This is a genomic window from Flavobacterium sp. (genome assembly GCF_041392005.1).
Classification (GTDB): Bacteria; Bacteroidota; Bacteroidia; order Flavobacteriales; family Flavobacteriaceae; genus Flavobacterium.
Window position 1 is genome coordinate 1 of record NZ_JAWKMX010000016.1, and the last position, 54,130, is coordinate 54,130.

Here is a 54,130-nt window from a genome sequence, read left to right on the forward strand (position 1 = left end):
ATTTATTCATCATTTTATTTTTGAACAAAGTTAAACTGACTTATGATGAAAAAATGTAACAACGGTTACAATGAAATGTTACATTTGTTACACAATTCTTTCTAAAAAAGAAGATATTTGTAAATTATAATTTTAAGATTTACCTAGTAATAGAAGTTTGAAAATGAATAATCCAAGACTATTTACTAACTTAAATAATGATTGGTTATATTCAATACTTATTTGGTTATGCTTTTTACCCTTTTTTTCGCCTGCAATTGCTTTATTTGTTGGTTTACTTTTTTCTTTACTTGGAATTAAACACAAAAATATTCATCAATACACTGCTAAAATTTTAAAAACTTCTATAGTTTTAATGGGCTTTCAGATAAGTTTAGAAGCAGTAATTTCAGCCTCTAAAACGGGTTTTATTGAAACGGCTATTACTGTAACAGTTGTTATGTTATTAGGCATTTTATTAGGAAAATTATTTAAAGTTGAAAAAAACATTACGTTACTTATTGCATCAGGAACAGCTATTTGTGGCGGAAGTGCTATAGCAGCCATTGCACCTATATTACATAGTAAAAACTATCAAAATTCGTTTGCTTTAATGGTTGTTTTTGTGTTAAACGCTGTGGCATTATTTTTATTCCCATTTATTGGACATCAGTTAGGATTAGACCAAGAAACTTTTGGAAAATGGGCTGCTATTGCCATTCACGATACGAGTTCGGTTGTAGGTGCAAGTGCTATTTATGGCGAAAAAGCGTTGCATATTGCTACAACTATTAAACTTATTCGCGCATTGTGGATTATTCCTCTTGCATTGGTTATAGCCTTTGTATATAAGGGAAGTGATAAAAAAGCAATTACGTTTCCTTGGTTTATTTTGTTGTTTGTAGTAGCTATTGTTTTTGCTACTGTTTTCCCAGAATTTAACGAAACCTATAATCATTTAAGTTGGTTAGGCAAACGAGGAATGGTTGTGGCATTGTTTTTAATTGGTTCTAATATTTCGATTAGTGAAATACAAAAAACAGGGCCACGAAGCTTTTTATTAGGCATTAGTTTGTGGATTTTAACAGCCGTTGGTTCTTTATATTTTTTAACTCGATAATTTTTTTGTTTGTAAGAATTAACACTTTAAGTGTATTTATTTTTCTACAAATAGTGCAAAAAAAATGTTCTGCTTTTAGCAGAACATTTTTAAATTAGTGTTTTACTTTTCTTATTTTTTAGATGCGCAACATGCTTTTTTCTCGCTTTTATCGCACGATTTTTTTTCAGCTTTATCGCCACAAGAAGCTTTATCTTCTCCTTTTTTAGAAGCACAACATGATTTTTCTGTTTTTGCTTTTGCTTTCTTTTCTTGTTTTGGTTCTTGTGCAGTTACACTCATTGAAAACATAAACGCTGCTACTGCTAAAATTCCTACTACTTTTTTCATTTTTCTATTTTTTATTAACTATTTTACTTGTTTTTATTTACAACAAATATATATTTTTTTTAAAAATTAAAATACATTTTATTGTTTTTTTAAGATTTTTTCAGATTTATAAAACTTATTATCAAATATAAAGGTTACAATTACCATTTTTTCATTAGGCGATTCTAAATTAAATTCCATAGTATTTTTACCTTCTTTTAAATTTGAAATAATTCCTTCCGATATAATTTTACCTTCTACAGACATTACATAATATTCTAAAGATGCTTCGTACGGAATATCCAAATTTAACATTACAGTATCGTTTGTTACTGGATTGGGATAAAAAACACAATTAAACGGATTTTTTCCATTTATACTTTCTAAATGTAATGTAGAATTATACACTAATTTAACTTCATAAATAGATGAATCGGCGCTTGTTAAATTGGTTTGGTTATCCGTAAAAGCGGTTGGCGATGTACTTAAAATTCCGCCATATAAATGTCCAATAACAAACTCTGGCGCTGTAATATTATGCAACTGAATTACTTCGTTAGTGTAGTGTGGTATATTTTTATTTGGAATAAACTCGGCACCTGAACCTTTTAAATTTGGCATTTCAACAGGTAATTGATATTCTTCTAAGCTGCCATTAGACAATCTTGAAACACGGCTAATTGTTTTCACAAACGGCACTGTATTATCTTGAATTAATGTTCCATTTTGATAGTAATATTGACTCATTCCACCAAAAAACAAACTGTGCATTTGATTATCTGTGGCATTATACAAACCAACTTTTCCACTATGATAATTACTTAAATATTGACTAAATTGTGTTTGTGGAAAATAGCCATTTGCTTTAATATCGACAGGGTATAAAAAAGGTAAATTTGCGCCTATTTGAAATACGCCAGATGAAATAGTGTAGCCCAATTCGCCGTTAGGAAATACTTGTGGTACCAAATTATAATCTCTTCGATGTAAATGTACCGCATCGGTTGTAACAGAATAATTAGAAAATGACAACTGAGTACCGCTATTATCGATTTGGAATTTTCTAATAGCACTTGAATACGTTTGGGTAAACGTTGGGTTATTCATTGGGTTATACCGTCCATCAAAACGATGACCGCCTACTAAATAAAACTCGTTTCCTATTTTACCTAATTGCCCTCCAGTAATTGCAAAAACATCATTTGTTATTTGTTTAAAAAAAGGCGTTATAGTCGCATTGGTTTCTATCGCGGTCATAAGTCCAACTACATCTATTGCTGTTAGCTTATTGTGTGTAATATGATCGTTTGCTGTAGCTGAAAAACAATAACCTCCAATAATATAAAGCGTATCTTCATCTTGATAAAAATTCATATTGGTCGATTGTAATTGTTCTTTTATAGCAGTAGGCAATGCGTTAAGTGATGCCGACCACAGTTGATTATTGACTACATCTACCACATAAATATCGGTATTATTTTGACTTGATGGGAAAGCATTGAAAGGTTGGCGTGCATGCAAACCATCTTTTCGTCCGCCAATTATAAGCCATTTTCCATTGTGTTGTGCAAAAGCATACGAATGCAATCCAGGTAAACCCGTTACTGTAACTGGTGTAAGCACAACATCGTATGGAAATGAACTTTGCGCTTGCATAATTTGAAAACAACTTATTACAAGCAGAAAAAATATTTTTTTCATTATATACTGTTTTTAATTATTAATTTATTCTAAAAGTTAGTAGAATACTTGGGCGGATGCCAAATAGTTGTACAATAACTTGAAAATAAATTATTTTTATAAAAATTTGTAGTACACAAAACCTCGGTAAGTATAAAAATTGTAGGAATAACTATTGATTCTTTTACAAATTGAACAGAATTAAAATTTAAACTCATAACAAATTTACCTGTTTCACACTCAGAATCAGCAGTGGCACAAGCTGTTTGTGTAGTTACAATAACCTTTATTGCTCTAATAGATGGTAATGTTATAATACTAAAAAGGTAAAAAAGTAATATGTAAATTTTACATTTCATTAATCAAATATAAGAATTAAATTGAATCTAGTACTTTGTCAATAATTTCTTGTTTAGAAAGTATGGTTGAAGTTTTCCATAAAATATCGCCTCCATGAAATAACGCCAACATTGGAACAGAGTCAATAGAAAATTTATCAACTATTTCCGGAACATCTTGAACATTAACGACAAAAATATTAATTCTTTTTCCAATAGTTTTATTCACTTTTTGTAACGTAGGTTCTATCATTGCACATGGTTCGCAGTTTGAATTTATAAATTCAACTAAAGTAGGAACATCTTGATTTATTTTTTCCTGTAAATTAATTTTCATTTTCTAAAGTTATTTTTTCTTTTTTGGATTAGTCACAAACATGTTAAATAACAATCCACCCATTAAACCGCCATAAAGTGTGCTATTTAATGGTTTAGATGTGATGGCACAAGTTCCCGAAGCGCAACCTACATAATAGTAATATGTATAGCCCACAATTAAACCAACGACAATACCTATTCCTGTAAAAATATATTGTTTTTTTGTCATTTTATTTTTTGTCAAATACAATACTCCAAATTCCTCTTACTTCATTTTCATCGTAACCAACAGCTAAATCATTTGGATACAATTCTTTTATTTTTTTAAAAACGTTAGGTTTGATATTTTCGTGTTTTCCGTGACATTGTAAACACATCGTGTTAGTAGAAATTGGATAGTAAAAATGTACTTTTTCGTCTTCTTCTACTACAATTGGCTTTACATCTTTCTTATCATTCAAATCCTTTTTGAATTGCTCAATATATTTTAATTCTTCTTTATTAGCTCTATTATCCGGATTTCTATTTTTATCGGATACTCTTTTAATCTTAGCATTGTAATGAACCGACATACTATCGGTTAATGGTATCGCTTCATGATTACAAAAAGCTAAAGCTTTTTCAGTTCCTTCTTTTTGAATGGTTCCCATTAAGCTTTTACCTAATACTTTTTTGGTTCCTAAAGCATATTCTAAACCAATATCGGCAAATGTTTTTTCTTTTTCTTTAACTACAAATTCTTTACCCGATTGCTCCCAATTATCGTTTCCATGTCCTTGCCAATGTTCTTTGAACCAGGTTGGCTCTTCTATTTTATAATCAAACATAAAGGCAGCAATTTTAATGGCAGCACTATCGGGAAAAACTTGTTTTGGCATAACCCCAAATTTTTTAACAGCACCATACATTAAAGCTTTATCATCTGTTGGGTTTTTAACAAATTCAGAAACGTGTTGAATGAATTCTTCTCTTGTATAACCTTCTTTATCAATATATCTTGCTTTAATAGCAACCATAGGCGGAGCAATTCTTCCTTCTACTTCATCTGCAACTGGACTATGACATAAATAGCAATGTTTCTCCATAAGAGCTTTAGACTCGTCTGGATTATATACAAAACTATCATTTTCTATTTCAGTTACATTTTTATAAGCTTCATTTTTTTTGTTACAACTAAAAAGAGTGATAACTATAATTACTAAACTAAATAATTTGTTTTTTTTCATCGCTATTTTTTATAAAATTCAAATATAGTTTTTATGTATTTGTTTCAAAGTAACTATTGTTACAACTCGTTTTTATAAAATAAGAATAAACTATTTTTAAATAATCAAAAACTATCATTTTTATATATTACAATAAATAAAAACAATACACAAGTGTTTTGGTTACAAATCGGCATTTTTTTTTAGTTGAATTTTGTCTCATCAAAAATTAATAAAAAAAATATGGAAGAAAATGTAACATTTATGCCGAGAATTGGAGAAAAAGCTCCGGCATTTACAGCAAAAACAACGCAAGGAATAATTAACTTTCCTAAAGATTATGAAGGCAAATGGGTAATATTTTTTAGTCATCCAGCAGACTTTACGCCTGTATGTACTTCTGAGTTCATGACGTTTGCCAATATGGAAAAGCAATTTAATGAAGCTAATTGTGAATTAGTTGGACTTTCCGTAGATGGTTTATACAGTCATATTGCTTGGTTAAGAACCATCAAAGAAAAAATCGAATACAAAGGAATGAAAGATATTGAGATAAATTTTCCCTTAATTGAAGATATTTCAATGGAAGTTTCTAAACAATATGGAATGATTCAACCAGGAGAAAGTAGTACCCAAGCGGTTAGAGCAGTTTTCTTTATTGACCCAAAAGGAACTATTAGAACAATTTTATATTATCCACTAAGTATTGGTAGAAATTTCCAAGAAATCTATCGTGCATTAATTGCTTTACAAACTGCCGATGCTTTTGAAGTGGCTTGTCCTGCAGATTGGCAACCGGGTGATGAAGTTATTGTCCCAACAGCTGGTTCTTGTGGTGTTGCTAAAGAAAGAATGGATGATAAAGATGAATTAGATTGTAAAGATTGGTTCTTCTGTACAAAAAAATTAGATAAAGATTTAGTACTTAAAACAATACTAAAAAAATAATCTAAAATTGCTATGAAAAAGAAGAGAAAGACTAGTAAATACTAGTCTTTCTTTGTAATATAGGTTACAGTTAAAAATTATTGAAATGTATAATTTTGAACATTAAAACAAATCAAAATGAAAAAAATATTATTTGTATTAACTCTTGTTAGTCTAATTTCTTGTCAAAACAAAGAAGTTAATTATGAAGAGATTAATATAGTTAGCAAAACTCCTTTAATGATAGAAGCTAGTGATTATTTCAAACCAATATCCATGGTTTCAAGTGATAATATTCCTGATAATTTTCAAGAACTAAATAATCCTGTAAATATTACATCTGTAAAATTTGAAAACAGACTTAATGAAAAAGAACTTTTAGGACAAAAATTGTATTACGATAAACGCTTATCTAAAAATGGAACCATTAGTTGTAATTCTTGTCATAACTTAGATACTTATGGCGTAGATAATTCTCCCTTTTCATTAGGTGACACGAAAGAATTTGGCGGAAGAAACTCACCAAGTTCTATATATGCGGCTTTACATTTTAAACAATTTTGGGATGGACGTGCAAAAGATGTTGAAGAACAAGCTGGAATGCCAATTTTAAATCCTGTTGAACATGGCATTCCTTCACAAGAATTTTTAGTCAATCGCTTAAGAGGAATTGAAGAATATCAACAATTTTTCAAAAAAGTATTTCCTAATGATAATCAGCCTATTAATTACACAAATTTAACAAATGCTATTGGTGCTTTTGAAAGAAAATTAATGCCTGAAAGTAGGTTCGATAGATGGCTAGATGGTGATGATGATGCCTTAGATACAAATGAAAAAGAGGGGTTACAATCGTTTATAAATAATGGCTGTATTGCTTGTCATAGCGGCGTTGCAATTGGCGGACAAATGATGCAGAAATTTGGCATCTATGGTAATTATTGGGAACACACTAAAAGCAAGAATATTGACAATGGTTTACATGACATTACGAAAAATGAAAGCGATAAGTTTGTTTTTAAAGCACCTAGTTTAAGAAATATTGAAAAAACATATCCGTATTTTCATGATGGTTCGGTAAAAGATTTGAGTGAGGCAGTAAAGATTATGGGTAAACTACAAAGCAATAAAGATTTAACGGAAACTGAAGTAAAAAACATAGTAGCCTTCTTAAAAACACTAACCGCAGAAGTTGATCCAAAATTTAAAAAAGCCGATTTATAAATCGGCTTTTATTTTTTAAAACTGAAAATAGATAAAAGGTTGTGTGCCTTCGGCTGCGGTTGCATAAACAAGCCAAAAAACAAAACCTAAAATAATTGCTTTAATAAGTAGTGGTAATTTTTCGAATAATTTTTCGTTGAAATTTGTAAATTTAGCAGGTAAAAAATGCCAAATAAAACCAAAAGCAAGTAACATAAAAACATTTTTATACCCTAAAACAATCGTTTGAATTTGTTCCCAATTCCAGCGTAGTTGCGAAATGTTTTCGACCATTATAAAAACCGTTTCAAAATCTTTTGCTCTAAAAAATAACCAACAAAAAACCACAAAATGAAAGGTAAGAAGAATTTGAAAAAACCGAACAACATAATTTTTTGGCAATTTTATAAACTGGCCAAAAAAGCGTTCAAAAGCTAACGCTAAACCGTGCAAAACGCCCCAAAAAACAAATTTCCAATTAGCTCCGTGCCACAATCCGCCTAAGAACATCGTCATAAATAAATTGAAATAGGTGCGAAATTTCCCTTTTTTATTTCCGCCTAATGAAATGTATAAATAATCGCGAAGCCAACTCGATAAGGAAATGTGCCAACGTCGCCAAAACTCGGTTATTGATGCCGATTTATAAGGCGTATTAAAGTTAGGTGGCAATGTAAAACCCATAAGTAATGCCAACCCAATTGCCATATCGGAATAACCCGAAAAATCGCAATAAATTTGAATAGCATAACCGTAACTTGCCATTAAATTTTCAAATGCCGAATAGCTATTAGGTGCATCAAAAACTCTATCTACAAAATTTACCGATATATAATCGGATATAACCGCTTTCTTAATTAATCCGCCAATAATTAAGAATAAAGCATAACTAAATTCTTTTTTGGTAAGGTTTAACTTTTGGTAAATTTGCGGAATAAAATCGCTTGCTCTAACAATTGGCCCTGCTACTAATTGCGGAAAAAACGATACAAAAAACAAGAAATCGATAAAACTTTTTGTAGGTTCGAGCTGTTTTCTATACACATCTATGGTATAACTTAACGTTTGAAAAGTGTAGAACGAAATTCCGACAGGAAGAATAACATCAATAAACGAAACATTATCTGAAAATAACTTATTAAAATTATCAATAAAAAAATTGGTATATTTAAAATAAGCCAATAATCCTAAATTGATGATTAAACTTAATATTAAATAGAACTTCCTATAAAATTTTAACGGTTCTACATAAATTAATCGTGAAAGTGTATAATCGACAACCGAAGAAAAAATTAAAATCCAAAAATAATGTCCGCTTGATTTATAATAGAAAAAAAGCGAAAACAGCACAACATAAGTAATGCGAAAATAGTGCGTTTTTCGGCTTAAAATATAAATGAAATAAAAAACTAAAAAGAAGCCCAAAAACAACGCACTATTAAACAATAGCGGACTTTTTGGATTATAAATAAACCAAGATTCTACTGTATCGTAAGATACGTTTTGAATAAAATCGAGAATTTTAGTCATGCAAACTTTCGTATGAATTTAATAGTGCTTTATAAAACAATTTGCCTTGCCACTCGTAACCTTCAACAGTATAATGCACTTTGTCTTTATAAATTATATTGTTTGCACTATTTTTATTAATATTCTCGAGTCCGCCCATAGCTTCATATAAATTCCAAACCGCATAATTATTAGTTTCGGCATTAGCTATTATTTTTTCTGTATAATCTTGTACTAAAGTATTCGGATATTTTTTATTCCACAACGATGGCGGCGGTGTAGTAACCAAAATTTCGGCGTTTGGGTTTTCGTTTCGAATATTCTCTAGCATTTTAGTAAATTCCGAATAAAATGTTGCTACATCGAGTTTATCGAAGCTTTCATTTGTTCCTAACGATATAATAAACAAATCGGATTGTAATGCTAGTAATTGTTTAAAAAATCGGGATTCTTTATTAAAATCGACTGCTTTTGCTCCGTTTACACCAATAGCGTTATAAATAATTCCTGGATTATTATTTTCGAGAATTAATCCGTTTAGGGCAAAATTGTTTTTGTTTTCTGATGAAAAAATAAAAATTTTATCTAGTAAATGAGCACTATCATACACATAACCACTACCATCAAAATAAGAGTTTAACGGAATAAACTCTTTTTTACTTATAGTTTGATTTTCCGTTTTTTGCGTTGGAATTTTTAAAGTTTTTCCAGCTCGTATTGTATTCGATTTTAATCCGTTATATTTTTTTAAAGTCGAAACTGTAGTATTGTATTTTTGGGCAATTGTAGATAACGCTTCGCCACTTTTAATTTTATGTGAAATAACTTTAGGTTGTGGCTTTTCAATTTTTATTTCTTTTGATGCCAGTGCAAAATCGGCTAAATGCTCCTCATTAGGTGTAAGCATTTTTATAGAAGTAAACGCATACTGTGCATTTTTTACTTGAAGTTCTAGTACAAAATTTGAGTTAGTTGTTTCAAATGAAATACCACTTAAACCCATATTTTTAGAAAATTCTGCCGAGACTATTCGCGATGTGGCAAAGGTTGTATTTGCCGTATATTTTATAAACGAATTGCTATTGGTTTTAGCTAACGAATATGGAAAAGTGTAACCCAATCCGCTGTTTCCGAAACGTTCTTGTAATAGCGTTCTTGTTTTACCACTAAAAAAATCGGCTTGAATATGTGAATCGCCAATTTGTGTAATTCGTATTTTGTTATCTTTTTTTCTATCTAATTGTGCTAATTTTTGATAAAAATGGTTTATAGCTTGTGTATTATAAATGGTATTGTAATTGGTAGCATTGCTTAAAATAGCAACAGCGGTATCAATGGTTTCACGATTTGAAACACCGCTAGTTGGCTGTCCAAAACACGACTGAAAAAAACTAAAAATTACAAGAAAACTCATTTTAATCTTCATAAATAGTATCTTTTTTTTGGCTGGCATTTTTTGTATTTAACGCTTTAATTTTAGATAGTGAATTGTTATTTTTTTTATAGGTTTTGTATGCTTCATCTAATTGGTCAAAAATTAATTTTCCTATCATTTTTGAACCACGATAATTAAAATGTGTATAATCTTTATTGGCTTTTGCCGTATCGGCTTCTACCCACTTTACCATACTACCTTCGCCACCCATTTTATCGTATAAATTAACAAACCCCGATTGTGAAAGCATAGCATATTTTCGTTGCGCTTTAAGCAGCGGAACAACTGCCGAATCGGTTTTCATTTCTAATCCGTATTTGGTTGCTTTATCGGCTGTAGAAATAATTAAAAACTCGGCATTTGGAAAACACATTCGCAAATGACTAATTACTTTTTTCATTCGCTTTTCGTACCAAGAATAATTATACGAACCATAGTTTAAAATATTAGTTCCGTAATGCAATACAATCAATTTATAGTCTAATTCTTTTTGAAAAGCTTGCATTAATCCTGCATTAAACATTGATAATGGTAAACCCGAGTTTCCTCTACTCGAAAAATTATCGATATGTACACCTTTTCCATCATCAAAATTAAAGCCATAAATAGGTGTGTTATGCGTGTCGAAATATACTTTTAACGATTTTAAATTGTTGTTAGTTAACTGTAATGTGTTTAATTGCTGGTTTCCCAATAAATTATAGTTTAACGTATCGTTTCCTACTACACTATAAATTTTAGTATTTTTAGAAGTGGGTTTTCCGTAAAAAAGTGTAGGTTTTGGCAGCTCGGTTACATAACGCATTTTACTAGCTGTATATTTTACCCACGAATTAGGAATGGTATCGTTAGCAAAAAAAACATGTCCGTTAATACCGAAAGATTGTTTTGGTTTTTTGGTTTTTAAATACGATTGTGTAGTCCAGTTTGTTGAAAAAGTATGCCAAACAGAACTTCTAGATGCCGCCGATTCCGAAGTTATATTGACAAAACCTACGCCGTTACCGCCAAATTTTTCCTGAAACAGAGTTCTAATATCTTGCACAATCATATCGCCATCTGTCATAGAATCGCTAAAATAGGCAATACGAACGCTTCCTTGTTTGTTGGTTTCTAATTGAAATAAACTGCTAAAAAAATTGGTTAAATAGTTTATTCCTGTATAATGTTCATCATCAATAAATACAGAAGCCGCTTGTAAAGAATCGGTAGTTGTAGTAAGTATTGTATTGTTTTTTATTTGAATATCGAAAGTATCAACTCTGGTTGTTTTTTCTTCGTTTATTGCATCTAAAAGTAAGCTATCGACAACTACATTTTTTGTAGCGGTTTTAGTTTCTGGAAAAAGTTTGGCTCGTAAAAACGTTTTAAAAAGAAAAAAAGAAGCCGTTGCTAGTACAAGAGCAAAAAACGATTGAAAAAAGTATGATTTTGTTTTCACTTTTACAAATTTACATTCTATTAGGAACTTGAATCCCTAATAACTGGAATGCGTTTTTAATAGTAACGCCAACTGTTTGCGCTAATTGTACACGGAAAGTTTTTTTATCAATATTGGTTTCGCCTAAAATAGATACATTTTGATAGAACGAATTAAATTCTTTTACCAAATCGTAGGTGTAATTTGCAATTAAAGCCGGACTATAATTAGCTGCTGCATTTTGAACGATTTCTGGAAATAATTGTACGTGTTTAATAAGCTCTTTTTCTTTTTCGTGCATTTCAATTGAAACAATTGGTTTAGAATAATCAAAATCAGCTTTTCGTAGAATAGATTGAATACGAGCATAGGTATATTGAATAAATGGCCCCGTATTACCATTAAAATCTACCGATTCTTCTGGATTAAACAGCATATTTTTTTTAGGGTCAACCTTTAGCATATAATATTTTAATGCCCCTAAACCAATGGTTTTGTATAATTCTTCTTTTTCGGCATTAGAATAACCGTCTAGTTTTCCTAATTCTTCCGAAATTTCTTTTGCCGTTGCCGTCATTTCGGTCATTAAATCGTCGGCATCTACAACCGTTCCTTCACGCGATTTCATTTTACCTGATGGCAATTCTACCATTCCGTATGACAAATGGTACAAATGTTGTGCCCAATCGAAACCTAATTTCTTCAAAATCAAAAATAAAACTTTAAAGTGATAATCTTGCTCGTTACCTACGGTATAAACCATTCCGCCTACATCTGGGTAATCTTTTACACGTTGAATAGCTGTTCCGATATCTTGCGTCATATACACCGCAGTACCGTCAGAACGGAGCACGATTTTTCTATCTAAACCCTCATCGGTTAAATCTATCCAAACCGAACCATCAGGGTCTTTCTCAAAAATGCCTTTTTCTAAACCCAATTGTACGACTTCTTTTCCTAACAAATACGTATCGCTTTCGTAATAATTTTTATCAAAATCGACACCCAAGTTTTTGTAAGTTTCAGCAAAACCGTCATATACCCATTGGTTCATTTTTTTCCATAAGGCCACAACTTCTGCATCGCCAGCTTCCCATTTACGGAGCATTTCTTGGGCTTCTAAAAGTGAAGGTGCTTGTTTTTTAGCTTCCTCTTCTGCTTTACCTTGAGCAATTAATTCTTTTATTTCGGCTTTGTAGTTCTTATCAAATTCCACATAGTATTTCCCTACTAAATGATCACCTTTTATACCCAAAGTTTGTGGTGTTTCGCCATTGCCAAATTTTTGCCAAGCCAACATCGACTTACAAATGTGAATTCCACGGTCGTTAATAATTTGGGTTTTATATACTTTTTTACCCGAAGCTTTTATAATTTCGGCAACCGAATACCCTAATAAATTATTACGAATATGCCCTAAATGCAACGGTTTATTAGTGTTTGGCGAAGAATACTCAACCATAATGGCTTTTTCATTTTCTTTAGGCTGTACATAACCAAAAGTATCTTCATCTTTAATAGAATTAAAGAAATTAAGATAAAAAGTATCGGCAATAACTAAATTTAAAAAACCTCCTTTTACTTCAAATTTTGCTACTTCTGCAACATTCTCTAGTAAATAATTCCCTATTTTGGTACCAATTTCAACTGGGCTGCCTTTTAAAATCTTTACTAATGGAAAAACAACCATTGTAATATCACCTTCAAACTCTTTACGGGTTGCTTGAAATTCAACTTTTTCAATTTCTATATCGAATACATTTTTAACGGCAACTTGAATGTGTTTGGTAAGTATTTCTTGCAATGTCATTTTCCTTTATTTTTTAAGGTGCAAATTTAGTAATTAGTGGTTAGTAATTGGTAATTAGTGTTTAGTTTTTTTTAAAAAGAAAGCGATTCAAATGAATCGCCTTCTATGTTCTTTATTCTATTCTTAATTTTCTAAAACTACCAACGCATAATAACGCTTCCCCAAGTAAAACCAGAACCAAAAGCAGCTAAAACTACTACATCGCCTTCTTTAATTTTACCGTGTTCCCAAGCTTCTAAAATTATTTGAGAGACTATTTTAAAAAACTAAACACTAATTACCATTTTGTTCTAAGCTCAGTTCCAATTTTAATATTTTCACCAATATTTCGATCAAATTTAGCAAAAATCATCCCATAACTTACTTTTGAATTTACAGAGTCTATTTTTACATTATATCTACCGTCTTGTGTAGAGAAATACAGAAAATCACTAACATTATGATCCTTTCCTTTATCTAATTCTATTAACCAATACTCTTCTTCATATAAGTATATTTTTTTTATATTTTGAATAAATACAGAAATTGGCTTTTTTAAAAAATAATCTCTCCATTCAAAAGGGATTTGAGTTAAATCTAAGTCAGAAGAAATTTTACTTAAACTAGTTTTGTTTACAAAATAAGGACCATCTTCTTCAGGTTCCCTGCCTTCATTATAACTTTTAGCAAAAGTAATAAAATCATTATAATCGTTTTTTACAAATGTTGACCCAACATAAAATCCTTTTGTTTCATCAGCTAATAGATAAGATTTATTTTCCCATGTTATTAAAGTATATTGAGAATTTATTTTTAAAGAATCAGCACCATATTTAATAATTCTTTTTTCAGATTTTGTTTGATCACCTTCGCTAAAAATTTCTATTTCAACTTTTTCTGGAAATAAATTAATTTTATTCTTTTCCTTTAAGAAATTACCAAAAACAGTTTTAATAAAGGAATACTTATAATAATAATAAGGATAATAATGATAAATAAAACTACCATCATTAAATAAATTTAGCTCCTCACCATGAGATATTGTTTCATATTCAAATTTTAATGAATCTATTTTTTCAATACTTCTTTCATTGATATTATAATTTGGTAGAAATATTACAATCACAAAAAGAAATAAAACGCTTTTAATATTCATATTTAAAATATAACTAAAAATTACAACTGCAAAACTACCAACGCATAATAACGCTTCCCCAAGTAAAACCAGAACCAAAAGCCGCTAAAACGACTACATCGCCTTCTTTAATTTTACCTTGCTCCCAAGCTTCTGTTAATGCAATAGGAATGGAAGCCGCTGTTGTGTTTCCGTATTTTTGAATGTTGTTGTGTACTTGATTATCTTCTAACTTAAATTTCTGTTGAATAAACTGCGATATTCTTAAATTCGCCTGATGTGGAATTAGCATATCAATATCCGAAACTTGAAGGTTATTTGCTTGTAAACCTTCGTTTATTACTTCGCTAAAACGCACCACTGCATTTTTAAACACAAACTGTCCGTTCATATACGGATAGTAACTTTCATCGTCTGGATTGTTATCTTTAATAATATCGGTTACCCAACGTTTTCCCATTCCTGGTGCAATTAGCGCTAATTCTTCGGCGTGTTGTCCTTCGGAATGAAGATGTGTAGATAAAATTCCTTTAGAATTGTCTTCGGTTCTTGATAAAACGGCCGCTCCTGCGCCATCGCCAAAAATTACCGAAACGCCACGTCCGCGAGTGGTAAAATCTAATCCGCGAGAATGTACTTCGGAACCAATGACCAAAACGTTTTTATACATTCCCGTTTTAATAAATTGATCGGCAACGGAAAGTGCATATACAAAACCCGAACATTGATTGCGAACATCGAGTGCACCTACTGTACGCAAACCTAAATCGCGCTGTACTAAAACCCCTGGACCAGGAAAATAATAATCGGGGCTTAAAGTTGCAAATACTACAAAATCGATATCGTCTTTAGCTATACCAGCACGTTCTATAGCCATTTTGGCGGCTTTAACGCCCATTGATGTTGTAGTGTCGTCTAAACTTGAAACATGACGGCGTTCTTGAATACCTGTGCGTTCTTGAATCCACTCATCGTTGGTATCCATTACTTTAGATAAATCGTCATTTGTAACTATATTGTTTGGTACATAATACCCTAGACCTGTTATTTTTGAATTGTACATAACATTTACCTTTTTATATTGAAGTACGAATGTACAAAAAATGATGTAATTTTTAGTAATTGTTGTAAGTGGTAAGGTTTTTATAGTTCATTAGTCAATAACTCAGCTCCATCAACTAGCGCAAGCATCTTGCTTATGCAAATAAAAAATGGTTACTTTTATCTTTTTAAAAAGATGAACAGAAAATATAAATTTGAAGAAAAAAATGAGGCTTATTTTGTTTTATTAATCTAATAGATAAAAAATACAGTAGTGTAGAAAATTATGAAAACGATGATTAAAAAGTTTTAGAAATTGTTTTGAATTGAATGTAGCACGAGCAAGATGCTCGCGCTAGCGGGGCAAGGTTTAACTTAGTTAGAATTCATCCAACAAAAGGAATTTATGGGCATAGATATAATAGAAATAAAGGTAAAGCGGAACAAGTACATTTTTAATAAGTTGTGAAAAAAAATAAAACAATCATAAGAATAATTTTATTAACGTTTTATTTCCTTTTCTTAATATATGAGTTATATTTTAAAAGGGTAAAATTTTTATCTAATTATGAGAAAGAGCAAATAAATGATGTTATAGAAATGACAATTAATGGCTATAATGAACAGCTTTTTAAATTTTCTAAAGATACTGATTTTAGAGCTTTAAATGTAGGTAATGAAAATTCATATAAAATTATGAAAGGTGATTCAATTTTTAAAATGAAAAATTTAAAAAAAATAACTGTTTTTAGAAAGAATAATGATACTTGGATTGAGACATATGAATTTAATATTAGATAAATAAAAAGATAGTAAACAGATTTAATATGCCCTACGCCGGCGCAAGCATCTTGCTTGTGCCCATAAAAAATGGTTACTTTTATCTTTTTAAAAAGATGAACAGAAAATATAAATTTGAAGAAAAAATGGGCTTATTTTGTTTTATTAATCTAATAGATAAAAAATACAGTAGTGCAGAAAATTATGAAAACGATGATTAAAAAGTTTTAGAAATTGTTTTGAATTGAATATAGCACAAGCAAGATGCTCGCGCTAGCGAGGGGTTTCAAATGTGGTGTTAGCGTAATTATCAACGTATAAAACATTGATTTTCAGTTAAAAATAAATTTTAATATGTAAAAAAAGAGATGAAATGAGCCTATTATTACATTTTATAAAAACAATACCCTACTTTATCAATTTAGTTGTAAAAACATTGTTGTTTTCAGAAATAATTGTAGCAAAATAAATACCGTTAGGCAAATTTGGCAATTCTATAGTAGTAATTTGATTATTTGTATTTAAAAAAGTTTCTGTAATAATTTTTCCACTTATGTCTTGTATTAAAATTTGTTGTAATGGTAAATTTTGATTGTTTGTTACGGTTAGTGTGTTTATAAAAGGGTTTGGTGTAATAGAAAGTTTAGTAGTACTAAAACTTTCGGCGTTCATAGTTGTGGTATCAACAATTTTATAAACAACCCCCGAATTCATTCCCGCTACATATAGTTCGCCATTTACATCTTCGCCAAAAGTTGTAAAATAATTACCCGCATAGGCCGAAGTCCAAGTTATGGTACCGCCTGTTACAGCATCTATAAAACCAATTTTATTAGTGCAATAATCCGCAAAAATATATTTGTTTTGAAGATTCGGATACAGTGTTCCTGTATATACATAGCCACCCGTTATAGAGCAACCCGAAGTGGCAGCGTGTGTATATTGCGCAAAAGGAAACGTCATAGTACTGCTGCTTGCACAGCCTGAAGTATTATATACGCTATTGCCTTCGTAGCACCGCCAGCCGTAATTTAATCCTGCACTTGTGCTCGTGGCTTTATTAATTTCTTCAATAGCGTTTTGCCCTACATCGGCTATCCACAAATCGCCATTTAATCGGTTAAAGGAAAATTTCCAAGGATTACGTACACCAAAAGCCCAAATTTCATCGAGCCCTGCTACACCCACAAAAGGATTATTACTCGGAATGCCATATGGAGAACCTGTATTTACATCTATTCGCAATATTTTACCTAAAAATGAATTTAGATTTTGTCCAGAATTTAAAGGGTCGCCTCCACTACCGCCATCGCCCATTCCTATGTATAAATAACCATCGGAACCAAATGCTATAGTTCCACCATTATGATTAGCATAAGGTTGTGAAATGGTAAGTAGTATTTGCGCAGAGCTAGCATCGGCAATATCTGGATTGGTAGCATTACGAGTATATCGTGCAATTATAGTGCTACCATCGGAACTACGCGTATAATTAATATAAAAATAGCCATTTGTAGCATAATTTGGATGAAAAGCTAAACCCAACAATCCTCTTTCGCTACTAGAAGTAGTTAAACCCGAAACATTTAAAAAAGGTGTAGCGTTTGTAGTGCCATCTGAGTTTAGTATTTTTATTAATCCTGCTTTTTCTACTACAAACAATCGGGAATCGTTTGCGTTTACTATAGCCACAGGATTAGAAAAACCCGAAGCGAATGACGTAATATCTAATAATTGTGCGTGTAGTGTAAACATTGTACACAATATGCAAAAAGTAATTATTCTTTTCATATACAAGTAGTTAAGTATTTCTTCAAATTTACAAAAAAATAACAACTAAAACGTATATTTACAACAGCATAATGAATTTAACATTTTGAAAAACAATATAATACAGCTAAAAATTCATTACTAATACAGTTTCATATTGTTTAATTACAGGAAAAAATCAAAAGTATATTATAATTTTAAAAAGTTATTTACTATTCGTTTTAGGTTGAATACAAACTGTTTTATTGTATTGTAATACATCTTTAGCGTTAAAAAATATAGTTTTTTGATTGGCTAAAAGAATGGTTTCAATTAGATAATAATTTCCTTTAAAATAAGATTTTTTAACAACAACCTCAAAATTTGATTTTTCAACAAGTTCTATTTCGTGTGGGTAAAATAATTGTATGCTTCCATTAACTTCAATTTCGGAAACCTCATCAAATAATGAAGCAATATAATACGTTGGTTTTTGATTATAAACGTTGTAAGCCGTATCTTTTTGGAGCATTTTTCCGTTTTTCATAACCAAAATTTCATCGGCAAAAGAAAGTGAGTCGTTAACATCGTGTGTAGCCACAATACACGTAATTTGTTTTTCTTTTAAATAGCTGAAAATACGCCGACGTAAACTATTTTTTCTAAAGTTATCGATATGACTAAACGGTTCGTCTAACAAAAGTAACTCGGGTTTTTTTGCTAAAACTTTTGCTAGTGCCACGCGTTGCATTTGTCCGCCGCTTAAATATTTTGCTTTAACTTGGGCAAATTCGGTCATTTCAACAACCTCAAGCAACTCGTTAATTCGGTTCTGTTTTTCAATTGGAAAAAAATTAGACAAATATTTCCCTATGTTTTCGGCAACCGTTATATAAGGCATTAAATCGAAATCTTGTGCCAAATATTTCATAGTAGGCATACCAGGAACAAGATTAAACTTTGGTCCCGTAACTTTTTGATTGTTCCAAATTATTTCGCCAGCATCAACATCATATAAACCGTAAATTAATTGTAACAATGTGCTTTTTCCACAACCACTTTCGCCAATAATTGCTAAGTTTTTTCCTTTTTCTAACTGAAAAGAAAGATTTTCTAAAGTTGTTTCTTTAGCATTGAAATATTGAAATGAAAGTTGGGATACTTGTAACATAAATAAAAAACTGTTTCAAAAAGTAAATTTGTCAATCTGAATTTATTTCAGATTCTATACCAACAAATGTCAGTATTTTTAGATTCCGAAGCAAGTTCGGAATGACAATAGATTACTTTTGAAACAGTTTCGTTTAATTTTTTATTTCTTAATTACCGTTTTGCGCGTCTTGAATCATTTTTTCGTTAGCAAGAATAGCAAATTCTACACGACGGTTTTTGGCGCGACCTGCATCGGTTTCATTATCGGCAATTGGTTCTGCTTCTCCCATTCCAACAACTTCAAAACGAGAAACAACAAGTCCTTTACTCACTAAATAATTTTTAACAGCATCGGCACGTTGTTGCGATAATTTTAAATTGTACTCATCGGCACCTTTGCTATCGGTATAGCCATAAATTTTAATATCGGTATCGGCATAGCTGTTAAAAACAGGTACTAATTTATCTAAATTAGCTTTTGCTGTAGATGTTAACGATGCTTTTGCAAATTCAAAATTTACAGAGTTTTCACCTAGTGTAAGTTTAATCCCTTCGCCCACTCGTTCTACATCTGCACTAGGTAATGCTTCTTCTATTTCGCGTGCTTGCTTGTCCATTTTGTTACCAATAACGCCGCCTGCAACGCCACCTACTACACCGCCAATAACCGCACCTAAAGCACCATTACCGCCTTTTCCTACATTATTCCCTAAAATTCCACCAATAACGGCACCACCAACAGCACCTATACCAGCACCTTTTTGCGTATTATTTGCATTTTGAACAGAGCTACAACTTGTTGATAAAGCCGCTACTAAAAATGAACCTGCTACTAAAATTGATATTGTTTTTTTCATAATTTCTATATTATTGATTAACTCGTGTAAATTGATAAACTAAATCTTTTGTGCTTCCGCCTACAGTAACTTTGTCTAGTAATTGAAAACTATCTTCGGTTATATTAGCTATAGAAAGCACATAGCCTTGACTTACTTTTTTAGATTTTTCGGCGTTTAAAACTTTCATTACAAATTTCCCTTCTTTGTTAATATACCAAGTAATATCAGAAGAAAATGAAGCACAATTTGCATTGTTTAAAGCCATTGTTCCTTTGTTGTTATTCGAAACAAAAGTCCAATCACTATTTACAAAACACTGCGAATCGAACATATCGAACGATGTTACCTTAATATATTCAGAACCTGGAAAACTTACTTCCGTAATTGTCCACATTCCTTTTAAAGTCCTTTCTACTTTGTTGTCTAAATTAGTAGCAACAGGCGAAGTTGATTTACAGCCAACCATCAGTATAACTGTAAAAAGAAGTAGTAGTTTTTTCATACATTTAATTTTATAGCACAAAATTACGAAATATTACATTTTCTTGTTTGCATTTTTTGGCGATATTTTTCTACGAAAACGACTAAAATCAGTCAATTTGTCATATTGTACATTTTGGTATTTATTTTGACATAATCCTGCTAAAATGTTTAACCAAAAAAGAATAGAGTATGTCAAGTGGAAAAATTAATGTTTCAGTAGAAAACATATTCCCTTTAATAAAGAAATTTTTATATAGCGACCACGAAATTTTTCTTCGTGAATTGATTTCAAATGCAACAGATGCCACATTAAAATTAAAACACTTAACCAGTATTGGCGAAGCCAAAGTAGAATATGGCAGTCCAAAAATTGAAGTTAAAATTGATAAGGAAGGAAAAAAACTTCACATTATTGATCAAGGATTGGGAATGACCGCTGATGAAGTTGAGAAATACATCAACCAAATTGCATTTTCTGGAGCTGAAGAATTTTTGGAAAAATATAAAGATTCTGCCAAAGATTCAGGGGTGATAGGGCATTTCGGTTTAGGTTTTTACTCTGCTTTTATGGTGGCAAGTAAGGTTGAAATTATTACAAAATCATACAAAGACGAGCCAGCCGCACATTGGACGTGCGACGGAAGCCCAGAATTTACTTTAGTTCCTCATGATAAAACCGAAAGAGGAACTGAAATTATTTTACATATTGCCGATGATTCTACTGAATTTTTAGAAGAAAGTAAAATTCGCGAGTTGTTAACAAAGTATAATAAATTTATGCCAATTCCAATTAAATTTGGAACCAAACAAGAAGCTTTACCAAAACCAGAAGATGCTGGCGATGATTACAAAACAGAATATGTTGAAGTAGATAATATCATTAACAACCCTTCACCAGCTTGGACCAAACAACCTTCAGATTTAACTGATGAGGATTACAAAAATTTTTATCGCGAATTGTATCCTATGCAGTTCGAAGAACCGTTGTTTAACATTCATTTAAATGTAGATTATCCGTTTAACTTAACTGGAATTTTATATTTTCCAAAATTATCGCACGATTTACAAATACAAAAAGATAAAATTCAATTATATCAAAATCAAGTATTTGTAACCGATAATGTAGAAGGTATTGTACCAGAATTTTTAACGATGTTGAAAGGAGTTATCGATTCGCCAGATATTCCGCTTAATGTTTCGCGTTCGTACTTACAAGCTGATGGTAATGTAAAGAAAATTTCAAATTACATTACCAAAAAAGTTTCTGATAAATTAAAATCGTTATTTAATGCAAATCGTGAAGATTTTGAAAAAAAATGGAACGATATTAAAATAGTATTAGAATATGGTATGCTTTCGGAACCAAAATTCTATGAAAAAGCAGGCGATTTTGTATTATATCCTACCACTGATGGCAAATTTTACACATTAGCCGAATTAAAAGACGCTTTAAAAGACAATCAAACGGATAAAGATGGAAATTTGGTAGTGTTGTATGCTTCCAACAAAGACGCACAACACAGCTATATTACTGCTGCAAAAGATAGAGGTTATGAGGTGTTTTTATTCGATTCGCCTATCGTATCACATTTACTTCAAAAATTGGAAATGGATAACGAAAAATTAACTTTTGCTCGTGTAGATGCTGATCATTTGGATAATTTAATCAAAAAAGACGAAAACCAAATTTCAAAATTATCTGACGAAGAAAAAGAAAATTTAAAAAATGTAATTGAAACAGTTGTTCCAAAAGAAAATTATTCGGTTCAATTAGAAGCTATGGACAGTCAAGCAGCACCATTTATGATTACGCAACCCGAATTTATGCGCCGTATGAAAGAAATGAGCCAAAGTGGCGGCGGCGGTATGTTTGGCATGGGAAATATGCCCGAAATGTATAATTTGGTAGTAAATACAAATTCGGAACTAGCTTCTTCAATTTTATCTACAGAAAACTCTGATGCCAAATCGGCCTTAGTAAAACAAGCGTTAGATTTAGCAAAACTTTCACAAGGGTTATTAAAAGGCGAAGATTTAACCAACTTTGTAAAACGTAGTTTTGAAACTTTGAAATAAAAAGTAAAAGAATAAATTAACGATTTTTCTTTTATAATAAATTGAAAACCTATGAGATACTATCTTATAGGTTTTTGTATTTTTACATAAAATTTCAATTATGAAAAAAATCTTCTTTATTTCAATACTATTAAGTATTTCGAATATAGCTTTGGCGCAAAACCCCATTTATACCAAAGCAAAAGTTATAGAAGTTAATGCCTATCGCAATAATGCCGAACTTAAAAATACAACTTCATTTTCGATTCCCGCAGGAAATTCGGAAGTAGTAATTGGTAATATTTCTGAAGAAATTATTGAAAATTCGCTACAAATTGCATTAGACAATAAAAATGTAAGCATTCTTTCATCGCAATTTACCGATGATTACTCATCTGATTTTAAAATAGATACAACCAATCCGCAATTAAAAAAAGTAGCCGATAGTATTGAAATTGTAAACAATTTAATTGTTAAATCGAATATCGAAATCGATGCCAATACTAAAACCATTGAATTATTAGATAAAAACCAAACCGTTTTAGTAGGAAGTAGTACTTCTAATGTTACACAATTAACGCAACTAACCGATTATTATACTGCTAAACGTATCGAAATTAGCAACAAATTGGTTAAACTTAGAGATACTAATATTGAACTCCAAAAAAAATTGAATCGATTAAAAAGTAGTTTAAAAACCAAAGAAGAAAAAGAACTAGACGAATACGCCAGCGGTGTATTGGTTTTAAAATTATACAGTAAAGTCGCTGCAAATTGTAAGGTCGAAATTAAGTATTTGGCACAACAAGTATATTGGGAACCGCTTTACGAAATAAATGGAAGTAGTATAAACGAACCTTTAACCGTGTTTTTTAAAGCAAGTTTACGTCAAAATACTGGCTTAGACTGGAAAGGTGTAAAATTATCGCTAATAAATGGAAACCCTTCGCAAAACAAGATTGCACCAGTAATTGAACCATGGTTCATTTATGCAGAAAACAAAGAGGATAATATGGTTATTGCTAGGGGAATTCCAAGAAAAATCAATGATGCTGAATATAGTTCGAATCAATTAGATGAGTTAGTTGTTACAGGAGCTGGTTTTAGCATAAATTCTAACGAATTAAATATCAGTTACGATGTTGCTATTCCGTATGATATTCAAGCCAATAACGAACCGCATTTAATTTCATTATTTGACCAAAAAATCCCTGCGAAGTTTACTTATTTTACAGTACCCAATTATATTAGAGAAGCTTTTTTATTAGCTAAAATTGATAATTTTAGTAAATACGGATTTATTTCGGCGAAAGCCAAAATAATTTTTGAAAATATGTATATAGGCGAAACGTATATTAACCCAAGTCAAACCGAAGATGAATTGCCAATTACGCTAGGAAACGACAACCGAATAAGTGTAAAACGTGTAGAGGTAAAAGACAAATCGAGTGAAAAATTCTTGTCGTCTAATGTAGAAAAAACAGTAACCTACGATTTAGTAATTCGTAACAATAAAAAACAAAATATAACAATCGAAATTAAAGACCGCTACCCTATTAGTAACAACGAAGCTGTAAAAGTTGAACTTTTAGAACGAAGCGGTGCAAAAGTTGATGACGAAAAAGGATTTTTAACATGGAACGAAAAAATATCAGCTTCGGAAACGAAAACTATACGTGTTAGTTATAAAGTAAAATATCCTAAAGATTATTCTATTAGTAATTTTTAAATAGATGACAAAAATTGAAACTATTATAGAAAATTGGCAACACTCTACCGAAGATTTTTTACCAAAATTACTAATGGCTATTCTTGTAATTATACTATTTTATTTTATAGGAAAAATTGCAAAAAATATAAGTTTACGCTTTTACACCAAAGTTTTTAAAAGTAGTACAGCTGTTCCTAATATAATTGCATCATTAATATTTTTCTTCTTTTTGCTTTCGGGTGTTTTTATTGCCCTACAGGTAATGGGATTAGAAAAAGTACTAACACATATTTTAGCTGGTGCTGGAATAATTGGCATTATTGCCGGATTTGCTTTTAAAGATATTGCATCAAATGCTTTTGCGGGTTTGTTGGTTAATACGCAACATCCGTACAAAATTGGCGATTGGGTTCAAATTGAAGATATTTATGGTGTTATTACTAAAATAGGCTGGATTACAACCAATATAAAAACCGTTCCTGGCCAAGAAGTATATATTCCTAACCAATTGGTTTATAACAACACATTTACAAATTATTCTACTTACGGAAAACGTAGAATTGTACTTAAAAGTGGCGTTTCTTATGGCGACGATTTAGAACAAGTGAAAAAAGTTGCGTTAGATGAAGTTACAAAAATTCCTCAATTGCTTACAACAGATGATGTCGATTTTTATTTTACCGATATTGGCAATTCAACTTATAATTTTCAGCTTCGTTTTTGGATAAAATTTACAGATAATAACGACTATCAAAAAGCGATGAGTGATGCCATTGTGCATATTAAAAAACGATTTGAACAAGAAAATATTTCAATTGCGTATCCTGTTACTACATTAGATTTTGGCGTAAAAGGCGGCGTGAATATTTTTGATAAACCAATTTCAATAAAACAGTAAAACTAGGTTGTATTAATTCCCTATCAATTTAGTGTCTTCTTGTTTTTCTTCGTTTAAAAATTTACGTTCTTCTTTTGCTAATTTGTTTTTAGTTGGAATTTTATAATTCAAAGAAAAGCCAATTCGTCTAGTGTCGTATTTACTCGTGTAAAACAAATCGGTTCCAATGGCACCAAAACCTTGTTTATTTGTATTTAAAATATCGTTAATATATAATGAAACTGACAAATTATCTGACAAGAATTTTTTTGCAAATGTAGCGTCTAATTGTTGACTAAAAGGTTCTTGAATGGCATAATATTGATAATTTCCCCCAGTTGTTGAAGTATTATAGTTTAATGTAAATTTGATTTTACTAGGCAACTGAATTTGAGACATTAAATTAAAATTCCAAAAACCTTTATAATCAATATTATCAAGAAAATGTTTTTGATGTCCTACATAAATATACAAGAAGTTAATTTCATCTGGATTAAAATCAAACTTTAAGGTTTCTTTCAAGCCTTTTGAAAACAACATATAAGGCAATGGCAAACCAAAATTAAAATTGTGAATTTTTAATTTTGGTGTATTTACAGAAACACTTGCAGCTCCGTTTGGTGTTTCAATAATTCTATTTACAACTTGATTGCTTGCATCGCTAATTGAATATCCTATGTAAAAATATTCAAAAGCACTAACTCTAATTTCATAATTATCAAAAATAGTTGGATCTAAATTTGGGTTACCAAAAAAGGAAACATTTGGGTTTTGATAATTGGTATTATTTGGATTTAAAGCAGAAGTGTTAGGCAAATTTATTTTTTTATTATAATTAGCATTAAAAAACACTTGCGGCATTATATTGTATTGTATCGTTGCATTAGGAAAAAACTGGGTTAAATTAAATGGTGTTAACAAACTCGTATTTGTTTCTCCTTCAATTTTATACGATTCTAATCTTCCGCCTAAAATAAAATCGAAGTCTTTATAAGTCGATTGAAATTCAGTATATGCTGCGTAAGTTGTTCGCCAATAATCTAAATTCTTCACATCAAAACTTTCGGTAACAAAATCTAATTTATCGGCTAAAACACCTATACTAAATTTTGTTTCATCTAATACTTTTAATTCTTGCGAATAATCGGTTTTAAATTGATAAAAATTTTGATTGTAATTATTTTGAAGACCAGTACTTGCGTTAATCAAAGAATTTAAATCGAAATTATTTTGATTATTATTATAATTAAATCTGAAATCAAGTTTTTTGTCATAATCATCAAAACGCTTCTGATAATTTAAAGCAATATCGTTTCGTTTTCTTTTATTTTTACTTAGATCAGATGAAACAAAACCAAAACCATTAGCATCAATAGTTGATCTATTATTACTGGTATTAAAATCGTAATTTACTAACAATCTGTCTTTACCTAAATCAAATTTTAAACCGGTTTTACAAAATAAAACCGATTTGTTCTGTCGGATAAATTTTGCGAAAATTATTTTGTTGGATAAAAAAAATTACTTCGCTGATACCTTCATTATAACTTTGACCAACTTGTATTTGCCAAACCAAAAAGACTATTTTTTGCACTAACTAGTAAACTATTATTAAACCGATGACGAGCATCATCATATTTGGTAAAACTATATCCATTTGAATATGTTGCCGATAAATAATTCTTAGCGTTTTTAGCCGTAATTATGTTAATAATAGCGCCACCAGATGTTGCTGGAAACTCTGCGCCTGGTTGCGTTATTATTTCAACTTTTTCAATAGAATTTGCGGGCAAACTTTCTAAATAAGACGTTAATTCATTCGAATAAATATTTAACGGTCTGCTATCCATAAACACTTCAAGTTGCTTTCCTTGGTACATCATACCCGCAACATCTGAAACAATTAAACCTGGAAGTTTTTTTAAACCTTCCATAACAGATCCTGAATTTAAATGTGCTTGTTGAGAAAAATCAAAAATGGTGCGATCTGCCTTTTGCTCAACAGCTTTTTTCTTTTTTACTATAATTAATTCATTAAGCTCTTTGGCTTGTAAAGTATCTGTTTGTTTTTCATTTTGAGAAAAAACATTAAAGGATAAAAAGAGAAAAAAAATAAAATATATTTTTTGCATTTTTAATTGATTTATTAAATAAGTATAGAAAATTCTAAAATGTTACAATTTTAATTAAAACACTTGTAACTTTGTATTTATAATTATTTCCTAAAAAAATGACTTTATCATTAGAAACACCAGCGTTACTTTTTTCGGCAACTTCGTTAATTTTACTAGCCTACACTAATCGTTTTTTAACTATTGCACAAATTATTAGAAACTTAAAAAAGAGTTACGATGAAAATGAAAGCCGAAAAATATTACTCCAAATAAAAAACTTAAATTTACGTTTAACACTAATTCGTTTAATGCAACTTTTTGGTGTATTATGTTTGTTTTTTTCAGTTTTTGCAATGCTCGTTTTGTTTTTAAATCTTCACGTTTTAGGCATTTGGCTGTTTGGCATTTCGCTACTTTGTTTATTAATTTCTTTGGGTTTATCGTTTTGGGAAATTAGCATTTCGGTTACAGCACTGCGCATTCATTTAGACGATTTAAAATAATTACGCTATTATCCAAAGTAATACAGGTTTATTTGTTTGTTTTAATTTTTCGTCTAACGCTTGCATAAATTCATTAGAAACCGCTGGGCAACCCCAACTTAGTGGCGAATATTTTGGATAAATTTCTTTGGTGCTAACGGCGTTCCACGAATGCAAAACCACTACTCTTTTTACGGCTGTACTATTTGTTGGTTCAAGTCCGTGTAGCCAATATTTCACATGAATTCCCCAAGAGCTGTAATCGCGATTACCTATTTTATACTTGCCTTTCATAGCACAATGACTATCTACTTGGTTAGAAAACTTTGCCTTTTCCCATTTATCAGTATTTTCTTCAAATACATCGCAACTTCCATGTGTTACTAATTTTTGGTTTATAATTTTTTGCTTTTCAAAATCATAAATAAAAAAGCGATTTTTACCCGAATGAATACTATAATCTAACAAAAAATAATACGAATCGTTCATATTATTTTCCTTACAATAAGCCAATGCTTCTTCATGGTAACGAGAATAATCTTTATTAAAACTAGAATTTAAAGTAGCACTATTCTTTATTTTATTGCTCTCGCAAAAAGAAAATAGCAGATATACAAAAAGTAAGTATTTCATAACAAAAAGATTTTTTTAGAGTGCCACAAAAATTAAACCATAAAACTAATCTTATTTTTATTTTTTGAATTGTACCTTTGCCCACATTTTAATTTTTAAAAAAATGAATACTAATACTGTTTTAAAAGGAGTAATTTTAGTAGGTCTTGGCGCTACAAGTTACGGTATGCTAGCAACGTTTGTAAAACTCGCCTACAAAGAAGGTTTTACTACTGCCGAAGTAACCTCGGCACAGTTTATATATGGTATTTTAGGTATTGCTTTGCTTATTTTTTTTCAGAACATAGTGCCAAAAAAACCTATAGTTATGCCTACGAAAAAAAATAGATTTCAACTAATTTTAGCAGGAACATCATTAGGCTTAACCAGTGTTTTTTATTATTTATGTGTAAAATATATTAATGTTTCTATAGCTATTGTAATGCTTATGCAAACTGTTTGGATGGGCGTTTTACTCGAATGGATTTTAGACAAGCAAGTTCCTTCTAAAAGAAAAATTCTAGCGGTTTGCATTGTACTTTTAGGCACTTTACTAGCCACAAACATTACAAACAGCGCTGTTAGTATCGATTGGCGAGGTATCGTTTTTGGCTTGTTAGCGGCAGCTTCGTTTACAACAACTATGTTTACTGCTAATAAAATTGCTGTAGGCGTGTCTAATTTATATAGAAGTCTTTATATGCTTTTTGGTGGCGCAATAATTGTTTTATTATTTGCTTTACTAACTCAAACTACACCTTTTAATCTTGAAATTTTTTACAAATGGGGCATTCTCCTTGCGCTATTTGGTACCATAATTCCACCCATATTAATGAATGCTGGTTTTCCAAGTACAGGTATTGGTTTAGGAAGTATTGTTTCTTCTTTAGAATTACCCGTTTCGGTTTTAATGGCTTATTTTATTCTAAACGAAAATGTTATTTTCTTACAATGGATTGGAATTATATTAATTTTATTTGCCATTTTTATTATGAACTTCAAATCAAAATCATAAGATTACCAGCTATTTAACTTTAAAATTGATTGTTTTACTTCTATTTTCTAAAAATTTTATTAGTACCTTTAAAATATAATTTTAAAACTAATCAATTATGAAAAAATTATTTGCCGAATTTTTCGGAACATTTTGGCTTGTATTTGGCGGTTGTGGTAGCGCTATTTTTGCTTCGCAAATTGCACCCGCTGCCGATAGTGGTCAAGTGGGCATACTATTAGTAGGAGTAGCGCTTGCTTTTGGTTTAACAGTTTTAACAATGGCGTATGCTGTTGGTCATATTTCTGGCGGACACTTTAACCCTGCTGTAACTTTAGGCTTACTATCTGGCGGGCGACATACTGCTAAAGATACTGTTCCTTATATTGCAGCACAATGTATTGGTGCAATTGCCGCAGCAGCAGCCTTGTTTTATATTAATGGTGGTACAGGTGGCGATGGTGCAGGTGCTTTTGCTACCAATTTTTATGACCACGCCGTTTATTTTGGAAAAAGTTATAATTTAGGTCAAGCTTTCTTAACCGAGTTTTTATTAACAATGTTTTTCCTAATTATAATTATGGGAGCAACAGACAAATGGGCAAACGGAAAATTTGCTGGAATAGCTATAGGTTTAGGCTTAACGTTAATTCATTTAATTTCAATTCCTATTACTAATACATCTGTAAATCCTGCTCGTTCATTATCGCAAGCTGTTTTTGTTGGTGGCGATGCGCTATCGCAACTTTGGTTATTTTGGGTAGCACCAATTTTAGGTGCAATTGTAGGTGGTTTAATCTATAAAAACTTATTACAAACCAATAACAAACAAGAACTAGATAGCTAAAATAGTATAGCTTTATTTTAAAATTCCTACTTTAATAAGTAGGAATTTTTTTATTTTTATAACAATCTAAAACATTATTAACACAAATACTATAAAAAAACCAAACAACTTATTTTCGTTTTCTATTTTTTTTGTAATATTGAACTCTTAATCCTTTAAAAAATAAGTTTAATTTTTTCATGAATTATGAAAAAGAAAAAAATTTCAGAATTAGACAACGAAACAATTGAAAGAATTGTCAGTATGGCGCAAGAGGAAAAGAAACCTTTTGCTGTAATTAAAGAAGAATTTGGTATTTCTGAAAATGAAGTTACCGAATTAATGCGAAAAAAACTTCCTAAAGACACCTTTGAAGTGTGGAAAAAGAAAGTTTCTGCAAGCAAACCAAAACCAAAACCACAACGATTTAACGACATTGAAGACGATGATTTAGACACAAAATACTATTTCAAAAATAAATTCGATTAATATTAATCCCGATTTTTTCGGGATTTTTTTGTAACAAAAATCAAATAGTATATACCTATAACAAAAAGTAATTAAAATGAAAAAAATAATTTTATCGCTTGCTTTTGCTAGTTTTATATGGAGTTGTAAAACCACAAATACAGCAAGCTCTACATCTCAAAACGAAGTTGATGTAGTTATTGATTTAGTAAATGTAAAAGACGACAAAGTTCAGGTTACTATTGTACCACCTAAATTTAATTCGGAAACCGCTACATTTATGATTCCAAAAACAGTTCCTGGCACTTATTCGGAAGACGATTATGGTAGATACATAGAAAATGTAATTGCTTATGATGCTAAAGGAAATAAATTAGCAGTAGCAAAGCTAGATGTAAACAGCTACAAAATTAACGATGCAAAAAAATTAAGCAAAATTACCTACTGGGTAAACGACACCTTCGACACCGAAAAAGGTGGTGCTTTTACTGGAAATAGCGATGATATTTTTTCTCCTGCAGGAACCAATATTAAAGCTGGCGAAAATTTTTATGTAAACACGCACGCTTTTGTAGGCTATTTTAGCGACAAAACCGAAACGCCTTACAAATTAACCATAAAACACCCTAACACAATTGAAGGTGTTTCTGCTATGATTGATAAAGATAATAGCGATACTGTTGATGTATTTTATAGCTCAAAATATGCTACTTTAGTTGAAAATCCTTTAATGTATTCTAAACCAAATTCTGAAAGTTTTATGGTGGACGATATGGAAATTATTTTAGGTGTGTATTCGCCAAGTGGTAATTTTTCTGCTAAAGATTTAGCGCCTAAGTTAGAAACCATGATGAAAGCCCAAAAAGCTTTTTTAGGCAAAATGAATACCACAAAAAAATATGCTATATTATTGTATTTATCAGATATAAAAGCCAACGATGCTAAAGGTTTTGGAGCATTAGAACACCCTACTTCAACAACTGTTGTTTTTCCTGAAATGATGGGATTAGAAATGTTAAACGAGCAAATGAAAGATGTAGTTTCACACGAATTTTTTCATATTGTAACACCTTTAACAGTACATTCAAACGAAATTCAATATTTCGATTTTAACAATCCGCAAATGTCGGAACACTTATGGATGTACGAAGGCGTAACCGAATATTTTGCTAACTTGTTTCAGGTAAACCAAGGCTTAATAGATGAAGATGGCTTTTTTAAAAGAATGGTTGATAAAATTAACCAAGCTAAAGCAATGGACGACAATATGAGTTTTACCAAAATGAGTAAAAATGTATTTGAACAACCTTATAAAGATCAATATATTAATGTGTATCAAAAAGGCGCTTTAATTGCTATGTGTATCGATATTATTATTCGCGAAGAAAGTAATGGCGAAAGAGGAATACTAGACTTAATGAGCAAACTTTCTAAAGAATACGGAGCAACCAAAGCTTTTAAAGACAACGAATTATTTGGAAAAATTACTGAATTAACGTATCCAGAAGTTGGAGCATTTTTACAAACATATGTTGCAGGAGAAACACCTATTAATTACGACGAGTATTTTGCAAAAATGGGAGTAACTAAAGCAACTATAGAAGTTAGCGGAAACCCATTTTTAAAAGGACAAATGCCTTATATAACTGTTGATCCTACAACAAAAGAAATTAAATATTTACCTACTGTAGAACCAAATGCGTTTATGACAGCTCTTGGTATTAAGGCTAATGATAAATTACTAGAAGTAAATGGAACAAAATATAACATGGATAACATTTACGATTTAGTAATGGGAAGTATGAGCTGGAAAGACGGCGATGCTATTACTGTTACAATTAATAGAGATGGTAAAAACCAAGAACTTAAAGGAACTGTGGTATTACCAAAAGAAACTAAAGAAGGTTATAAAGCAACCGACGATAGTAAAAAAGCACTTCGCGAAGCTTGGTTAAAAGGTTAATACCAAATTATAGCAATTTAAAAATCCTCAAAGTAATTTATTATTTTGAGGATTTTTTCTTTTATTTGCTAAAAATAAAAATATGCACAAACCACCTTTTTTTACCGATGACACTATTGTTTTTGGTCTATTAATGCTTTTAATAGGCTTTGTTTTCTATACCTCATCAAAAGAAGAAGGTTTCTGGAAAAAGTTTTATGGCGTAGTTCCTGCTTTGTTAATGTGTTATTTATTGCCTTCTATTTTAAGCTCATTACATATAATTTCACCAGAGTGGGAAGAGCTAAATCAATCAAAAGAAGTTGTAAAAAAATCGTCTTCTATATATTACGTAGCGAGTCGTTATTTATTACCAGCTGCATTAGTGTTGATGACATTAAGCATCGATTTAAAAGCTTTACTAAACTTAGGCCCTAAAGCACTTATTGTATTCTTTGCAGGAACAATTGGCATTATTTTAGGCGGTCCATTAGCTGTTTTAATTGTTTCTATTTTCTCACCAGAAACTGTTGGCGGACAAGGTTTCGACGCTGTTTGGCGCGGACTTTCAACACTTGCCGGAAGTTGGATTGGCGGTGGCGCAAACCAAGCTGCTATGCTCGAAATTTTTAAGTACAATCCGCACAAATATGGTGCTATGGTACTGGTTGATATTGTAGTGGCAAATATTGGAATGGCAGCTTTATTATATGGAATTGGCAAGAGAGAAACCATAAACAAATGGTTAAAAGCAGACAATTCTTCGGTACAAGAACTTCAAGATAAAGTAAGCGATTACCAAGAAAGTGTAAAACGAATTCCATCGTTAACCGATTATATGATTATTGCCGCAATTGCATTTGGTTCAGTTGGATTAGCACATTGGGGTTCTCAAATACTATCCGAATTTTTTAACTCTAATTTTGAAGCTGTACGCGATCCAAAAAGTTTTGCTTCAACCTTTGGCGGAACGTTTTTTTGGATGATTACTTTAGCTACATTTATTGGCATAGGTTTATCGTTTACGAAACTAAAAACTTACGAGGGTGCAGGTGCAAGTAAAATAGGTAGTGTTTTTATTTATATTTTAGTGGCTTCTATTGGTATGAAAATGGATTTATCATCGGTTACCGAAAATCCCGGATTAATTTTAGTTGGTATTATCTGGATGGCAGTTCATTTTATCATCATATTCAGTGTAGCAAAACTTATTCGTGCTCCGTATTTCTTTATAGCAGTAGGAAGCCAAGCAAATGTAGGTGGTGCTGCTTCGGCTCCTGTTGTAGCGTCGGCATTTCATCCTTCATTAGCCAGTGTGGGCGTTTTGCTTGCTATTTTTGGTTATATAGCTGGAACATACGGTGCTATTTTATGCGCATTTTTAATGGAAACCATTGCTCCAAAATAAATTTTAGACAATTAATTATATGAGAAAAATAGTACTCTTTAGTATTTTAACATTAAGCTTTTTTGCTTGCCAAAACAAAGAAACCAAAACTGGAAATGTACATCTTAGGGGTAACATAGCTGGTTTAAGTCAAGGAAAATTATACCTTCAAAAACTACAAGACACTGCATTTGTAACTATTGATAGTGTTTTATTTAAAGGAAATTCTAATTTTGATTGTTATTTTAATATAGAAAGTCCAGAAGTTATTTACCTATCGCTAGATAGAGGACAAACCCAATCTATAGACAACAATTTGCCCATTTTTGTAGAACCTGGCGAAATTACCTTAAATACAAAACTAAAAGAATTTTTTAGCGCTGCAGAAATTAAAGGCTCTAAAAATCAGGATTTATGGGAAGCGTTTAAAAAAAGTAATTCAAATTTTACAAATGCAAATTTAGATATTATTCAAAAACGTTTAGAAAATGAACTAAACTACAATGCCGCAAAACAAGATAGTATTGATAATGCGTACAAAAAATTACTCCGAAAAAAATACCTATTTGTAACCAATTTTGCTATTACTAACGCCAATTACGAAATTGCGCCTTATTTAGCATTAACAGAAATTCCAGATATTAATGTTGCTTTTTTAGATTCTATAGCAAACAAAATGCCGCCTAAAGTAGCAAGCTCTAAATATGGCAAAATGCTTAATGAACACATTAAAGACATAAAAAAGAATCAATAAAAAAGAAAGAGGCATTAGCCTCTTTTTTATTTAGAAAAATTACAATTCAATAATTATTTGATACGAAATACTACAGAAGTATTCTTAAACAAAAAAACGTCTTACTTTCGTAAGACGCTTTTTGAGCCGATGGAGGGACTCGAACCCACGACCTGCTGATTACAAATCAGCTGCTCTAGCCAGCTGAGCTACATCGGCAACTCAAATGCGGTGCAAATATAATTCGGAAAATGACATTTGCAAAAAAAAATCGCATTTTTTTGCTACAATTTTTTAATTTAATTGGTTTATTTTTTCAACTGTCTGATTTACAAAACCTTCAAAATCGTTACGAATTTGCTTAAAATGTGTTTTCTTATTTTCAACCGATTTGTCATTAATACGTGTCATAAAACCATCGAAGTTTTCGTAAATTCCGTCAATAATTTCATCGGTAGTTTCTGTTGGTTTGCCGCCATTTCCTATTTCCCACACATATACAATATCAACTAAATCGCCTAAAACGTAATTGATTTCTTTTTTCAAGTTTTTAACGCTTGCCATTTTTTTATATTTAAAATTTACTGCAAAGATAATTATTTAATTGATTGTTTATTGTTAAGTGTTTGTTGTTTTTTATATTTGGATATGAAAAACGCTGAACGTATGTATAAAATGGCTTTTGCTAGTGTGTATCCGCACTACATTGCAAAAGTGGAAAAAAAAGGCAGAACTATTGACGAATTGCATACTGTAATGTTTTGGTTAACAGGATATAACGAGAATGATTTACAACATATAATTGCGAATAAAACAACTTTTGAAGCCTTTTTTAACAACGCCCCGCAAATAAATGAAAATGCGTCGAAAATAACGGGTGTAATTTGTGGTTATCGAGTGGAAGAAATTGAAGACAAAATTATACAGCAAATTCGCTATCTCGATAAATTAGTAGATGAATTAGCAAAAGGCAAAAAAATGGAAAAAATTTTACGCAAATAACTAAACTTAAACCCAAACTTCTAATATAGTTGCCTTTCCTAAAATAGTAGCATTTTGAATAATTGCTGGTAATAAAACCGTATCGCCCATTTTGTATTGATACAAAATAGTATCTATTTCAATTGAAAAACTACCTTCGGTACACATAAAAACAGTAAATGAGTTGTTATGTGCAATCCAATTCATTTTACCATTTAATGGAATAACATTAGTTTTAAAATAGTTGCAATGCACCGCAATGTTACTTTTATTTTCCTGTTTATTATAAGCAATTTTGGTTTCAGTAGTGTTGTAGTTAATGGCGTCTAAAGCCAATTCGGTATGCAATTCACGACCAATTCCATTAGCATCTACTCTATCCCAATCGTACAAACGATACGTTATATCGCTGGTTTGCTGAATTTCGGCAACTACTACTCCACCACCAATGGCATGTACTGTTCCTGTTTCTAGGAAAAAAATATCGCCTTGCGCAACAGGAATTTCGTTTAACAACTCGGCTAATTGTTTGCTGTTTAGCTTTTCCACATATTCATTTTTGGTAGCGTTTTGTTTAAAACCCACCACTAATCGTGCATTTTCATCGGCTTGCATTACATACCACATTTCGGTTTTACCAAACGAATTATGACGCTTTTTGGCTAATTCATCGTTAGGATGAACTTGAATCGACAAATCAGTTTTAGCATCAATAAATTTGAACAACAGCGGAAATTCTTTTCCAAAACGAGAAATTACACTCTCACCTAAAATTTCAATTGGATATAAATTGATAATTTCGTTTAGGTTTTTCCCTTTAAATTCGCCATTATTAATTACACTAACTTCGTTTGGAACTGTAGATAATTCCCAACTTTCGCCTGTTGTTTCCGAAGGAATTTCTTTATTAAGAAGCGATTTTAGTTTTGTTCCACCCCAAATTCTATCTTTTAAAATGGGTGTAAATTGCAATGGGTAAAATTCCATGTTTTATTTTATTATAAGTATTCTGAAATTTGCTTGACTTAATGCTATGATTAATTTCCTTTATAACTTACAAAATTCCTAGGAGTTTCATACAAGGTAACTTCCAAGTCGTTTTCTGTAGAAATAAAAGGTCTGAGTTTTTGCCAAATTACAACACAAATATTTTCGGCAGTAGGGTTTACATCTTGAAAATCTGGAACATCAAGGTTTAAATTTTTATGATCAAAAGCTTCTTCAATATGTTCTTTAATTAAATCGGATAATATTTTTAAATCTATTACAAACCCTGTCTCTGGGTCGATTTCTCCAGTAACACTTACAATTAATTCATAATTGTGTCCGTGAAAATTTGGATTGTTACACTTACCAAAAACCTTATCATTTTGCTCCATAGACCAATCTTTACGATACAAACGATGTGCCGCATTAAAATGTGCTTTTCGAGAAACGGTAACTTGCATATTAAAATTTGTGTTTTTCGATATAATGATTGAATTCTTCAAAAATAATTTTAAACCAAACCGTATATTGCTCTGGATTGGCAGTCATATCTTCCTTTAAAGCATCAATTGATATCCATTTCCAATTTTCAACTTCATCTGTATTAATTTTAGGGCTACTATTGTATTTTCCTATCATTACGTGGTCAAGCTCATGTTCGGTTAAACCGTTATCAAAAGGAGCTTTATAAATAAAATGAAATAATTCTGTTAAATCGGTTTCAAAGCCCATTTCTTCCTGTAACCTGCGTTTGCCTGCTTGAATATTGGTTTCGCCAGCACGTTGATGACTACAACACGTGTTAGTCCATAATAAAGGGGAATGGTATTTACCAGCCGCACGTTGTTGTAACATTAATTCATTAGCATCATTAAAAATAAAAACCGAAAATGCCCGATGCAACAAACCTTGTTCGTGAGCTGCTAATTTTTCCATTAAACCTAACGGTTCGTCATTAATATCGACAAGTATTACTTTTTCTTCTTTCATTATTTCTGAATTGTGTCAAAAATAATAAAATTTAATCGTTTTTAAATTGGCTATTGGTTATAATTTAGCGATTCTGCAATTTTAATGGCACATTTTTCGCCATCAATTGCAGCAGATATAATTCCACCTGCATAGCCAGCACCTTCTCCACACGGGTACAAACCTTTTATTTGAATATGTTCTAAAGTTTCAGGATTACGAGGTATGCGCACTGGCGATGATGTTCTACTTTCTGGTGCATGCAATATGGCTTCATTTGTAAAATACCCTTTCATACTTTTACCAAATTCTTGAAACCCTTGACGCATAATTTGAGTTAAAAAATCTGGGAAAACCTCTCCCAATTCAACAGAAGAAGTGCCAGGAACATACGAAGTTTTAGGAATTGAACTCGATATTTTCTTTTGCGAAAAATCAACCATACGTTGTGCAGGAACTTTTTGAGAATACCCAGCTAAATGCCATGCTCGCTGTTCAATATCTTTTTGAAAATACATTCCCGCCAATGGGCCAAATTTTGCATACGGTTTAAAATCTTCTAACTTTAACTCGACCACTATACCTGAATTAGCAGTAGCTTGATCACGTTTTGATGGCGACCAACCATTAGTTACCACTTCACCAGGTGCTGTTGCACAAGGTGCAATAACGCCACCAGGACACATACAAAACGAATACATTCCTCTACCGTTTACCTGTTTCACAATTGAATAGGGAGCTGGTGGTAAATAATCTCCTCTAAAATCGCATGAATATTGAATACTATCAATTAAACTTTGCGGATGTTCTGCACGAACACCTAAAGCAAAAGGCTTGGCTTCAATAATAATGTTTTTTTTATGTAATAATTCAAAAATATCGCGTGCAGAATGACCTGTTGCCAAAATCATTTTTTTAGCATCAATGGTTTCTCCATGTTGTGTTACAGCACCTACAATTTCATTATTTTTAATTAAAATATCGATAACTTTGGTTTCAAATAATACGTCACCTCCACAAGCAATTATCATTTCACGAATATCTTGAATAATTTGCGGCAGTTTATTTGTTCCAATATGCGGATGCGCATCAACCATAATTTCAGGCGTAGCTCCAAAACCAACCAATAACTCAAGAATTCTATTTACATCGCCACGTTTTTTAGATCGGGTATATAACTTCCCATCGGAATAGGTACCTGCACCACCTTCGCCAAAACAATAATTGGAATCGGGATGAACAATACCATCTCTATTAATTGATTTTAAATCACGACGACGCCCTCTTACATCTTTACCACGTTCTAAAACAATCGGTTTTAAGCCCAGTTCAATAAGTTGCAAAGCAGCAAATAATCCCGCAGGACCAGCCCCAACAACAATAACGGGTGTTGCATTTTTAACATTTGGATAATTGGGTAAGGCTACAATTTGTGGAGTATATGCTTCGTCTTGAAAATATACTTGTACTTTTAGGTTTATTTTAATAGCACGTTGACGGGCATCGATAGATCGTTTCACAACGACTACTTTTTGAATTGAAGACGGTGCAACTTGAATTAACTTTGCAACTTGTTCTTTAAGTATGATTTCATTTGCTGCTGCATCGGGTGTAACTTGAAATTGTATTTCGCGAGGCATTTATTTTAGTTTAAAGTTTGTTTGTTTCAAGTTTCAAGTTATCAACTTTTCGTTTAAAACAGTATGCAAAAATAGTAATTTGTATAAATTTGTCTTTATGTTTTTTTTGTTATCATAAACTTGAAATTTGAATAAATGCGAAAAATTAAATTAATTTGGGATTTTAGAGGGTTAGCAGCTGCAAAAACCGCCGAGCATCATGAAATTCATCTTAAAGAATTTTTAGAAATTGAAAATTACTCGTTACAAATTACGGGATATGAACTTATATCTGAAATGCACGCAATTGCTTATTTAGTTGTTGAAGAAGCCGATATGATTCGTTTTCGCGATGCACTTAAACCACATCGAGGGGTAATTTATGAATAAAAAAGGAGCTCGAAGCTCCCTTTTTAAACTGATTTTATTTTATAAAAACGACTTATTAAGCCGCGTCTTTTTGAGTTTCTTCCGTTTCAAGAGTTTCCACTGATTCGTTAGCTGGTGCTGTAGCTTTTTCGTTCATTTGTTTAACCTTTTCATTTAAGGTTTCAGCATCAATTCCATCTTCTTTCATTTTTTTCTTTTTACAAATTTCGCACAAATCAAAATCGGAATGATTGGCAACACCTGCATGAGCTTCGGCTACCGTTCCATTTAGTCGTTCGCTATTTTTAATAGTATAACAATCTTCGTACAAATGATATTTTCCGCCACCTTTGGTATAATAAACGCTATTTGCACCTGTTAAAGCTTCTACCATATTGGTTTCTTCGGTATATTTTTCAACTGAAGCTGGATTAAAATCGGCGCCACCAATACCCGCAATAAGTAATGCCACACCAGCAATACTTCCTAAAATTGCTTTGCTTTTTCCGTCTACTTTTTTATTGGTTAAAATAAATATGATTAAAGGTAAAAAAGCAACAAAAGCTAAAACAACGCCTAATTGGCTTTGCATATAAAACAAAAATTTGTTTTGTTCTGATGGTGGATTTAATCGATTAGACTTTTTCCACAAAAAAGAGCCTGCAAAAACAAGAACTAAATCGAGAACGATTAAACCAATAACCCAAGCATTAACTGGAGATTCTCCAGAATTTACTGCTTGTAAAAAGAAACGAATAGCAAATATTTGCGCAACAATTGCTCCAAGCCATAATAAAACTGCAAATAAACGAAATTGCGTTGCTTGACTTTTAGCTTCCTCGGTGGGTTTCCAAACTTTTTGAGTTTCAGACATAGATAATAGTGATTAGTGATTAGTGATTAGTGATTAGTGATTAGTGATTAGTGATTAGTGATTAGTGATTAGTGATTAGTGATTAGTGAAATTATATAACTTAAATGTTTTAAAAAAATAATTGTAATAATTTAAGAATTGTTGACTAATTAACACATTGCCGAATTAATTTGCTACTTCGCTTATAAATTTAAGGCGCATTAATCGTAGTTCTTCGGTATCGTAGTCGCCATCGAATTCTTTTAGGGCTTCTTCAATTTTATCGGTTTCCGATTCCATAAAATAATCGAAAATTTCTTCTTGTTGGTCTTCGTCTAAAATTTCATCTATCCAGTAATTAATGTTTAATTTTGTACCCGAATATACAATTTGCTCCATCGATTTTAGCAACTCGTCCATTTCAAGACCTTTTGCACTTGCAATATCGTCTAAGCCTAATTTTTTATCGACACTTTGTATAATATACAACTTCATAGCCGAATTACTTCCTGTTGATTTTACTACCAAATCATCTGGTCGAGTAATATCGTTATCGGCTACATAGCGTTCTATTAACGCTACAAATTCTTTACCGTATTTTTTTGCTTTTCCTTCGCCAACGCCATGAATATTACTTAATTCATCAATCGTTATAGGATATTTAAGCGACATATCTTCTAAAGAAGGGTCTTGAAAAACAACAAATGGAGGAACGTCTAATTTTTTAGCTACTTTTTTACGTAATTCTTTCAACATATTCATCAAAGCCTCGTCGGTAGTTCCTGATGATTTTGAAGAAGCCACAATAGTATCATCATCTGATTCATTAAATTCATGATCTTCTGTCATCATAAATGAATGTGGTTTCTTAATAAAATCGTGTCCTTTAGTAGCGAGTTTTAAAACACCATATGTTTCAATATCTTTTTTTATTAAATTGACTACTAAAACTTGACGGATTAATGCCATCCAATACTTATCGTCGTGATGGTTTCCTTTTCCAAAAAGCGGACTAGCATCAACTTTATGCGCTTTTATTATGGCATTTACTTTTCCGGTTAAAGCAAAAATAATTTCTTTTGCTTTAAATTGTTCTTTCGTATCGCGTATCATTTGAAGTAGTAACACTACTTCGCCTTGGGCTTCTATTTTGTTTTTAGGATTTCGCGTATTATCGTCCATATCGGCGCCTTCGCCATTAACTTCGTCAAACTCTTCTCCAAAGTAATGTAATAAATATTTACGGCGCGACATTGATGTTTCAGCATAGGCAACAACTTCTTGTAATAATGCAAATCCAATTTCTTGTTCGGCAACAGGTTTTCCCGATAGAAATTTTTCTAATTTTTCTATATCTTTATACGAATAATAGGCTAAACAATGGCCTTCGCCTCCATCGCGACCTGCCCTACCCGTTTCTTGATAGTAGCTTTCGAGTGATTTTGGAATATCATGATGAATAACATAGCGAACATCGGGCTTATCGATACCCATACCAAAGGCAATAGTTGCCACAACCACATCTACATCTTCCATTAAAAACATATCTTGATGTTTGGCACGCGTTTTTGCATCTAAACCCGCATGATACGGTACAGCACTTATACCGTTAACTTGTAATAACTGTGCAATTTCTTCAACTTTTTTACGACTTAAGCAATAAATAACGCCCGATTTCCCTTTATTTTGTTTGATAAAACGTATTATATCGGCTTCCACATTTTTAGTTTTCGGACGTATTTCGTAAAATAAATTAGGACGATTAAATGATGCCTTAAATACGTTAGCATCGGGCATATCTAAGTTTTTTAAAATATCTTCTTGTACCTTAGGTGTTGCTGTTGCTGTTAAACCAATAATAGGAATTTTTTCTCCTAACTGGCGTATTATAGCTCGTAAATTACGGTATTCTGGTCTAAAATCGTGCCCCCATTCTGAAATACAGTGTGCTTCGTCTATAGCTACAAATGAAATTTTTACTTCGCGAAGAAATTGTATATATTCTTCTTTGGTTAACGATTCTGGTGCTACATATAACATTTTGGTAACACCTTCGGTTATATCTTTTTTTACTTGATTTACCTCTGTTTTGGTAAGTGATGAGTTTAAAACATGTGCTACTCCCATTTCAGATCCTAAACTTCTAATGGCATCAACTTGATTTTTCATTAACGCAATTAGGGGTGAAACAACTATTGCAGTTCCTTCTAGCACTAAAGCTGGCAATTGGTAACATAATGATTTACCACCACCAGTAGGCATAATAACAAAAGTATTGTTGCCACTTATAATACTTTTAACTACTTGTTCTTGAAGTCCTTTAAACTGACTAAACCCGAAATATTTCTTTAATTCTTTATGTAAATCAATTTCGACTGGTTTCATTCGCTATTAATATGTTTTTAACTAAATTTGCAAATATAAAGATACAATAATCTTTAATATTACAAAATAAATTTATAGCAACATTTTGGATACAACAACACAAATAATAAAACTAGCACAAGATACCATTTTAGAAGAAAGCAGAAGCATCTCAAAACTAATTGATTATTTAACTGACGAATTTGCCGAAGCTGTACTTAAAATTTTTGAAGCCAAAGGAAAATTAATTGTTACTGGAATAGGTAAAAGCGCTATTATTGCTCAAAAAATAGTGGCTACTTTAAATTCTACTGGAACTCCATCGGCTTTTTTACATGCTTCAGAAGCCGTTCATGGTGACTTAGGCATGGTACAACCTGGCGATATCATTATTTGTATATCGAAAAGTGGCAATAGCCCCGAAATAAAAGTACTCGTTCCTTTACTCAAACGATACGACAACATTTTAATTGGAATGACTTCCGATAGAAATTCGTTCTTAGGAAAAGAATCGCACTATATTATGCACGCACATGTAGATCGTGAAGCTTGCCCAAACAACCTAGCACCAACCAATAGTACTACGGCACAATTAGTACTAGGCGATGCCTTGGCGGTAGCTTTAATGCAATTGCGTAATTTTAAAAGTGAAGATTTTGCATTATATCATCCTGGTGGAGCATTAGGAAAAAAATTGTTACTTCGAGTTTCCGATATGCTTGATACTTCACATACGCCACAAGTAACTCCGGAGGCGTCTATTAAAAAGGTTATTATGGAAATTTCGGAAAAAAGATTAGGCGTAACTGCCGTAATCCAAAACAATGAGGTAATTGGTATAATAACAGATGGCGATATTCGTAGAATGTTAAACACTAACGATACCTTTACGCATTTAACCGCTAAAGATATTATGACGAAAAATCCAAAAAATATTAGTTCTGATGTTTTAGTTTCAGAGGCGCTTGCTGTTTTAGAAAACAATGCTATTACACAACTAGTTGTTATTGACAACCAGCAATATAAAGGAATTTTACACTTACACGATATTTTAAAAGAAGGAATTGTATAATGGCAAAGAATTTAGGCGAAATGTCGTTTTTAGATCACTTAGAAGAATTGCGTTGGTTACTCATTCGCAGCACAATTGCTATTTTAATTTGTGCGGCTGTTGCATTTTTCTTTAGCGATTTTATTTTCGACCAAATAATTTTTGGACCAAAAAATCCCAATTTTGTTACGTATCGCTTCTTTTGCGAACTGTCGCAAAAATTTGGAATGGATAGTTTATGTGTAACCGAAATTCCTATTCGTATTCAAAGCAGAGAAATGGGCGGACAATTTTCGGCGCATATGTGGACTTCCATTACGGCTGGTTTCATTATTGGTTTTCCTTTTATTTTATGGGAATTTTGGAAATTTATTAGTCCTGCTTTATACAGTAACGAAAAAAAATATGCCAAGTTATTTATTGTAATTGCCTCGCTTTTATTTTTTGTTGGTGTTTTATTTGGTTATTATTTAATTGCTCCACTTTCGGTTAACTTTTTGGCAAATTATCAGGTAAGTAAAGAAATTTTTAACGATATCGATTTGTCGTCGTATATAAGCTTAATGCGATCATCAACCGTAGCGAGTGGTTTATTATTCGAACTTCCTGTGCTAATTTATTTTTTAACCAAATTTGGATTAGTTACCCCACAATTTCTACGAACCTATAGAAAATATACTTTGGTTATCGTTTTAATTTTATCGGCAATTATTACGCCGCCCGATGTAATGAGTCAGGTTATTGTAGCGGTTCCTATTATGATTTTATATGAACTTAGCATTTGGATAAGTGTATTGGTTGTAAAGAGAGAACAAAACAACACTAATTTAGTTTCTAAAAGCAATGAGTAATTTAGTAGAAGAATTTAACGAGTATCGTTCTAAAATGAACGAAAAATTATTAGGCGACGATAATAAAGTTATCAAACGCATCTTTAATTTAGACACCAATGCGTATATGGAAGGTGCTTTAGATGTAAAAACGAAAGAACTTTTAGGACTGGTTGCATCGGCAGTGTTGCGCTGCGACGATTGTATAAAATACCATTTAGAAACCAGTTATAAAAATGGCATTACCAAAGCCGAAATGATGGAAGCTATGAGTATTGCAACTTTAGTGGGTGGCACCATAGTGATTCCGCATTTACGAAGAGCTTACGAATTTTGGGAAGCACTAGAGAATAATTAGTTAATTTGAAGATTAATCAATTTGAAAATGTAATTATTTGTTAACACTTCTATTTGATTAATTATTTTTAACTTTATTTGCTAAATGATTCAAGTAATGAAAATTTAGGGTAATTAAATTATTTTCAAATTTTCAAATTTTCAAATTTATATCATGAAATTAAGAGCTGATAATTTAATAAAAACCTATAAAAAAAGAACCGTTGTAAAAGGTATTTCTGTTGAAGTAAACCAAGGCGAAATCGTTGGTCTTTTAGGTCCAAATGGCGCTGGAAAAACCACTTCTTTTTATATGATTGTTGGATTAGTAAAACCCAACGGTGGTAATATCTATTTAGACAATATGGATATTACTAATTTTCCAATGTATAAACGTGCACAACACGGTATCGGCTATTTAGCTCAAGAAGCTTCGGTTTTTAGAAAATTAAGCATTGAAGATAACATTTTGAGTGTATTGCAATTAACCAATCTTTCAAAAGCCGAACAAGAAGCTAAAATGGAAGAATTAATTGATGAATTTGCTTTACAACACATTCGTACTAATCGTGGTGATTTATTATCGGGTGGTGAACGCAGAAGAACAGAAATTGCACGTGCATTAGCTACCGACCCAAAGTTTATTTTACTTGATGAACCTTTTGCAGGTGTTGACCCTGTTGCCGTGGAAGACATTCAGCGTATTGTAGCGCAATTAAAGAATAAAAACATCGGAATTTTAATTACCGACCATAACGTTCAAGAAACTTTAGCCATTACCGATAAAACCTACTTAATGTTTGAAGGCGGCATTTTAAAGGCTGGAAAACCCGAAGAATTAGCGGCAGATGAAGTGGTTCGACGTGTGTATTTAGGTCAAAACTTTGAATTGCGTAAAAAGAAAATCGATTTTGATGCGCCTAAAACCACAATAATTCACGGCAAAGGCGAATTAAATTTGAATAAGGATACTGAGTAGTTTTTCATTCCGAACTTGTTTCGGAATCGCATCATTTTAAATTATAAAACTGAAACTGTCCAAAAAGTACAATTTTGTCAAGCTGAACTTGTTTCAGCTTCTATATATATTTGATTATCATTTATTATTAGATTACAAAATAAATTCGGATTGACAAAAAAATAACTTTTTAGATAGTCTTTTTTTATTTCTTACTTCTAAAATAATCAAACCAATCAATTATCGCTGCTATAAGTAAAAAACCATAAAAAGCATCTTCAAAAGGAATGGTTCCTATGCGAATGCCTAAATTTTCGGCATCGTTATACCAAACTACAGGTTCGTCTATAAAACTACCTGTTAAAATTCCGTTTACGATAAAAAAGAAAACTAAAGTAATGGCATACGAAAAATAATGTCTTCCTAAATACGTTTTTTTGTACAAATGATAAAGCAAGTATAAAGCTAGCAAACTAAAGGTTGATGCCGTGTACCATTTGTTGTAATTCATTACAAAAAGTACAATGGAAAACATTAATAGAAAATTAGTAATTAATCTGTGTGATTTTTCTAGCGGATTTTTCTTGAGTAAATATTCCAAAGAAAAATAAACAAAAACACTCGAATACGGAATACAAATAAAGAATAACACTTCTTCTAAAGGTAAGTTAAAAACTTTTATTCCCGTTAAATACCGTTCGTTAAAGCCCCAAACGCCAATTTTAGTAAAATACGCATCCCAAACTAAAAAGAAAAGTCCAACAATGGCAATGCCTTTAAACAAAGCCAACCAGTTTTTATAATACGAATGTTTCGGATAAAAACTCGCAATAAAAGGCACCAAAAGTGTGAGTAAATCTATTGTTAAGTAGAGATACTTTTCCATTTACATTGAAAAATATTTTTTTGGAACAAACAGCATTCCAAAGCATTCGCCGTGGGCTTTTCCTAAATGTTTATGATGAATTTTATGCGCTTTTCGCAATCCAACTAAATATTTGTTTTTGGTGTGTTTAAACCATTTAAAACGTTGATGAATTAAAACATCGTGCACCAAAAAATAAGCTATTCCGTAAAGTAAAATTCCTAAACCAATAAAGAATCTAAAATTCAATTCTGGTTCTACTCCAAAATAAAACAAGGCAATACTGGGAATAGCGAATATAACAAAGAAGGCATCGTTTTTTTCGAAAATTCCTTGGTATTTTGGCTGATGATGATCTTCGTGCAAATACCATAAAAATCCGTGCATTACAAATTTATGCGTACACCAAGTAACGCCTTCCATTACTACAAAAGTAATTATTGTAATGGCTATATAAGTTACAATTTCCATTAGGCTTGAATAATATTAAGTTGATAACGTAAATACGATTTTCCCAAAATTACTAATTTTAACGGATTTGACACACGAATTCGCTTACTTAAAAATTCATTGGGTTGTGTATTACTTATTTTTTTTATTAAGCTTTTATAATATCTATATGCCGTGTAAACGCCAAATTTTGCTTCTATTGGTAATTTTAAAATTCCTTTAAATGCCTCGTTAAAATCGGCATTTATTTCGGTAATTATTTTTGCTTTATCATCATTATTTAACGATTTAAAATCGATTCCTGGAAAATATACTCTACCCAAACTTTCATAATCGTGTTTTAAATCGCGTAAAAAATTTACTTTTTGAAAAGCCGAACCTAAGCGCATAGCGCTTTCCTTTAACTCTTCATATTGCTTTTCATCGCCTTTTACAAAAACTTTTAAACACATTAAACCCACTACATCGGCAGAGCCAAAAATATACGCTTCGTATTCGGCTTGCGAATTGTACGCTTTCTTGGTTAAATCCATTCGCATACTGTTCATAAAAGGTTTAACTAATTCTTGTAATTGGTATTGATGTACTACTTTTTGAAACGCATTTAAAACAGGGTTTAAACTAATTTTGCGTTGTAAAGCTTTTTCATATTCGGCTTCAAATTCGTTTAATAATTCTTCTTGCTCAAAACCTTCAAAACTATCTACAATTTCATCGGCGCAACGAACAAAGCCATAAATGGCATAAATATCGTTTCTAATTTCGGGTGCTAACATTTTTATAGCTAGCGAAAAAGAAGTGCTATAAGTAGTGGTAATTTTTTTACTACATTCAAGCGAAGAAATATCGAATAAAGCTTTCATAGTTTCATAGTTTTTAAAATTTTTTCACTTGCAATTTTACCTGAGATAATTGATGGCGGAACGCCTGGCCCTGGCACAGTTAACTGACCCGTAAAAAACAAATTTTGAACTTTTCTACTCTTTATTTTGGGTCTTAAAAATGCGGTTTGGCTTAAAATGTTTGCTAAACCATACGCATTACCTTTGTACGAATTATAATCATTTATAAAATTTTGCACACAATAACTTTCTTTAAAAATAACAAAATCTTTTAAAGATTGACCTGTTAATTTTTCTAATCGTTCCATAATGATGTTAAAATATTCTTCTCTAATTGCCGCAGAATCGTTTAAACCTGGTGCAATTGGAATTAGAAAAGTAGCCGCCTCTTTTCCATGTGGGGCAAAAAAGGAATCGGTAATCGATGGAAAACTGGCATAGAAAAGAGGCTCTTTTGGCCACTTTTTAACATCGTAAATTTCTTTAGCATGTGCTTCAAAAGAAGTATCAAAAAAAAGTGTATGGTGTTCTACATTTGCAATTTTTTTATCAAAACCTACATAAAAAAGCAATGAAGAAGGAGCAAATGTTTTCTTTTCCCAATACTTTTCTGTGTACATTCTATATTTTTCATCCAATAAAGTTTCTGTATGGTGGTAATCGGCGCCACTTAAAATTGCGTCAAAAAAACAATTTTCATTATTCACTTTTAGTCCTTTTGCCACGCCGTTTTCAACAATAATTTTTGAAACATTTGCACTGGTTTGAAAGTTTACGCCTAAGCTTTTTGCTAACGAAACCATTGCTGCTACAACCGAATACATTCCGCTTTTAGGATGCCAAGTTCCTAAGCCAAAATCGGCATAGTTCATAAAATTGTAAAACGATGGTGTATTTGAAGGTTTAGCGCCTAAAAACAATACTGGAAATTCTAAAATTTGGCGCAAACGTTCGTCTTTAAACTGCTTTCTAACATCTTTTTTTATGGTCGAAAAAAATTGATGAACACGAAAAGCCGTTTCTACGCTAATTAATTCGAATATAGAATCGCCTGGTTTGTACACCATTTTTTCAACCGCAATGGCATAATTATCTTTGGCTTGCTGTATAAACTTTTGTAATTTTTTACCACTTCCTTTTTCAATATTTTCAAACGTTTTGGTAATTTCCTCTAAATTATCTGAAATAGTAACCTGTTCTGTTTTTGAAAAATATACTTTGTAGGCTGGCGTTAATTTATCCAACTCATAATAATCGGCAGGTTTTTTCTCAAAATCGTTAAAAAACTTTTCAAATACATCAGGCATCCAGTACCATGTTGGCCCCATATCAAAATTGAAACCCTCTTTCGAAAAGCGTCGAGCTCTACCGCCTAATGTTGCATTTTTTTCAAAAACGGTTACATTCATACCGCTTTTTGCTAAGTAGCACGCTGCCGATAACGACGAGAAACCAGAACCTATTATGGCAATTTTTTTATTCATATTTTATTTTGTTTAACAAATATAGTGATTTTATTAAACAAAATAATTATAAATACTAAATTAAATTGTATTTAACATTTGTTTAATAGATGTAAAACATTGAATACTTGGAATAAAAGAAGTGAAATTATGTACTTGTTTACCCAAAACTAGTAATTTATGAGGCGAATTTACCAATATATTTTGATGAAATGTATCTAAATAAGTGTTTAAATTTTCTTCTTCGGGTTGAACCGTAAAATAACTAACAAAGTTTACCTTGTTAAAATGATGTACAACTGTTGTTAAATTTTCCATTGGAACATTTTCGCCCAAATACACCACTTGCTTGTTTTTTTTAAGCAATAAATAATTGACCAATATAATGCCTATTTCATGTATTTCGCCCATTGGTAAAAACAATACATATACTTCATTTGAAGAAAAATTTGCGTTTTTTTGTGCTTGTTCTATTTCTGCAAAAAGTTTTTGTCGAATTAAAGAACTAATAAAATGTTCGTGTATTGGTGTAAGCGTTTCGGTTTGCCAAAGAAATCCTATTTCATCTAAAAGTGGTATAAACACTTCGTAAAAAATAATTTCAAAATCTTTTGTTTCTAATAGTTTATCGTAGGTTTCGTGAAACAGTTTAGCATCAAAATTAAACATCGATAGTTTAAACTTAGAAATGGCAAAATTACTATCGGTTTTATCGGAATAAATTTTTTGTGCCAAACTAATAATTTCTGTTTCCGAAAGCTTTGCTATTTTAGAAATTTTATAACCAAAATTATTAAGAAATGCTATGGTTAATATTTTTTTTAAATCGTTAGTTGTGTAAAATCTTACATTATTAGTATTTCTATTGGGCGAAAAAATAGTGTAGCGTTTTTCCCACATTCTAATAGTATGCGCTTTTATTCCAGAAAGATTTTCTAAATCGTTAATACTGAAAACAGACTTTATATTGTTCATCTAAAAACAGGTTTTAGTTAAACAAAAATAAACATTATTTTTTAGTTAAACTAACTAATCGTACAAAATCTCCATTTAGTAAATTAACATCAACCATTCCATCAATACCATTAATTTTAGCTTTTTCGGTAAATTGCCACAGCAACCAATTGTTTTCGGGTTCTTTTCGCCAAAAGTTATAATTAGCAATCCAAAATTGATACTCTGGAAAATCATCTTTTAGAAAATCGTTGTAATAACTTTCGCCCGAATAAATAATAGGCTTCATATTATAATGTTTTTCTACTGCCGTTAACCATCGTTTTAAGCCCACTTTTAAACTGTCTAACGATTGGGTTTTGGGAAGTTTTTCAATATCTAAAATAGGTGGCAAATCGCCTTTTTTTAAGTTTACAGTTTTAATAAACAAATTGGCTTGTGCTATAGAGTTTTCGTTAGGTCGATAATAATGATACGCGCCACGTATAATATTTTTTTTCGCTATTTGTTGCCAATTTTCGTTAAACCGATTGTCAACTTTATTTTTTCCAACAGTTGCGCGAGCAATTACAAATTTTATGTCAAAGTTATCTTCAATGGTTCCTAATTTATCCCAATGTATTTTTCCTTGATACTGCGAAACATCAATACCTGCTACATGATTTTTATGTGAGCTTAAAACTTCGTATATATGAATATCGACTAATTTACGTTCGTCCTTAGAAAGCTCTAGTTTTTTATTCGATTTAAATCCTAAATAATAAAGAAAACCATCACGATATTGATACCCTAGTACCAAAAGTATTACAAGAAAAAGAGAAAATACCGAATACAGTAAAACTTTTAGTGTCGAAAATTTTGAGGTTGCCTTTTTTCGAGACGTTTTTTGTTTTTTGCGTTTAGTTGTTGCCATTTTTTGCTGTTGTATTTACAACCATAGACACTAGAATATATGATAAAATAATTACAGGAATAGCTAACACATTTAAAAACAGCAATAAAATTAAAGCATACACTACAAAACTAAATCGCACTTTATTATTTGCCCAAGAAAAATCTTTTAGTTTAAGAGAAAACAGTTTTATTTCGGCATTTAGTAAATAAGCACTTAACAAGGTAATGGCTAACAACACATACGGATTGTCTAAAACATCGGTAAGCCACTGGTATTCATCTGCATATTGAATCATAGGAATACTCATAATTAACAACGTATTGGCAGGTGTTGGTAATCCTATAAAATTTTCGGTTTGCCTTTCATCTATATTAAATTTTGCCAATCGGTAGCAAGATGCTAGTGTAATTAAAAATCCTAAATACGGTACTATACCCATATAAAAAGTATCTTCGGTAACTTTAAATTGCGGAATATTTTCTTGTATTTGTTCAAAAAGTTTAAACATCATTAAACCTGGCACTACACCACTGGTAACCATATCGGCTAAAGAATCGAGTTGAACACCTAACTCGCTTGAAACCCCTAATTTTCGAGCTGCAAAACCGTCCCAAAAATCAAAGAATATACCCAAACATACAAAGTAAAATGCAAAATCGTAATAGCCATTAAAAATTTGAATTAATGCCAATAAACCACAAGTTAAATTTAACAAGGTAAGTGCATTAGGTATGTATTTTGAAATTGCCATAGTGTAATAGTTTTAACTTTGCGCAAAGATAACACAATAAGTTAGCACTTTTAAAGTTTACTAATTAAGAATTTTATGTGATATTTGTAAAAAAAAATTGTTTTTGAAGAAAATTGCCTTCATATTTTTATTTTGTTTTGGCGTTTGTTCTAGCCAAGCCATTCGGAAATATTCAAACGAATTTATGAATATTGGTGTAGATGCAGCTGCATTGGGCATGAGCAATACTGTTACTGCTCAAACTGCCGATGTAAACTCGGGTTATTGGAATCCGGCAGGTTTGTTAAATATGGAAGACAAACAAGTGGCGCTTATGCACGCTAATTATTTTGCCAATATTGCCAAATACGATTATGCTGGTTTTGCCATGCCTATAGACGATAGAAGTGCTGTAGGTATTTCGCTTATTCGGTTTGGTGTAGATGATATTATGGATACTACACAACTTATAGACAGCCAAGGAAATATAGATTACAACCGAATTTCACTCTTTTCAACTGCCGATTATGGACTTACCGTGTCGTATGCTCGAAGTTTACCAATTGATGGTTTAAATTATGGGGTAAATGCTAAAATTATTCATCGGGTTATTGGCGATTTTGCTAACTCTTGGGGATTCGGTTTCGACTTAGGAGTACAATATATTAGCGATGATGAAGATTGGAAATTTGGAGTAATGCTTCGCGATATTACCACTACCTATAACACTTGGGCCATAAACGAAGAAGCTTATAAAAAAATACAAGATGCTGTGCCAGGCGAAAACCAAGAATTACCCGAAACCGCTGAAATTACGCTACCAAAAGCTCAATTAGGAATTTCAAAAAAATATATAATCCGATACGATTATAGCATTACAGCAGCAGCCAATTTAAATATGCAGTTTGCACAAACCAACGATATTATTTCTACTAGTGTTGTAAGTATTGACCCAGCTGTTGGCTTTGAAGCAGGCTATATAGATTTGATATTTTTGCGTGGTGGTGTTGGCAATTTTCAACAAATTACCCAAATTGATGGAAGCGGCAAACTAAGCTTTCAGCCAAATTTTGGTGTTGGGTTTAAATACAAAGGCATTCAAGTAGATTATGCGTTAACCGATTTGGGAAACCAAAGTGCAGCGTTGTATTCTAACATATTTTCATTAAAAGTCGATTTAGGTATTTTTCGTTAGTATAAATAATTTAGTAAAATAATGATAAAAAAAATACTTTTCTTTCTACTTATACTATTCCATTTTATAAGCTTTTCGCAAACACCTCAACTATCGGAACAAGCTGAAATTAGCTTTTTAAATTGCGGAACAGGAAACCAATCGTACTCACTTTACGGTCATACTGCTATTCGCGTAAAAGATATAAACCAGAATATCGATTTGGTATTTAACTATGGAATGTTCGATTTTGAAACACCAAATTTTATGCTAAAATTCATAAAAGGCGATTTGCAATATTTTGTATCGGCATATCCGTATGCTAATTTTGAATACAGCTATCGTTATGAAAAACGAAGTATTTGGGAGCAAAAACTAAAACTAAATGCCGCACAAAAACAAGCTCTATTTACTACCATTTGGAATTCGTTGCAAACTGACGACAAATATTATACGTATAAATTTATTGATAAAAATTGTACTACAATTTCAATTGATAAAGTAAATAACGTATTGTCTTCTTCTAAAATTGAAAGCACAAAACCCATTACAAAAACCTATCGTGAGGTATTATTTACGTATCAAAAAAATCATTTTTTTTTAAATTTAGGGATTAATTTAATTTTTGGAACTAAAGTAGATGAAGCTGCCCAAACACTATTTCTTCCTTTAGATTTAATTGCTTCATTAGAAAAAAACGAAACCATTGCTGAACCAAAAATTACACTTTATAAAGCCCCAGAAAACACCTTTATACCTTCAATTTTTGATAGTATTTTTACACTTATAATTGTTTTAGGAATAATCGTTTTATCGCGAAAAAAATGG

55 protein-coding genes, 1 tRNA gene and 1 pseudogene are annotated in these 54,130 nt (G+C 31.4%); 22 read left to right on the top strand and 35 right to left on the bottom strand.

Features of this window, described 5'->3' with window-relative positions:
- Window positions 1–163: 163 nt before the first annotated feature.
- The gene (locus tag R2808_RS08195; RefSeq protein ID WP_371270477.1) at window positions 164–1,099 is read left to right on the top strand and encodes a YeiH family protein; all 936 of its coding nucleotides are present in this window, start codon (window positions 164–166) and stop codon (window positions 1,097–1,099) included.
- Window positions 1,100–1,210: 111 nt separating this feature from the next.
- Here R2808_RS08195 and R2808_RS08200 read toward each other — a convergent pair whose 3' ends face one another.
- The 6 genes from R2808_RS08200 to R2808_RS08225 all read right to left on the bottom strand — a co-directional run bounded on the left by R2808_RS08200 (window position 1,211) and on the right by R2808_RS08225 (window position 4,970).
- Entirely contained in the window at window positions 1,211–1,429 is a 219-nt protein-coding gene (locus tag R2808_RS08200) for a hypothetical protein (RefSeq protein ID WP_371270478.1), read from the bottom strand.
- A gap of 78 nt (window positions 1,430–1,507) precedes the next feature.
- A complete protein-coding gene (locus R2808_RS08205) occupies window positions 1,508–3,109 on the bottom strand; it encodes a hypothetical protein (protein WP_371270479.1) in 1,602 nt (533 codons plus the stop codon).
- 29 nt (window positions 3,110–3,138) lie between these two features.
- A complete protein-coding gene (locus R2808_RS08210) occupies window positions 3,139–3,447 on the bottom strand; it encodes a hypothetical protein (RefSeq protein ID WP_371270480.1) in 309 nt (102 codons plus the stop codon).
- A 16-nt stretch (window positions 3,448–3,463) separates the two neighbouring features.
- Window positions 3,464–3,763 (bottom strand): thioredoxin family protein, encoded by a 300-nt coding sequence (locus R2808_RS08215; protein WP_371270481.1) that lies wholly within the window; start codon window positions 3,761–3,763, stop codon window positions 3,464–3,466.
- Window positions 3,764–3,772: 9 nt separating this feature from the next.
- Complete coding sequence (locus tag R2808_RS08220) at window positions 3,773–3,973, bottom strand: DUF6132 family protein (protein WP_371270482.1); 201 nt, start codon at window positions 3,971–3,973, stop codon at window positions 3,773–3,775.
- Between the two features lies 1 nt (window position 3,974).
- Window positions 3,975–4,970, bottom strand: a complete 996-nt coding sequence (locus tag R2808_RS08225) for a DUF3365 domain-containing protein (protein ID WP_371270483.1) — start codon at window positions 4,968–4,970, stop codon at window positions 3,975–3,977.
- A 222-nt stretch (window positions 4,971–5,192) separates the two neighbouring features.
- Here R2808_RS08225 and R2808_RS08230 point away from each other — a divergent pair, with 222 nt between their 5' ends.
- Window positions 5,193–5,897: a peroxiredoxin gene (locus R2808_RS08230; protein WP_371270484.1), complete on the top strand. Its 705-nt coding sequence runs from the start codon at window positions 5,193–5,195 to the stop codon at window positions 5,895–5,897.
- A gap of 117 nt (window positions 5,898–6,014) precedes the next feature.
- Window positions 6,015–7,100, top strand: a complete 1,086-nt coding sequence (locus R2808_RS08235) for a cytochrome-c peroxidase (protein ID WP_371270485.1) — start codon at window positions 6,015–6,017, stop codon at window positions 7,098–7,100.
- A 15-nt stretch (window positions 7,101–7,115) separates the two neighbouring features.
- Here R2808_RS08235 and R2808_RS08240 read toward each other — a convergent pair whose 3' ends face one another.
- The 7 genes and pseudogenes from R2808_RS08240 to R2808_RS08270 all read right to left on the bottom strand — a co-directional run bounded on the left by R2808_RS08240 (window position 7,116) and on the right by R2808_RS08270 (window position 15,430).
- Window positions 7,116–8,609: an MBOAT family protein gene (locus R2808_RS08240; protein WP_371270486.1), complete on the bottom strand. Its 1,494-nt coding sequence runs from the start codon at window positions 8,607–8,609 to the stop codon at window positions 7,116–7,118.
- Window positions 8,602–10,002, bottom strand: a complete 1,401-nt coding sequence (locus R2808_RS08245) for a GDSL-type esterase/lipase family protein (protein WP_371270488.1) — start codon at window positions 10,000–10,002, stop codon at window positions 8,602–8,604. Before R2808_RS08245 ends, R2808_RS08240 begins: the two co-directional genes overlap by 8 nt.
- A gap of 1 nt (window position 10,003) precedes the next feature.
- On the bottom strand, window positions 10,004–11,464 hold the full coding sequence (locus R2808_RS08250; RefSeq protein WP_371270489.1) for a hypothetical protein: 1,461 nt from the start codon (window positions 11,462–11,464) through the stop codon (window positions 10,004–10,006).
- 10 nt (window positions 11,465–11,474) lie between these two features.
- A complete protein-coding gene (gene argS / locus R2808_RS08255; RefSeq protein ID WP_371270490.1) occupies window positions 11,475–13,253 on the bottom strand; it encodes an arginine--tRNA ligase in 1,779 nt (592 codons plus the stop codon).
- A gap of 137 nt (window positions 13,254–13,390) precedes the next feature.
- Window positions 13,391–13,495, bottom strand: a pseudogene (locus tag R2808_RS08260) (3-oxoacyl-[acyl-carrier-protein] synthase III C-terminal domain-containing protein); the annotation flags it as partial.
- A gap of 35 nt (window positions 13,496–13,530) precedes the next feature.
- Complete coding sequence (locus tag R2808_RS08265; RefSeq protein ID WP_371270491.1) at window positions 13,531–14,388, bottom strand: hypothetical protein; 858 nt, start codon at window positions 14,386–14,388, stop codon at window positions 13,531–13,533.
- A 34-nt stretch (window positions 14,389–14,422) separates the two neighbouring features.
- Entirely contained in the window at window positions 14,423–15,430 is a 1,008-nt protein-coding gene (locus R2808_RS08270; protein WP_371270492.1) for a 3-oxoacyl-ACP synthase III family protein, read from the bottom strand.
- Window positions 15,431–15,873: 443 nt separating this feature from the next.
- Between R2808_RS08270 and R2808_RS08275 the strand changes: the two genes are divergently transcribed.
- Window positions 15,874–16,209 (top strand): hypothetical protein, encoded by a 336-nt coding sequence (locus R2808_RS08275; RefSeq protein WP_371270493.1) that lies wholly within the window; start codon window positions 15,874–15,876, stop codon window positions 16,207–16,209.
- Between the two features lie 387 nt (window positions 16,210–16,596).
- On the opposite strand, the gene R2808_RS08280 is transcribed toward R2808_RS08275, so the two are convergent.
- The 4 genes from R2808_RS08280 to R2808_RS08295 form a co-directional block, all read right to left on the bottom strand.
- Complete coding sequence (locus R2808_RS08280) at window positions 16,597–17,979, bottom strand: PQQ-dependent sugar dehydrogenase (protein WP_371270494.1); 1,383 nt, start codon at window positions 17,977–17,979, stop codon at window positions 16,597–16,599.
- A gap of 184 nt (window positions 17,980–18,163) precedes the next feature.
- Entirely contained in the window at window positions 18,164–19,108 is a 945-nt protein-coding gene (locus R2808_RS08285; protein ID WP_371270495.1) for an ABC transporter ATP-binding protein, read from the bottom strand.
- Window positions 19,109–19,256: 148 nt separating this feature from the next.
- Window positions 19,257–19,946, bottom strand: coding sequence for an OmpA family protein (locus R2808_RS08290; RefSeq protein ID WP_371270496.1), 690 nt, complete (start codon window positions 19,944–19,946; stop codon window positions 19,257–19,259).
- 10 nt (window positions 19,947–19,956) lie between these two features.
- Window positions 19,957–20,430 (bottom strand): lipocalin family protein, encoded by a 474-nt coding sequence (locus R2808_RS08295; RefSeq protein WP_371270497.1) that lies wholly within the window; start codon window positions 20,428–20,430, stop codon window positions 19,957–19,959.
- 170 nt (window positions 20,431–20,600) lie between these two features.
- On the opposite strand from R2808_RS08295, the gene htpG reads away from it, so the two are divergent.
- From htpG to R2808_RS08310, 3 genes are all read left to right on the top strand, one after another.
- Window positions 20,601–22,487 carry a molecular chaperone HtpG gene (gene htpG / locus R2808_RS08300; RefSeq protein WP_371270498.1) on the top strand — a complete coding sequence of 629 codons (1,887 nt, stop codon included), beginning with the start codon at window positions 20,601–20,603 and terminating at the stop codon, window positions 22,485–22,487.
- 100 nt (window positions 22,488–22,587) lie between these two features.
- Window positions 22,588–24,195, top strand: a complete 1,608-nt coding sequence (locus R2808_RS08305) for a DUF4139 domain-containing protein (RefSeq protein WP_371270499.1) — start codon at window positions 22,588–22,590, stop codon at window positions 24,193–24,195.
- 4 nt (window positions 24,196–24,199) lie between these two features.
- Entirely contained in the window at window positions 24,200–25,075 is an 876-nt protein-coding gene (locus tag R2808_RS08310; protein ID WP_371270500.1) for a mechanosensitive ion channel family protein, read from the top strand.
- 12 nt (window positions 25,076–25,087) lie between these two features.
- Here R2808_RS08310 and R2808_RS08315 read toward each other — a convergent pair whose 3' ends face one another.
- A complete protein-coding gene (locus R2808_RS08315; protein WP_371270501.1) occupies window positions 25,088–26,473 on the bottom strand; it encodes an outer membrane beta-barrel family protein in 1,386 nt (461 codons plus the stop codon).
- A gap of 122 nt (window positions 26,474–26,595) precedes the next feature.
- Window positions 26,596–27,186: a hypothetical protein gene (locus R2808_RS08320; RefSeq protein ID WP_371270502.1), complete on the bottom strand. Its 591-nt coding sequence runs from the start codon at window positions 27,184–27,186 to the stop codon at window positions 26,596–26,598.
- A gap of 98 nt (window positions 27,187–27,284) precedes the next feature.
- Between R2808_RS08320 and R2808_RS08325 the strand changes: the two genes are divergently transcribed.
- The gene (locus tag R2808_RS08325; protein ID WP_371270503.1) at window positions 27,285–27,671 is read left to right on the top strand and encodes a DUF2721 domain-containing protein; all 387 of its coding nucleotides are present in this window, start codon (window positions 27,285–27,287) and stop codon (window positions 27,669–27,671) included.
- Here R2808_RS08325 and R2808_RS08330 read toward each other — a convergent pair whose 3' ends face one another.
- Entirely contained in the window at window positions 27,672–28,283 is a 612-nt protein-coding gene (locus R2808_RS08330) for a murein L,D-transpeptidase catalytic domain-containing protein (RefSeq protein ID WP_371270504.1), read from the bottom strand.
- 103 nt (window positions 28,284–28,386) lie between these two features.
- On the opposite strand from R2808_RS08330, the gene R2808_RS08335 reads away from it, so the two are divergent.
- The 6 genes from R2808_RS08335 (at window position 28,387) to R2808_RS08360 (ending at window position 34,633) form a co-directional block, all read left to right on the top strand.
- Window positions 28,387–29,277 carry a DMT family transporter gene (locus R2808_RS08335; protein ID WP_371270505.1) on the top strand — a complete coding sequence of 297 codons (891 nt, stop codon included), beginning with the start codon at window positions 28,387–28,389 and terminating at the stop codon, window positions 29,275–29,277.
- A gap of 97 nt (window positions 29,278–29,374) precedes the next feature.
- A complete protein-coding gene (gene aqpZ, locus R2808_RS08340; protein ID WP_371270506.1) occupies window positions 29,375–30,103 on the top strand; it encodes an aquaporin Z in 729 nt (242 codons plus the stop codon).
- Window positions 30,104–30,289: 186 nt separating this feature from the next.
- Window positions 30,290–30,571 carry a TIGR03643 family protein gene (locus tag R2808_RS08345; protein ID WP_371270508.1) on the top strand — a complete coding sequence of 94 codons (282 nt, stop codon included), beginning with the start codon at window positions 30,290–30,292 and terminating at the stop codon, window positions 30,569–30,571.
- Between the two features lie 76 nt (window positions 30,572–30,647).
- Window positions 30,648–32,513 carry a peptidase M61 gene (locus tag R2808_RS08350; RefSeq protein ID WP_371270509.1) on the top strand — a complete coding sequence of 622 codons (1,866 nt, stop codon included), beginning with the start codon at window positions 30,648–30,650 and terminating at the stop codon, window positions 32,511–32,513.
- Window positions 32,514–32,595: 82 nt separating this feature from the next.
- Window positions 32,596–33,900 (top strand): DUF819 domain-containing protein, encoded by a 1,305-nt coding sequence (locus R2808_RS08355; RefSeq protein ID WP_371270510.1) that lies wholly within the window; start codon window positions 32,596–32,598, stop codon window positions 33,898–33,900.
- 19 nt (window positions 33,901–33,919) lie between these two features.
- Complete coding sequence (locus R2808_RS08360; protein ID WP_371270511.1) at window positions 33,920–34,633, top strand: DUF4369 domain-containing protein; 714 nt, start codon at window positions 33,920–33,922, stop codon at window positions 34,631–34,633.
- 124 nt (window positions 34,634–34,757) lie between these two features.
- On the opposite strand, the gene R2808_RS08365 is transcribed toward R2808_RS08360, so the two are convergent.
- A tRNA-Thr gene (locus R2808_RS08365) sits at window positions 34,758–34,831 on the bottom strand.
- Between the two features lie 75 nt (window positions 34,832–34,906).
- On the bottom strand, window positions 34,907–35,176 hold the full coding sequence (locus R2808_RS08370; protein ID WP_371270512.1) for a hypothetical protein: 270 nt from the start codon (window positions 35,174–35,176) through the stop codon (window positions 34,907–34,909).
- Window positions 35,177–35,260: 84 nt separating this feature from the next.
- Here R2808_RS08370 and R2808_RS08375 point away from each other — a divergent pair, with 84 nt between their 5' ends.
- Window positions 35,261–35,614 carry a DUF2200 domain-containing protein gene (locus tag R2808_RS08375; protein ID WP_371270513.1) on the top strand — a complete coding sequence of 118 codons (354 nt, stop codon included), beginning with the start codon at window positions 35,261–35,263 and terminating at the stop codon, window positions 35,612–35,614.
- Window positions 35,615–35,620: 6 nt separating this feature from the next.
- On the opposite strand, the gene R2808_RS08380 is transcribed toward R2808_RS08375, so the two are convergent.
- The 4 genes from R2808_RS08380 to R2808_RS08395 are packed head-to-tail and all read right to left on the bottom strand — an operon-like array spanning window position 35,621 to window position 39,189.
- Window positions 35,621–36,580, bottom strand: coding sequence for a type I phosphomannose isomerase catalytic subunit (locus R2808_RS08380; protein ID WP_371270514.1), 960 nt, complete (start codon window positions 36,578–36,580; stop codon window positions 35,621–35,623).
- 50 nt (window positions 36,581–36,630) lie between these two features.
- A complete protein-coding gene (locus R2808_RS08385) occupies window positions 36,631–37,041 on the bottom strand; it encodes a 6-pyruvoyl tetrahydropterin synthase family protein (protein WP_371270515.1) in 411 nt (136 codons plus the stop codon).
- 1 nt (window position 37,042) lies between these two features.
- Window positions 37,043–37,570: an isopentenyl-diphosphate Delta-isomerase gene (gene idi, locus R2808_RS08390; protein WP_371270517.1), complete on the bottom strand. Its 528-nt coding sequence runs from the start codon at window positions 37,568–37,570 to the stop codon at window positions 37,043–37,045.
- 50 nt (window positions 37,571–37,620) lie between these two features.
- Window positions 37,621–39,189: an NAD(P)/FAD-dependent oxidoreductase gene (locus tag R2808_RS08395; RefSeq protein ID WP_371270518.1), complete on the bottom strand. Its 1,569-nt coding sequence runs from the start codon at window positions 39,187–39,189 to the stop codon at window positions 37,621–37,623.
- A 135-nt stretch (window positions 39,190–39,324) separates the two neighbouring features.
- Between R2808_RS08395 and R2808_RS08400 the strand changes: the two genes are divergently transcribed.
- On the top strand, window positions 39,325–39,558 hold the full coding sequence (locus R2808_RS08400) for a hypothetical protein (protein WP_371270519.1): 234 nt from the start codon (window positions 39,325–39,327) through the stop codon (window positions 39,556–39,558).
- 55 nt (window positions 39,559–39,613) lie between these two features.
- Here the strand turns inward: R2808_RS08400 and R2808_RS08405 are convergent, their stop codons facing one another.
- Together R2808_RS08405 and recQ are read right to left on the bottom strand one after the other, a co-directional pair.
- The gene (locus R2808_RS08405) at window positions 39,614–40,411 is read right to left on the bottom strand and encodes a hypothetical protein (RefSeq protein ID WP_371270520.1); all 798 of its coding nucleotides are present in this window, start codon (window positions 40,409–40,411) and stop codon (window positions 39,614–39,616) included.
- A 165-nt stretch (window positions 40,412–40,576) separates the two neighbouring features.
- Window positions 40,577–42,775, bottom strand: a complete 2,199-nt coding sequence (recQ, locus tag R2808_RS08410) for a DNA helicase RecQ (protein ID WP_371270521.1) — start codon at window positions 42,773–42,775, stop codon at window positions 40,577–40,579.
- 85 nt (window positions 42,776–42,860) lie between these two features.
- Here recQ and R2808_RS08415 point away from each other — a divergent pair, with 85 nt between their 5' ends.
- The 4 genes from R2808_RS08415 to lptB all read left to right on the top strand — a co-directional run bounded on the left by R2808_RS08415 (window position 42,861) and on the right by lptB (window position 45,950).
- A complete protein-coding gene (locus R2808_RS08415; RefSeq protein ID WP_371270522.1) occupies window positions 42,861–43,826 on the top strand; it encodes an SIS domain-containing protein in 966 nt (321 codons plus the stop codon).
- Entirely contained in the window at window positions 43,826–44,656 is an 831-nt protein-coding gene (gene tatC / locus R2808_RS08420; protein ID WP_371270523.1) for a twin-arginine translocase subunit TatC, read from the top strand. The genes R2808_RS08415 and tatC overlap by 1 nt, the downstream gene beginning before the upstream one ends.
- Window positions 44,649–44,993, top strand: a complete 345-nt coding sequence (locus tag R2808_RS08425) for a carboxymuconolactone decarboxylase family protein (RefSeq protein WP_371270524.1) — start codon at window positions 44,649–44,651, stop codon at window positions 44,991–44,993. The genes tatC and R2808_RS08425 overlap by 8 nt, the downstream gene beginning before the upstream one ends.
- A 153-nt stretch (window positions 44,994–45,146) precedes the next feature.
- Complete coding sequence (gene lptB / locus R2808_RS08430; RefSeq protein WP_371270525.1) at window positions 45,147–45,950, top strand: LPS export ABC transporter ATP-binding protein; 804 nt, start codon at window positions 45,147–45,149, stop codon at window positions 45,948–45,950.
- Between the two features lie 184 nt (window positions 45,951–46,134).
- Here lptB and R2808_RS08435 read toward each other — a convergent pair whose 3' ends face one another.
- The 7 genes from R2808_RS08435 to R2808_RS08465 are packed head-to-tail and all read right to left on the bottom strand — an operon-like array spanning window position 46,135 to window position 52,149.
- Complete coding sequence (locus R2808_RS08435; protein WP_371270526.1) at window positions 46,135–46,815, bottom strand: lycopene cyclase domain-containing protein; 681 nt, start codon at window positions 46,813–46,815, stop codon at window positions 46,135–46,137.
- A complete protein-coding gene (locus R2808_RS08440; protein ID WP_371270527.1) occupies window positions 46,816–47,265 on the bottom strand; it encodes a carotene hydroxylase in 450 nt (149 codons plus the stop codon).
- Window positions 47,265–48,107, bottom strand: coding sequence for a phytoene/squalene synthase family protein (locus R2808_RS08445; protein WP_371270528.1), 843 nt, complete (start codon window positions 48,105–48,107; stop codon window positions 47,265–47,267). The genes R2808_RS08440 and R2808_RS08445 overlap by 1 nt, the downstream gene beginning before the upstream one ends.
- Window positions 48,104–49,570 carry a phytoene desaturase family protein gene (locus tag R2808_RS08450; RefSeq protein ID WP_371270529.1) on the bottom strand — a complete coding sequence of 489 codons (1,467 nt, stop codon included), beginning with the start codon at window positions 49,568–49,570 and terminating at the stop codon, window positions 48,104–48,106. Before R2808_RS08450 ends, R2808_RS08445 begins: the two co-directional genes overlap by 4 nt.
- A gap of 60 nt (window positions 49,571–49,630) precedes the next feature.
- Window positions 49,631–50,524 (bottom strand): MerR family transcriptional regulator, encoded by an 894-nt coding sequence (locus tag R2808_RS08455; RefSeq protein ID WP_371270531.1) that lies wholly within the window; start codon window positions 50,522–50,524, stop codon window positions 49,631–49,633.
- 34 nt (window positions 50,525–50,558) lie between these two features.
- Complete coding sequence (locus R2808_RS08460) at window positions 50,559–51,416, bottom strand: GH25 family lysozyme (RefSeq protein WP_371270532.1); 858 nt, start codon at window positions 51,414–51,416, stop codon at window positions 50,559–50,561.
- A complete protein-coding gene (locus tag R2808_RS08465) occupies window positions 51,403–52,149 on the bottom strand; it encodes a phosphatidylcholine/phosphatidylserine synthase (protein ID WP_371270534.1) in 747 nt (248 codons plus the stop codon). Before R2808_RS08465 ends, R2808_RS08460 begins: the two co-directional genes overlap by 14 nt.
- 184 nt (window positions 52,150–52,333) lie before the next feature.
- Here R2808_RS08465 and R2808_RS08470 point away from each other — a divergent pair, with 184 nt between their 5' ends.
- A complete protein-coding gene (locus R2808_RS08470) occupies window positions 52,334–53,323 on the top strand; it encodes a PorV/PorQ family protein (RefSeq protein WP_371270536.1) in 990 nt (329 codons plus the stop codon).
- 21 nt (window positions 53,324–53,344) lie between these two features.
- Window positions 53,345–54,130 (top strand): DUF4105 domain-containing protein (locus R2808_RS08475; protein ID WP_371270535.1); only part of this gene is annotated, 786 nt, incomplete at its 3' end.

Bases quoted from the DNA above. Each gene is read 5' to 3' on its own strand.
- R2808_RS08395 (WP_371270518.1), bottom strand. From the start codon at position 39,189: ATGCCTCGCGAAATACAATTTCAAGTTACACCCGATGCAGCAGCAAAT.
- R2808_RS08470 (WP_371270536.1), top strand. From the start codon at position 52,334: ATGAATATTGGTGTAGATGCAGCTGCATTGGGCATGAGCAATACTGTT.
- R2808_RS08385 (WP_371270515.1), bottom strand. From the start codon at position 37,041: ATGCAAGTTACCGTTTCTCGAAAAGCACATTTTAATGCGGCACATCGT.
- R2808_RS08360 (WP_371270511.1), top strand. From the start codon at position 33,920: ATGAGAAAAATAGTACTCTTTAGTATTTTAACATTAAGCTTTTTTGCT.
- idi (WP_371270517.1), bottom strand. From the start codon at position 37,570: ATGAAAGAAGAAAAAGTAATACTTGTCGATATTAATGACGAACCGTTA.
- R2808_RS08440 (WP_371270527.1), bottom strand. From the start codon at position 47,265: ATGGAAATTGTAACTTATATAGCCATTACAATAATTACTTTTGTAGTA.
- R2808_RS08210 (WP_371270480.1), bottom strand. From the start codon at position 3,447: ATGAAATGTAAAATTTACATATTACTTTTTTACCTTTTTAGTATTATA.
- R2808_RS08405 (WP_371270520.1), bottom strand. From the start codon at position 40,411: ATGTCTGAAACTCAAAAAGTTTGGAAACCCACCGAGGAAGCTAAAAGT.
- R2808_RS08295 (WP_371270497.1), bottom strand. From the start codon at position 20,430: ATGAAAAAACTACTACTTCTTTTTACAGTTATACTGATGGTTGGCTGT.
- R2808_RS08225 (WP_371270483.1), bottom strand. From the start codon at position 4,970: ATGAAAAAAAACAAATTATTTAGTTTAGTAATTATAGTTATCACTCTT.
- R2808_RS08445 (WP_371270528.1), bottom strand. From the start codon at position 48,107: ATGAAAGCTTTATTCGATATTTCTTCGCTTGAATGTAGTAAAAAAATT.
- R2808_RS08220 (WP_371270482.1), bottom strand. From the start codon at position 3,973: ATGACAAAAAAACAATATATTTTTACAGGAATAGGTATTGTCGTTGGT.
- R2808_RS08200 (WP_371270478.1), bottom strand. From the start codon at position 1,429: ATGAAAAAAGTAGTAGGAATTTTAGCAGTAGCAGCGTTTATGTTTTCA.
- R2808_RS08320 (WP_371270502.1), bottom strand. From the start codon at position 27,186: ATGCAAAAAATATATTTTATTTTTTTTCTCTTTTTATCCTTTAATGTT.
- R2808_RS08435 (WP_371270526.1), bottom strand. From the start codon at position 46,815: ATGGAAAAGTATCTCTACTTAACAATAGATTTACTCACACTTTTGGTG.
- R2808_RS08245 (WP_371270488.1), bottom strand. From the start codon at position 10,002: ATGAGTTTTCTTGTAATTTTTAGTTTTTTTCAGTCGTGTTTTGGACAG.
- R2808_RS08370 (WP_371270512.1), bottom strand. From the start codon at position 35,176: ATGGCAAGCGTTAAAAACTTGAAAAAAGAAATCAATTACGTTTTAGGC.
- R2808_RS08285 (WP_371270495.1), bottom strand. From the start codon at position 19,108: ATGTTACAAGTATCCCAACTTTCATTTCAATATTTCAATGCTAAAGAA.
- aqpZ (WP_371270506.1), top strand. From the start codon at position 29,375: ATGAAAAAATTATTTGCCGAATTTTTCGGAACATTTTGGCTTGTATTT.
- R2808_RS08345 (WP_371270508.1), top strand. From the start codon at position 30,290: ATGAAAAAGAAAAAAATTTCAGAATTAGACAACGAAACAATTGAAAGA.
- R2808_RS08375 (WP_371270513.1), top strand. From the start codon at position 35,261: ATGAAAAACGCTGAACGTATGTATAAAATGGCTTTTGCTAGTGTGTAT.
- R2808_RS08355 (WP_371270510.1), top strand. From the start codon at position 32,596: ATGCACAAACCACCTTTTTTTACCGATGACACTATTGTTTTTGGTCTA.
- R2808_RS08450 (WP_371270529.1), bottom strand. From the start codon at position 49,570: ATGAATAAAAAAATTGCCATAATAGGTTCTGGTTTCTCGTCGTTATCG.
- R2808_RS08265 (WP_371270491.1), bottom strand. From the start codon at position 14,388: ATGAATATTAAAAGCGTTTTATTTCTTTTTGTGATTGTAATATTTCTA.
- R2808_RS08215 (WP_371270481.1), bottom strand. From the start codon at position 3,763: ATGAAAATTAATTTACAGGAAAAAATAAATCAAGATGTTCCTACTTTA.
- R2808_RS08325 (WP_371270503.1), top strand. From the start codon at position 27,285: ATGACTTTATCATTAGAAACACCAGCGTTACTTTTTTCGGCAACTTCG.
- R2808_RS08205 (WP_371270479.1), bottom strand. From the start codon at position 3,109: ATGAAAAAAATATTTTTTCTGCTTGTAATAAGTTGTTTTCAAATTATG.
- R2808_RS08305 (WP_371270499.1), top strand. From the start codon at position 22,588: ATGAAAAAAATCTTCTTTATTTCAATACTATTAAGTATTTCGAATATA.
- R2808_RS08240 (WP_371270486.1), bottom strand. From the start codon at position 8,609: ATGACTAAAATTCTCGATTTTATTCAAAACGTATCTTACGATACAGTA.
- R2808_RS08380 (WP_371270514.1), bottom strand. From the start codon at position 36,580: ATGGAATTTTACCCATTGCAATTTACACCCATTTTAAAAGATAGAATT.
- R2808_RS08280 (WP_371270494.1), bottom strand. From the start codon at position 17,979: ATGAAAAGAATAATTACTTTTTGCATATTGTGTACAATGTTTACACTA.
- R2808_RS08455 (WP_371270531.1), bottom strand. From the start codon at position 50,524: ATGAACAATATAAAGTCTGTTTTCAGTATTAACGATTTAGAAAATCTT.
- R2808_RS08310 (WP_371270500.1), top strand. From the start codon at position 24,200: ATGACAAAAATTGAAACTATTATAGAAAATTGGCAACACTCTACCGAA.
- R2808_RS08425 (WP_371270524.1), top strand. From the start codon at position 44,649: ATGAGTAATTTAGTAGAAGAATTTAACGAGTATCGTTCTAAAATGAAC.
- R2808_RS08270 (WP_371270492.1), bottom strand. From the start codon at position 15,430: ATGTACAATTCAAAAATAACAGGTCTAGGGTATTATGTACCAAACAAT.
- lptB (WP_371270525.1), top strand. From the start codon at position 45,147: ATGAAATTAAGAGCTGATAATTTAATAAAAACCTATAAAAAAAGAACC.
- R2808_RS08235 (WP_371270485.1), top strand. From the start codon at position 6,015: ATGAAAAAAATATTATTTGTATTAACTCTTGTTAGTCTAATTTCTTGT.
- htpG (WP_371270498.1), top strand. From the start codon at position 20,601: ATGTCAAGTGGAAAAATTAATGTTTCAGTAGAAAACATATTCCCTTTA.
- R2808_RS08335 (WP_371270505.1), top strand. From the start codon at position 28,387: ATGAATACTAATACTGTTTTAAAAGGAGTAATTTTAGTAGGTCTTGGC.
- R2808_RS08195 (WP_371270477.1), top strand. From the start codon at position 164: ATGAATAATCCAAGACTATTTACTAACTTAAATAATGATTGGTTATAT.
- R2808_RS08350 (WP_371270509.1), top strand. From the start codon at position 30,648: ATGAAAAAAATAATTTTATCGCTTGCTTTTGCTAGTTTTATATGGAGT.
- R2808_RS08400 (WP_371270519.1), top strand. From the start codon at position 39,325: ATGCGAAAAATTAAATTAATTTGGGATTTTAGAGGGTTAGCAGCTGCA.
- R2808_RS08290 (WP_371270496.1), bottom strand. From the start codon at position 19,946: ATGAAAAAAACAATATCAATTTTAGTAGCAGGTTCATTTTTAGTAGCG.
- R2808_RS08460 (WP_371270532.1), bottom strand. From the start codon at position 51,416: ATGGCAACAACTAAACGCAAAAAACAAAAAACGTCTCGAAAAAAGGCA.
- argS (WP_371270490.1), bottom strand. From the start codon at position 13,253: ATGACATTGCAAGAAATACTTACCAAACACATTCAAGTTGCCGTTAAA.
- R2808_RS08330 (WP_371270504.1), bottom strand. From the start codon at position 28,283: ATGAAATACTTACTTTTTGTATATCTGCTATTTTCTTTTTGCGAGAGC.
- R2808_RS08230 (WP_371270484.1), top strand. From the start codon at position 5,193: ATGGAAGAAAATGTAACATTTATGCCGAGAATTGGAGAAAAAGCTCCG.
- R2808_RS08465 (WP_371270534.1), bottom strand. From the start codon at position 52,149: ATGGCAATTTCAAAATACATACCTAATGCACTTACCTTGTTAAATTTA.
- tatC (WP_371270523.1), top strand. From the start codon at position 43,826: ATGGCAAAGAATTTAGGCGAAATGTCGTTTTTAGATCACTTAGAAGAA.
- recQ (WP_371270521.1), bottom strand. From the start codon at position 42,775: ATGAAACCAGTCGAAATTGATTTACATAAAGAATTAAAGAAATATTTC.